This is a genomic window from Neorhizobium sp. P12A, assembly GCF_008365395.1.
Classification (GTDB): Bacteria; Pseudomonadota; Alphaproteobacteria; order Rhizobiales; family Rhizobiaceae; genus Rhizobium.
Genome location: NZ_QOVX01000002.1, coordinates 563,905 through 620,653 on the forward strand (window position 1 = coordinate 563,905; position 56,749 = coordinate 620,653).

A 56,749-nucleotide genomic window follows, 5' to 3' on the forward strand; every position below is an offset into this window, starting at 1 on the left:
AGGGCCGCTCCAAACCCGCCGCCAAGCGCAAAGCCGATATAGGCGAAGAAGGCGACGACGAGCGATGCGATCACCCGCGGCACGGCGCGGGGCGTCTCATGGCTGTCCATCTCTTCGCTATCGGCAAAGCCGGGTTCGAACGGATCCAAGGGTTGAAGCGACCTTATTCTTTTGCGGAAACGGTGACCGGTTCATCCTCCATGATACCAGCCCGTCCCTCATCTTCATAGTGCGGCCTGTCATGATGCACTTGAGCGAGCCGGTCAACCATGCCCATTGCAATTTCTCGCTCGCCCATGATTACGGTATCGGCGCCGTAGCGCTTCAATTCTTCAACCTCCGCGTCGGAATGTGCCCGCGCTACGATCAATATCGAGGGATTGATCGCGCGTGCGCGTTCGGTCACATGGCATGCCTCGAAGGCATTCGGAATGGCGACCACGAGGCTTCGGGCGGCGGCGATATTGGCATAGGCAAGGACCTCGGCCAGTGCCGCATTGCCCGATATGGCCTCGATGTGGCTATCTCGCAACTCGGCGATCCGCTTGTCCGAATCCTCGACGACGACGAAGGGCGTACCCGACGATCTCAGGCTCTGGCCGACGATGCTGCCGACCCGTCCATAGCCGATCAGGACGACATGACCGGAAAGCATGGTGGGATGAGGTTCGTCTGCTGTGGTTTCCGCATGAGCAGGGGTGGCCGGCGCACTTTCCGTACCGCTCACGGTATCCGGGACAGCTTCGGCTTCCAGATCGTGCCGTGCGATGCCTCTCTTCTCGAGACCTTGCTTCAGCCGGTCACAAATGAAGAAGATCAGCGGGTTCAGGATGATCGAGATGATCGCACCGGCGAGGATCAGGTCGCGGCCTTCGGGTGGCAGCAGGCCGAGATCGACGCCCAACGCCGCCAGGATGAAGGAGAATTCGCCGATCTGGGCAAGGCTCGCGGAGATCGTCAGTGCGGTGCTAAGCGGCTTGCGGAAGGCAAGCACGATAACGAAGGCAGCCACCGACTTGCCGATAACGATGATGAAGACTGTCGCAAGCAGCGTCACCGGATCGTTGACGATGATGTTCGGATCAAACAGCATGCCGACGGAAACGAAGAAGAGCACGGCGAAAGCGTCGCGCAGCGGCAGGCTCTCCTGGGCGGCGCGATGGCTGAGTTCGCTTTCGGCAAGCACCATGCCGGCGAAGAAGGCGCCAAGCGCCAGCGAGACGCCGAAGAGCTTGGATGCGCCGAATGCGACGCCGAGCGCGATCGCCAGTACGCCGAGGCGGAACAGTTCGCGCGACCCGGTATGGGCGATGCGATGCATCGTCCAGGGAATGACGCGGCGACCGAAAACCAGCATCAGCGCGACGAACAGCACCACCTTCAAAAGCGTCATGCCGATGATGCCGCCGATGCCGAGGTCCAGGCCAAGCATCCGGTTGAGAGCTGCCGACAGCGGCTCGACGGCCCCGTGCCCATCGCCTGAAATGCTGGCGGCAGCCGGGATGAGCACCAGCGCCATCACCATGGCAAGGTCTTCGACGATCAGCCAGCCGACGGCGATCTTGCCGCGATCGGTTTCGACGAGGCGCCGTTCTTGCAGCGCTTTCAGCAGGACGACGGTCGAGGCGACCGAGAGCGCCAGGCCGAAGACGAGGCTGCCGCCGGTCGACCAGCCAAGGATCTCGCCGAGACCCCAGCCGAGCAGGGTGGCAAAGGCGATCTGCACGATCGCGCCGGGAACGGCGATACCGCGTACGGAGAGCAGATCCTTCAGCGAGAAATGCAGGCCGACGCCGAACATCAGAAGGATGACGCCGATTTCCGCGAGCTCCGGCGCAAGGTTCTGGTCGGCGACATAACCGGGCGTATGCGGCCCGACCAGCACGCCGGCGATGAGATAGCCGACCAGGGGCGGCAGCTTCAGCCGGTTGGCGATGGCGCCGAAGATGAATGCCAGCACTAGACCGCCAACAATCGTTGAAATCAGAGGCGTGTCATGCGGCATTGAATTCTCCCCGAAGCTTGAGACCGTTCTGACATATGATTTTCGCGGCCCACTTGAAGTGGTGGCCGTTCATTCATTCGGCTGACGCTGTCTCCGAGGGAGGGGCGAGACAGGTCGGTGTTACGCGATAGGCATAGAGTGTCTTGCCGCGCATATAACCGAATTCCGGCTTCCATGTCTTGACCATTTCGTCCGCTCCTGCAGAGCATTCGAACGGCGAGGTCGAGACATATAGGACATTACCGCCCGTATTTGCTGGAAGCGGAAAGTTCTGCTCATAGTAGCTTGACGGGAAACCGCCGAGATTGCGGGCATAGATATGATAGGGCTTGCCCTTCAGCGTATAGAAGAGGTCGGCAAGAATATCGCGATCCTGGGCGACGATCGTGTCGAGATGCGCGTCGTTCGCAATACCCGCGATGTCAAGGCTGATCGCGCTGCGGCCCATATAGCGCTTCATCACGAGATCGCCATTGGGCAGCTTCAGGTCTGCGGCAAAGACGGTGAGGATGGGCAGGAGCACCGCCGGAATGCCGTTGATGATGACGGAGGTGACCAGCCCGCGCTTCGTTGCGCGCAGCAACCAGACCGCCAGGATCGTGCCGGCGACATAGGCTGTGACTGCCCAGTTGGCATAGGCCTTGGCGAAGAAGGCCTGCAGGGTGATTAGGATGACCACGGGCATGGATAGCCAGACGAGCAGCGTTTCCCTGTCGTTTGCCTCGCCGCGGATCATCCGCCAGGCGCCCCAGAGCATGGCAAAGAAGACGATGGGACCGACGACGCCGAATTGCGCCAGGAAGAATTCGATGGCGCCAACGAGATGAAGCGTCGAGCCGCCGCCCTTGCCGCCACTCCAATGCGCAATGCTTTCCGTATGGCGCACCGTTGCAATATCATGCGTCAGGTTCCACCAGAGGTTCGGTGAGACGATGATGGCGCCGGCAATGGCTGCAATCAGGCAGTCGCGCCAGGATATACGCGCCGAAGGCATGAGGATCATCGCGACCGCAACGCCGGGCAGCATGAACAGGATCGAATATTTCGTCATGAAGGCGAGGCCGAGGCTGGCGCCCAGCAGCAGAGCTTCGATGACGGATGCGCGCTTGTTGAGGCCGAGGAACGCCCATATCGCAATGGCGACGAAAAGGATCTGGATCGTATCCGTAGAGACCAACGTCGACGACAGGGAGACCGCCGGCAGCGTGATGAAGGTCACGCCGACCCAGGCCGCGATCTCCTCCCAGCCGAGGCGGCGGGTGATGCGCATCAGCATCAAGGCTGTCGCCATGTGGAACAGCGGCGCCGAAAGGCGGATCCAGAAGGTCGAGTCCGATCCGGAGATCGCATTGAAGAAGCGGATCACCCAGGCGATGATCGGCGGCTTGGAATAATAACCAAAATCGAGGTTCTGGCCCCAGAACCAGTATTGTGCCTCATCCAGAAACAGGTCGGTCCTGTTGAAATGGAGCATAACCACACGCCAGAGCGTGACGGAAAACACGATCGCAAGACCAAATCGAAGCGACAGGGTCCTGTTACTTGCGTCGGTATAGGAGAGGCTGGTCATCTGCACTCGATCTGGCGGCGGTTCGATGGTGGCCTTCATAGGCAACTATTGCGCCCGGCGCCAGCCCATCGCCTAGCAGATGGCAAATGTATCGGCACGTCCGCGGCGCGCAGATGAAGCGTGGTTATGAAGGCTTGGTGTCGCCTATTGCGGGAGGAGGTCAGAGAACTCTGAGGACAGCCTTGTCGCGGCTGTCGAGGCGCGCCAGAAACGCAATCGCAAACAGCGTCATGCCGGCGATCAGTGAAGCGCTCATGCCAAGAACAATCATTGCTCTTCCTTAACTGCTTTGTGCATTCTCTTCTTGCCGATCTATAGCGCCAAGCTTGCTTGTGACTTGCGCCTATTCTGCAACGGCAAGAATACCGGTCATTAGAAAAAAGCAATTTAATTCAAAAGCGAACGGCGGTGTCGTCTTATTAACCTTCAAGCAAGGAATTAACCATAAACATTGCACTACACGTCGGAATGGGAAGCTGTTGCTCGTTCCCACCAGGCATGAAGCCGCCACCGTCGTACCGGGTAGGTCCGGTATCTATTTCATCAGATAGTTCCAGGAACAGATTTTGGTGAATGAGCGGGCTTTTGCCTGCCGGCGGCAGCGTGTCGCCAGCAGCGTGCGTGTCTCCTTTCGCTATCGTTTTGCTTAAACTGGATAATTTTGTTTCGCCGGGCGTTTTGCGCGGCATTTCGGTGGGGACGGCATTGGCGCAGGATTCGCCATCAGATCAGGCACAGCGGGCGCAGGCAGGCAGCCTTCGCGACCGCCTGCGTTTTGCCGGTCTCGATGCCGAGCAGTGCGAGATGGTTCGCCGTCATCGCCCCATGCTGCAGGCGCAGCTGAAGGAAGGCCTGCGCGATCTCTTCCACCGCTTCCAATCCTTTCCGGACGCATCGCGAAATTTTTCGAGCGAACGCCAGGTCGAGCGCCTTCATGATCTGCAGTCCTCCCATTGGGATGTGCTGACTGACGCCCGCTTCGACAGCCTCTATGCCGAGCGGGTGAAGATCCTTTCGGATTCGGAAAGCAAGATGGGCCTCGACCCGCGCTGGCACGTCGCCGGTCATGGTATCGTGCTCGAGCATCTGCTGTCCGGTCTTCTGGAGGAGATGGGCGGTCGGGCGATCCTTCCGGGCACCAAGCGCCGGGCTCGCGAACTTGGCGAGCTCATGGCGGCTGTCGTCCGGCTGGTCATGGTCGACATCGAGATTGCCGTCTCCCTGCGCTTCAATCAGTTGCGCGTCAGTCATCAGCGTGCACTCGCCGAGCAGCGTCAGACGGATCAGGCTGATATCGGTCACATCTTCGGCGATGTGATCCGGGCTCTCGCCGAACGCGATCTGACCGCGCGCGTGACGAACGAAGTACCGGAGGCCTATTCGGGCCTGGTTGAAACCCTCAACGGCGCGCTCGATGATATCCAGACGGAATTTACCGCTCTCGGCGGACGGGTCCGGGCTGCTGAAGCTGCGACAGGCACTATCGCCCGCGACAGCCGCAACCTTAGCGAAGCATCCACCGATCATTCCCGGCAGCTTCAGGCTTCCGCCAAGCGCCTGGAAGGCCTGGCCCAGCAAGTTCGCGGCAATGCCGTCAGCACGCGTTCCGCTGAAAAAGCCGTCGCCTCGACACGCATCGCTGCCGAACAGAGCGGCCATGTCGTCGGTCAGGCGATCACCGCCATGGCGGATATCGAATCTTCTGCCGAGAAAATCGGCCAGATCATCGGCGTCATCGACGAGATCGCCTTCCAGACCAATCTCCTCGCGCTGAACGCCGGCATCGAGGCAGCGCGCGCCGGCGACTCCGGCCGCGGCTTCGCCGTCGTCGCGCAGGAGGTGAGGGCGCTTGCCCAGCGTTCCGCCGATGCCGCCCGCGAAATCAAGACGCTGGTGACGGGCACCAAGGCGCAGGTCGATTCAGGCGTGCAGATGGTCGGCCGCACCCAGGAGGCCATCGGCAGCATCGTGCGCCAGGTGGCCGACATCAACGAGGCCATTTCGGGCATAGCCAGCGCCACCGACGGCCAGGCGCTAGACCTTCAGACCGTGACTGATGACGTGGGCGCCTTGAGCGAGCGCGTGGCAGGCACCAGCACGCTGGCTGCCCGTTCCGGCGAGGGCGCCGATCATCTCCACACGGTCATTCTCGAACTCGGCCAGACGATCCGGGAATTCCGCGTCGCCCGCGAGAAGCAATATGCAAGCGACGGTCCGGCGCAGCGCAGGATGGACACCGTGGCATCCCTGCCGGCCTTGGAGCGCAATGTTCCGGCACAGATTACCGGCGATGCCGAGGAAATGGATGAATTCGACTTCCCGCTCTACTCGGCAGCCGCTGGAGGCGGGCGGAATGTTTACTGATGCACTTTATCTTATGCATACGCAGGCGCTGGGGCCTGAAACCAACAGACAAGGAATGAAGTAATGGCGAGCAGGAAAGGCGAGAAGTCGATCAGTCTGGCTACGGTGCTGGACCTCAATGAGGCCTCGACGCTTCGCAGCAAGTTGATGGGGCTTCGCGGCAGCAATGTCGTGATCGACGCATCGGGCGTCGAGAAGGTCGGGGCTCTGTGCGTTCAGGTCCTCATGGCCGCCGCCAAGACCTGGGATGAAGACAAGCTGTCCTTCACCTTCACGAAGGTATCGGACGCATTTCACAAAACGATGCAGCTGATCGGCATCAATATCGATCATCTGCTTGCCAAGGAGATCCGGCAATGAAGAAGAGAGTGCTTACCGTGGATGATTCACGGACGATCCGTAACATGCTTCTCGTTACGCTCAACAATGCAGGTTTCGAGACCATCCAGGCGGAAGACGGCGTTGAAGGCCTCGAAGTTCTCGAGGAGAGCAATCCTGACGTCATCGTGACCGACATCAACATGCCGCGTCTCGACGGCTTCGGCTTCATCGAGGGCGTTCGCCGCAACGACAAGTACCGCGCGATCCCGATCCTGGTCCTGACGACGGAGAGCGATGCCGAGAAGAAGAACCGCGCGCGCCAGGCTGGTGCGACCGGCTGGATCGTCAAGCCCTTCGACCCGGCCAAATTGATCGATGCCATCGAGCGTGTAACCGCTTAAACAGGATTTTTTCCTATGGATATGAACGAAATCAAAGAGATCTTCTTCCAGGAGTGCGAGGAGCAGCTCGCGGAACTGGAATCCGGTCTCCTGAAAATGAATGACGGAGACCGCGATCCGGAAACCGTCAATGCCGTGTTCCGTGCCGTTCATTCCATCAAGGGTGGAGCTGGTGCATTCGGTCTGGATGATCTGGTCTCCTTTGCCCATGTCTTCGAGACCACTCTCGATTGCGTTCGTTCCAACAAGCTTGAGCCGACCCAGGATGTCCTGAAGGTCATGCTCAAGGCTGCCGATGTGCTTGCCGACCTGACAAACGCTGCCCGTGACGGCGGCAGCGTCGATGAGTCGAGAAGCCGCGGCCTGGTCAAGGAACTCGAGGCACTCGCCCATGGCGAAATGCCCGCTCCCTCGGCCCATGCAGAAGCGCCTGCACCCAAGCCTGCCGCCGCTCCCAAGGCTGCAGCGTCGGCACCCGTGGTCGTAAAGGCAGCGCCCGCTCCGACAGACGATAGCGGCTTCCAGCCGATACCTTTCACCTTCGATGAATTCGACGGTGCCGAGGACGTTCATCCCGAGCTTCCGCAGTTCGAAATCAGCTTCAAGCCGCGCGCCGATCTCTATTCGAAGGGCAATGACGCCACTCTGCTGCTGCGCGATCTTTCGCGCCTCGGCGAGATGAGCATTCGCTGCGACATGGATGCCCTGCCTGGCCTCGACCAGCTGGATCCGGAAGCGGCCTATTTCAAGTGGGCGATTTCCATCAAGACCGACAAGGGCGAAGACGCTATCCGAACCGTCTTCGAATTTGCAGAATGGGATTGCGAACTCGAGATCCATCCGGCCGAGGACGTGATCAGCGATGACAGCGGCAACGACGAGCTGCCGATGATCCCGGTTCCGTTCGATCTCTCCGCATTGGACGACGAGCCCGCGCCGGCCGAGGCCGCCGATGAGCCGAAGAGGAGAAGCGATGCGGCAGAAGCCGTCGCAGCAGCGGAAACAGCAAGCAATGTCACGCAGCTTGCCGCCGCTGCCTCCCGTGCCGAAAAGAAAGAGCCGAGCGCAGCCGCCGCTGCTGCCGCCGCACAGAACAATGCCGCCGCCAACAGCGCCGGCCAGACGATCCGCGTCGATCTCGATCGCGTCGACCGCCTGATCAACCTCGTCGGCGAGCTTGTTATCAACCAGGCGATGCTCTCGCAGAGCGTCATCGAGAACGACACGACCGGTACCTCATCGATCAACATGGGTCTCGAGGAGCTGCAGCAGCTCACCCGCGAGATCCAGGACTCGGTCATGGCCATCCGCGCACAGCCTGTGAAGCCCGTCTTCCAGCGCATGTCGCGTATCGTTCGCGAAATCGCCGACATGACGGGCAAGTCGATCCGCCTCATCACCGAAGGTGAAAACACCGAAGTCGACAAGACGGTCATCGACAAGCTGGCCGAGCCGCTGACCCACATGATCCGCAACGCTGTTGACCACGGCGTTGAGAGCCCGGAAAAACGCACCGCGCTCGGCAAGAATCCCGAAGGTACGGTTCGCCTGACGGCAAAGCATCGTTCCGGCCGCATTCTAATCGAACTTGCCGACGACGGCGCCGGCATCAACCGCGAAAAGGTCCGGCAGAAGGCGATCGACAACGACCTGATCCCTGCCGACGCCAACCTGACGGACGAGGAAATCGACAACCTGATCTTCCTGCCGGGCTTCTCCACGGCCGACAAGATCTCCGATATTTCCGGCCGCGGTGTCGGCATGGACGTCGTCAAGCGCTCGATCCAGGCACTCGGCGGCCGTATCAACATCACCTCGAAGCCGGGCCAGGGTTCCGTCTTCACGATGAGCCTGCCGCTGACGCTCGCCGTTCTCGACGGCATGGTGGTAACGGTTGCCGGCCAGACGCTGGTCGTGCCCTTGACCGCGATCGTGGAAACTCTCCAGCCGGAAGCCGCTGCGATCCATTCCTTCGGCGCAAACCATCGCCTGATCTCGATCCGCAACTCCTTCTGCCCGCTGGTCGATGTCGGCCGGATCCTGAATTTCCGCGCCACCCAGGCCAACCCTGTCGAAGGTGTGGCGCTCCTGGTGGAATCGGAAGGCGGCGGTCAGCGCGCTCTGATGGTCGATGCCATCCAGGGCCAGCGCCAGGTCGTCATCAAGAGCCTCGAAGCGAACTACACCCACGTTCCGGGCATCGCTGCTGCAACCATTCTCGGCGACGGGCGTGTGGCGCTCATCCTCGACGTGGACGCGGTTGTCGCTGCCTCGCGCGGTCAGTCGCTGAAGGCCGAAATGTCTTACGCAGCAGCGGGATAAGGTAATGTCGTACGCCGTCAAGAATTTGATCCAGGGTGCCCGCGAGCTGATTGCGTTTCGCATCGGCGACCAGGAATTCTGCGTCGACATCATGTCGGTACGCGAAATCCGGGGCTGGACGCCGGCAACCGCCATGCCGCATGCGCCATCTTACATGAAGGGTGTCATCAACCTTCGCGGCGAGGTGCTGCCGATCATCGATCTGTCCCTGAGGCTGGGCATGCAACCCGCCGAGCCTTCCCCCCGGCACGTCATTATCGTCGCCCAGGTCAAGCGCCAGTCGGTCGGCCTGCTGGTCGAGGCGGTCTCCGACATACTGACCATCACCGAAGAAAACATTCAGCCGACGCCGGAGATTTCTTCCGATCTGCAAAAGAGGTTCGCACGCGGCATTCTGGCGATCGATCGCCGGATGATCTGTCTCGTCGAGCTCGAGGCCCTGTTCCCGGATATTGAAAGCGAGGCTGCATGAGCTTGATGGGAGCAAAGGATCTGCTGGGTTCCGACGAGGTCCTCGCCAGCGGTGAATATCCGCTGACGCGCCGTGATCTGTCCGAAATCGCGGCGATGATCTATGCGGATGCCGGCATTTCGCTGAATGAATCGAAGGCCTCGCTGGTCTATTCGAGGCTTTCCAAGCATATCCGCAGCCTCGGACTCTCGGGCTTCCGGGAATATTGTTCTCTCGTATCGTCGCCGGCCGGCGCTGGCGCCAGACGCGAGATGCTGTCGCATCTGACGACGAATTTCACGCGCTTCTTCCGCGAAAACCATCATTTCGAGCACCTGCGCAACGAGGTGCTGCCGGACCTTCTGGCAAGGGCAAGAAGCGGCGGTCGGGTCCGCATATGGTCGGCTGCCTGCTCGGATGGGCAGGAGCCCTATTCGATCGCGCTCACCGTCCTGTCGTTGATGCCGAACGCCGCGGACTATGATTTCCGCATCCTGGCAACGGATATCGATCCGAAGATCCTTGGTCTTGCCCGCGCCGGCGCCTATGACGAGGGCTCGCTGGAAACCGTGTCGCCTGCCATGCGCAAGCAATGGTTCCAGGAAGTCCAGGTACAAGGGCGTCGCAAGTTCCAGGTCGACGATCGCGTCAAGCGCCTGATTACCTTCAACGAATTGAACCTGATGGCGCAATGGCCATTCAAGGGCAATTTCGACGTCATCTTCTGTCGCAACGTCGTCATCTATTTCGACGAGCCTACGCAGATGAAGATCTGGTCCCGTTTTGCCGGCCTGCTGCCGGAAGGCGGTCACCTCTACATCGGTCATTCCGAGCGCGTTTCGGGAGATGCCAAGCATCTCTTCGACAATATCGGCATCACCACCTATCGCTATACCGGCAAAAATTCAGGGAGAAGAGCATGACGGCTCCTGCCCGAGTCCTAGTTGTCGACGACTCACCGACGATGCGCGGTCTTATCACCGCTGTCCTGAGTTCCGACCCCGATGTCGATGTTATCGGCCAAGCCGGCGACGCCATGGAAGCGCGCGCCGCCATCAAGCAACTCAACCCGGATGTGGTCACGCTCGATATCGAGATGCCCAACATGAACGGTCTGGAGTTCCTGGAAAAAATCATGAAGCTCCGGCCGATGCCGGTCATCATGGTCTCGACCATGACGCATCGCGGCGCAGAGGCGACGCTTGCGGCGCTTGAAATCGGCGCCTTCGATTGCGTCGGCAAGCCGGCTCCGGGCGACCGGAACCCCTTCGGCGATCTTGCCGACAAGGTGAAGGCCGCCGCCCGCTCGCAGCGTCAATATCAGCGCGCTCCTTCAGTAGAGGCACCGGCGGCGCCACCCGTCGCGGATTTCCGGGTGGGACGCAAGATCGTGGCGATCGGCTCGTCGACCGGCGGCGTGGAAGCGCTGATCGCGGTTCTTCAGAAATTCCCGGCGAACTGCCCGCCGACCGTCATTACCCAGCATATGCCGCCGACATTCACCAAGAGCTTTGCCGAACGTCTCAATCGCCTCTGTGCGCCTGTTGTCCAAGAAGCGACCGATGGCGCGCGGCTTGAGATCGGCAAGATCTATCTGGCACCGGGCGGCGAGCGTCACTTGCAGGTCGCAAATGCGTCCGCACCCCATTGCCGACTTATCGAGAAGGAGCCGGTGAACGGCCATCGTCCTTCGGTCGACGTCCTCTTTGACTCCGTTGCAGAACTCGCTGGTCGAAACGCCGTAGGCGTTATTTTGACCGGTATGGGACGCGATGGGGCCGCTGGCCTGCTCAAAATGCGTCATTCCGGTGCGAGAACTGTGGGTCAGAACGAAAAAACGTGCGTTGTTTACGGAATGCCAAGGGTTGCGTACGAACTTGGCGGCGTTGAGCAGCAGCTTCCGCTGAATGCCATCGGAGATGAAATACTGAAAATGACAGCCGCCCGAAAGGAGAGCGAGTAATGTCTCTTGCGGAGAAAATTAAAGTTCTAATCGTCGACGACCAGGTCACCAGCCGTCTTCTGCTGAGTGATGCGCTGACACAACTGGGTTTCAAACAGATTACCGCAGCTGGCGACGGTGAGCAGGGCATGAAGATCATGGCCGAGCAGCCCCACCATCTGGTCATCTCGGATTTCAACATGCCGAAGATGGATGGCATCGTCTTTCTGCAACATGTTCGGGCCAATCCGGCGACCAAGAAGGCGGCTTTCATCATCCTGACGGCGCAGGGCGATCGTGCCCTGGTGCAAAAGGCGGCTCAGCTGGGCGCAAACAATGTCCTGGCCAAACCTTTCACCATCGAAAAGATGAAGGCCGCCATCGAGGCCGTGTTCGGAGCATTGAAATGATCACCGATAGTGCAGCTCGACGCATGCACATCATTCAAGGCGAGTATAAGGTCGTCAGTGAAGACGTCGTCCTGACGACTATTCTCGGCTCGTGCGTAGCTGCATGTCTGCGTGATCCCATCGCCGGTGTCGGCGGTATGAACCATTTCTTGCTGCCCGGAAACGCCGCAACGCCGATGACCGGCGGTGACGCGACGCGCTATGGCGTCCATCTGATGGAATTGCTGATCAACGGACTTTTGAAGAAGGGCGCGCGCCGTGACCGCCTGGAGGCAAAGATCTTCGGTGGAGCGAAGACGATTGCGACCTTCTCCAACGTTGGTGAGCAGAACGCAGCCTTCGCTGTGCAGTTCCTGAGGGACGAAGGCATTCCCGTCGTCGGATCGAGCACCGGCGGGGAACATGGGCGCAAGATAGAATACTGGCCGATGTCGGGCCGTGCACGGCAATATCCGTTGACCGGCGCCGAAACGCAGAAAACCGTGGCCCTCGAACAGCGCCCGGTCTTTGCGCCGAAACCTGCAGAGAATACGATCGAATTTTTTTAAGGCGCGAGGATTATTTTATGAACATTGTCCCGCATACCGAGCCGGCATCCGGAGACGAGGCTCTGCCCGCCATCCTGATGCGTATCGTTTCGGAATTGCACGATGTCGCATACCTGATCGAGCGGATCGAGCCTCAGCTGATCGAGCTTGGCGGTCCCAGCATATTTGAAGCACCGGAATCCATGAAGGTCATGCAGGGTATCGATCTTGCAGTGCAAAAGACGCGCGGGATTGCAGAGTTCATCGATACGATCACCGGAGGCATTCCCGATGGCTGGATGGTCGATGTCACGACCGCTCTCAGCCTGGTGAAGCTTGCCGAAATGCAGAAGGCCCTTGCGGGCGGTCTGCGCCATGGTCATTCGCAGCCACTGGGCAAGGCAGCCGGTGATTTCGACTTTTTCTGATCGTCTCTGGGCAGTCTGATCGCCCGGTCTCAAGTCCGCCCGGTGGCGGATCATCTATGAAATAGCAGCGGTTTTTCGGTTTTGTCCGGTTCGGACGAAACGCTCGCACAAGTTTCGCCCACTAGTTTCGCTGCAGGGCACAAAGCCATTTTTGTCTTTGACGAAACGTGCGAGAACAGAATGAATCTGTTAAATCAATTACTTCAGGTCGTTAAGAACCTTCAGAATCTAGGGCGAACAAAGCTTATGATTCTGGGCGGCGTTGCAGTCGTCTCTATCGCCGTGGTCCTCGGGGCCGCTTTCTTCGTCAACAAACCCGCTCAAGAAACCCTCTATGTCGGATTGGAAAAGGCTGACCTGAACCAGATCAGCATGGTTCTTGCCGAAAACAATATCGACTTCCAGGTCGGTACTGATGGTTCAAGCGTTACCGTTCCGGCCGGCACGACAGGCAAGGCCCGTCTCCTTCTCGCCGAGCGCGGATTGCCGAACAGCACCAATGCCGGCTACGAACTCTTCGACAATGTCGGTTCGCTCGGCCTCACATCCTTCATGCAGGAAGTGACCCGCGTGCGTGCGCTGGAAGGCGAGATCGCCCGCACGATCACCTCGATCAATGGCATCTCATCTGCCAGGGTGCATCTCGTCATGGCGGATGCGGGCAATTTCAGGACGCCCAATCAGAAGCCGACGGCTTCCGTCATGATCCGGGCAAGTGCTGCGGCCGGCCAGAGGGCCGCGCAGTCGATCAGGCATCTTGTCGCCTCCGCCGTACCCGGGCTTGCCGTCGACGACGTGACGATCCTCGATTCCACCGGCCAGCTTCTGGCCTCGGGCGATGATCCGAGCAACAGCCAGCTCAACCGCAATCTCGGCGTCGTGCAGAACGTGCAGAGCGACATTGCAGCCAATATTGACAAGGCCCTGGCGCCTTTCCTTGGCGCGGACAACTTTCGCTCCAGCGTAACCGCGCAGCTGAATACGGACACCCAGCAGACGCAGGAAACCAAGTACGATCCCGATTCCAAGGTCGAGCGCTCCGTTCGCACGAGCAAGGAAAACTCGCAGTCGCAGCAGAACCAGTCCGACACGGCCGCAACGGTCGAGCAGAACGTTCCGCAGGCGGCTCCGCAGGCGGGCGGCGGTGGACCGCAGTCGAAAGACCAGTCCAACAAGCAGGACAACCAGACCAACTACGAAATCAACAGCACGACGGTTGCGACGGTTCGCAACGGCTACAAGATCGACAAGCTGTCCATCGCTGTCGTCGTCAACAAGGGCCGCCTCGCAAAGATGGTCGGCGAGCCTGCCGACCAGGCAAAGATCGACGCCTATCTGGCCGAGATGCAGAAGATCGTCGCATCCGCTGCCGGTGTCGATACGTCTCGCGGCGACGTCGTGACCGTCAATGCGATGGACTTCCTCGACGACCAACTGCTGAGCGACAATGCTTCCGGCCCGTCGATCATGCAGATGTTGAGCAGCAATCTCGCAGGCATCATCAACTCGGCCGCCTTCGTGGTCGTGGCATTCCTGATCGTCTGGATGGGCTTCCGTCCGCTGATCCGCTCGATCCGCGGTGGTGCGGCGGCAGGAGAGGCTCTGCCGGAAGCAGCCGGCCTCGAACTCCCGGATTTCGCACCGGCAGGCGGCGGCCCTGGCGCAGCACTGATGGACGGCTTCGGCTCCGACTTCGGTTTCGACAGCACCGACGATCTGCTGACGATGGGCGACGACGACGGCAGCTTCAACCGCCGCCTCAAGGAAGGCCCGGAACGGCGCCTCGCGCGCATGGTGGAAATGAGCGAGGAACGCGCAGCGAAAATCCTTCGAAAATGGGCGGTCGATGCCGCAGCGTGATGAAAAAGGGCCGGGATTTCCCGGCCCTTTTTATTTGTGCCGGGGGATTCGTCGGTTGCCCGAAGTAAATTCTCGGAATTTTCTCGCGATGAGAGCCCTGTGGAGCCCCCCAGACCCGCTCTTTCCCTATTACCGCGTCGTGGATGGACGAAGGGCAGGCCTTGAATTCCATTGCTGCTGGTGAAGAATCAACCTAATATCATCATACCTATTGTGGCGAATGCGATATTTGGTGCGAATCGCAGGCACGAAATGCAATTTTCGTAAACTCCCAAAAAGTGGAGATGCGGACTCATAATCGGATGATTACAATCTTAGTGATTCTAGCGAATGCGAAAATGCTCCGTCCCGCATGAATATGGGGTGGTTAAGTCCTGGTCGAGCAATGCTCAGGTTTGACGTTAATCGTTTAACAGCTGCAGGAAGTGCAAATGGACATGCAGATATTGCAGGCGAGCAAGAGCGATAAGGAGGCCGCTGTTTTGGCCGCTTCCGGAAAGGCGTTGTCGCGTGAGCAGCTCATCCTGCGGCTGACCGAGATTGCTGGTTCCGAGCATCTGCAGTCCGGACTTTGCGCCTTGACCGACTACGTTGGCGCCTCGCATTACCTTCTGGTTCGCTGCGACCTCATACAGGAGAGCGGTCTCGATTTCGTGGTCTCCTCGGATTGGCCTTTCGATCTCGTCCGGCGGCTGGCGTCGGAGCTTGTCAGTGGCTATATCCGCACAACCGAAATGGAAAAGTGCCTGCAGCTGTTCCAGCCGAATTTCGCAGGTCTTCCTGACGACGTCCTGCTGCCCGAGGGTGTCAGCAGGCAATATTGTTCGCTGACATTCAATGTCGGACGCACACGGCTCTCGCTGATGCTGCTTTTTCGCGAAGGCTTCATTCTGTCGCCGGAGCGGCTGCGCGATGTCGGGCTTCTCGCCGGATACTATTCGAGCTTCAATCGCTACGGCGAGACCAAGAGCGATCGCGACTTCGAGTTGACCGAGCGCGAGCTGGAATGTCTTTTCTGGATCGCGGAAGGAAAGACGAGCGACGAAATCGCGATGATCCTCGGCATCTCGCGCAACACGATCAACAACTATATCACCAGCGTCATGCGAAAGACGGCGACCAAGACGCGATCGGAAGCGATCGCCTTTGCGGTCAGAAATAATCTCGTTTAAAGGGCTTTCGATGCGCTATCCGCCGGACAGGACGACGACGAGACCGAACGAAATGCGGCCCGTTCGCGTCCAGCGGGTTTCCAGTCGTTCCGATGTCTTCCCGAAGCTGGTCTCGATGCAGAAGTTGATCGATGCCCGCAATTTCGCCGTCTATCGCATCGGCGGCTCGGGGCTTCCCAGCACGCAGCGCCTGGTTTGCGAGCTGGACAATTGGGGCGCCACCAATGCCACCGCCGGCAAGCTTTTCGTCGATGCCTATGGCGCCGCCCTGATCGAGCATATCGACAAGTCACTGTTGCCGTTGATGTGGAACGGACGTGAGGACGACAGTACGGCGGAGACGCCGGATTTTGCTGCCTTTACCGTCCGCTTGAAGCCGCATCTCCTGCCTTTTGCAGGCGTTGCCTTTCCGATTCGGCTCGGCGCGGTCGGCAACGGCTATGTGGTCTTCACCGCAAATTTCATCGACCTTACAAGCGACATGATCGTGGATCTGCATGGCAGGAGCTGTCAGATCATGATGGACCTGTTGTCGCTCGATGAACGTCGCTCGGTGGCAGCCGAAGCGCTCAGCGAACGCGAGATCGCCTGTCTGCAATTGGCAGGCGACGGAAGGATCAGCGAAGAGATCGCCGAGAAGCTTGGGCTTTCCGTACACACCGTCAACGCTTATCTCGGCTCGGCCACGATCAAGCTCGATTCGGTCAATCGAATCCAGGCAATCGCCAAGGCGATCCGCCTCGGCTATATCAGCTGAGACGCCTCTCTCACGGCCACAATTATCCTTCAGAAATGCCAAAAGAATTGACCGGCTTTATGGGCCGGCCATGCAGTTCAGCAGATCTGATCGGAAAATTAGCTGGCGAGAGCCGTAAGACCGTTGGTCGCATAACGGGCATCGGCAAGGCTGCGCGCCAGGATGGCCGTATTCTCGTCCGGATCCGCCGATGCGTTCTGAAACGCGATGTGATTGATCTCGATACCGGCGTGATTCTCCGCCAAGGCCAGCCGGGCATAGATCGTGACGCCACGGGGCTTGATCTCCAGATCGATCCCCACTTCGGCCGGGCCGCCCCATTCCAGCTTGTAGTCACCACTGAGGCCGAAATTGACCGTGCCGGGGTGAAAATAAAGCTCTGCGGCCGAGGCCACCAGATCGGCGAGATTGCCGTAGCATTCGAAGCGCAGCAGCGAAATGAGGTCGGCTGCATCCAGCAGCCGGAGTTCGCTGGCGACCGGGCTGATTGCTTCAGCCAGGATTTGTTCACGTTGGGCAGAGTAGGGGCATTTCTTCATTCGATTTATCGTACCCGTTTCTTATTCGACTGCGCCGCGTAGATGCGATGGATCAATTCGGCGACTGCCTTGTAAAAGACCGATGGGATGACACTATCGACTGAGACTTGCGCAAACATGGAGCGCGCGAGTGGTGGATCTTCGAAAACGGGGATGCCGGCCTCTTCTGCTATCTCTCTGATTCTCAAGGCAATCAGGTCCTGCCCCTTGGCAACGACGACGGGCGCGTCGTTTTCTTCGCGGACATAGCGGAGCGCGACCGCAAAGTGCGTCGGGTTGGCGATGACAAGCGTCGCACGCGGGACATTGTTCATCATGCGCTGGCGCGCACGCGCACGCATGAGAGCACGCTGACGGCCCTTCACCGCCGGGTCGCCCTGTGACTGCTTGAATTCGTCCTTGACCTCCTGCTTCGTCATCTTCAACTGCTCGTACCAATGATGGCGCGTCCAAAAAAGGTCGATGGCGCCGATGACGGCCGAAGCCAGAAGCACCACCAGCAGGATCTTTCGTGTGACGTCGAAGAGCCGCACGAAAAGCGTCTGCGGATCAGAATAAAGCGCATCGATCGCATGCAGAAAATCGCTGCGCAGCACGAAGAACATGATGACGCCAACGATCAGAACCTTGGTGAGCGCCTTGCCGAATTCGATGAGGCCGGGCACGCTGGCGATCCGCTGCCAGCCCTTGGTCGGCGACACGCGGCTGAAATCGGGCATCAAGCGGTCCCAGACGAAGGACGGCATGTTCTGCGCAAACGATGAACCGATACCGAAGACAAAGAAAAGAGCAATGGCGGGGAGCATGAGGTAAGCGACTTCCCAGCCGATCCGAGCGAAAAGCGACATCACGTCGGGGCCGGTCTCGATGTTCCACTGATCCGATTTTTCGAACAGGTCGCGCAGAATTTCGCCCATGCGCCCCACCCGATCGGGTAGGAAGAAGATAAGATAAACGAATGTGGCAAGCATCGAGGCGAAAAGGGTGATTTCCCTGGAGACCGGGATATTACCCTTGAGAACCGCGTCCTGCATTTTTTTGCCGGTCGGGTCTTCTGTTTTACTGTCCTTGTCCTCGTCGGCCACTTCTACCGTCCTTCATAAACGGACAAAGGCCGCGCATCATGCGCGGCCTGATGTTGAGAAAACCTAGACTTGGAGCGCGCCTGGAGCAACGCCGTCGACTTGCCGCTGCCGGATTGTCAACAGCAGATCACGCCGCCTGCGCGTCATTGCCCTCTTCGCTCTCCTTGAGGGCGATCTGGCCGCTGTTGGCAAGCCGGATGGCTTCCTGTGCGATCGCGCGGCGAGCGATGGCGATTTCGCGCGGATTGATGCCTGTCGTGCCGGTCGAGAGATCCGATTCGATCATGCGGCGCTGGCGCGGGCTGATCGAGGCCAGAACGACTTCGCGCATTTCCGCCGACGAGCCGCGCAACGCCATCGTGAGGATATCCGCGGAAATGTCGTTGAGCAGCAGGACGCGGCTGCGTTGCGGCATGAGCATGAGGTCTTCGAAGAGGAAGATCTTCGGACGTACCTTGCCGACGGCCTCCTTGCTGAGCGATTCGAGCGAATCGAGCAGCGTCTCGACCTGGGGCTTTTCCAGCTCGTTCATCAGTTCGGCCACCTTGTTGGAGCCGCCCGAATTGCGCTCTGCCTCGATCTCGGCGATCAGCGTGATGACACGCTTTTCGATGATTTGGGCAGCCTTGGGGCTGACGTCCTTGAGGTTCACGGTACGGTTCATGATGTCGGCGCGGCGCGTGTCCGGCAGCTCCATCAGCACCTTTGCGCCGAAGGAAGATGGCATCATGGAAAGAATATAGGCGATCGTCTGGGGGTGCTCGCGCAGCAGGAACTTGCCGACGAAGCTGGGTTCCGTTTCGCCGAGGCGATCCCAGATAGAGGTCTCGTAGGCCTGGAATGCAGTGCGGCGGCCGAGCAGGCTGTCGACTTCGTCAGGCGTCAGTCCTTCCTCGAGAATGCTCTCGATCGCCCGGGCATTGTCCATCAGACCGGTGCCTTCGGTGAAGAGATCCTCGAATTCCGCCACCAGCCCGGCCAGCTCGTCCGGCGGGATCGGGCGCAGGGATTGCGCCGAGGCAATGATGAGCTGCAATTCATTTTGGGTGAAATATTTCAGCAGGCGTCCGGCCACCTGCTTGCCCATAGCAAGCAGGACCGCCGCCGCCTTTTCAGCCTGGGATAACGGTTTCTCGGCAAGCGCGCCGCCGAAATCGTCAAAGTCCATCATGGTCTTCCTCTCCGTCCCAAAAGCCGGGATCAGGCTTTCTTGGTACTCATTACTTCAATGAGCTTCACGCCGAATCGCGTGTCGTCATTTTCCAACACAGTAATCTCGCCGCGAGCAATTTTGCGGCCATTCACGGTAATTTCAACGGGCTCGCCGATCTTCCTGTCGAGGGCGATGATTGCGCCTTCGGTCAGGTTCATAAGGCCCGAGACTTGCATGCGGCTGGAGCCGAGGACGATCTGGACATCGATCGGTATGTCCATGATCAAGTCGAGATTGGCGTTCAGTGCGCTGCCGGCCGTCGCCGACGTCGAGAAGGAGGTGTCGCCGGAGAAAGACGAACCAAGATCATCGCCGCCGAATCCGTCACCGAATGCCGGGAGGCCCGAGCTCTCTTCGCCAATACCGCCGCCGAACGCGCTTTCGCCGAATGTGCCGCCACCAAGCGCATCTCCGCCGAAGCTGTCGGAACCGAAATCGCCGCCGCCAAAGCTCGGTGCTTCGCCGGAGGCGTCCTGCTGGAGGACACCACGCAGGCCGTCGATGGCCTCATTCAGCTCGGCCTCATTGCCCGGGAGGTCGAGATCGTCTTCACTGTTCTTTGTCTTCTTCGTAGCCATGAAATCACTATTCCAGTTGAAACTTGCCTCAAACTGCCTTGATGGCGGCGGCGCGAAAGAACCGATTAATTCATGAGATGCTTGAGAAGGTCATCATCGGAGCTGATGTTGTCCTTGACACGCACGGTGTAATTTTCACCTGAACGACCGAATTCGCATATGTAGAGATCCTTGCTGTTGGCGCTGACCTCGACGCGTACGTCTTCACTGTCCATGAAAGGAATGACATCGCCTTCGGCGAGTCTTGAAATCGTATCGATCGTCAGCGACTGCAGGCGGATACGTGCTTCCAGGGTAACCTGCGACCGTCGTACCTGCTCGCTGATCATGTCAGTCCATTCCTGGGACTTGGCGGACTGGCTCTTTGCCCGGGGCGCACTGATGACAGTCTTCAGGAGTACTTTCTGCGGTATGATGACGTAGAAATCGGTCGCCACGCTGCCAAGCGTGATCGTCATCTTGACGGCTGCGCCGAACTCCTCAGGGTGCTCCTCGGCGTTCTTGGGCGGCTCTTCGATATTGAAGGGCGCGCCCATGATGGGTTCGAAGCCGCCTGGTGCATTGACGGCAGAGCGCAGAACGCTGCCGATCTTGTCGAACGCCATGACCGCAAGATCGAGCTCGATAACTGACAGCGGTCGAGCCGGCGGCTCTTCTACCGTGTCGGGAATGGCACCGAGCATATGTTCCATCAGGGTGATGACGAAGCCGGTGCCGCAGGCAAGAACAAAACGCGGCGACCAGTTCCGCAACGATCCTTCCACGACGGCATGATGCTCGACGAGATCACCGACGAGATCGTCGATCAGGCCGGACGTGCACCCGGCATAGGTCACCGAGACGTCGAGACCGGTTTCGCTCTTGATGATGTCAGGGAGAAAATCGATGTAGATATTGGCGAGGCTCGTCGAAAGCTTTGCGACGGTCGCGCCGTCGCCGAGGCCGCCGGTCAACTTGGCCAGCAATGCACGATCCATAGGAGGCTGCATATTCGCGGTTTCGTTGCTCATTCTCGTCAAGCCGCCTTGTTCTCACCGCCGGGGTTCATCATTTCCTGCTCGACAGCATCGATCGAAGGCCGCTCGTAGCCGGAGATCGTCTTGCGGCCGTATTCCAGCGCAACCTGCGGCACCGAGCCGTTCATGTAGGCAAGCAGCGTCTGCTTCACGACGATGTAGAGCCGGTGTTGCTTCGTGCGGACGATCTTGATCTGCGAGCACAACGGGTTGCATACGCAGTAGGACAGAAGAATACCAAGCATGGTGCCGACGAGTGCGGCGCCGATGAGTTCGCCGAGCACTTCCGGCGACTCGTTGATCGAACCCAGCGCCTTGATAACGCCGAGAACGGCCGCGACGATACCGATGGCAGGGAAGGAGTCGCCGACCGCCGTGATCGCGTGATACGGCTTGAGCTTGTCCGTCAGCATGGTTTCGATTTCTTCGTCCATCAGCGCCTCGATCTCATGCGAGCGGGCGTTGCCGATGATGATGAGACGAACGTAGTCGCAGATGAAGGCCGTCAGTTCCTTGTTCTTCAGAACCGTCGGGGCCGACTGGAAGATGGTCGATTCGTCCGGGTTGTCGATATGGGCTTCGATCTCGTTGCGCGACTTGGTGCGCAGGTCGCGCATCAGCGAATAAAGTACGCCGAGCACGTCGAGATAGTTGCGTTCCTTCGGCACCTTGCTGGCGAAAGCCTCGCTGAGCGCCTTGCCCGAATCCTTCACGACCTTCATCGAGTTGGACATGATGAACGTTCCGAGCCCGGCTCCGCCGATGATGAGGAGCTCGTAAGGCTGTACCAGCCGATCGACCGGTCCGTGCTCGGCCATAAACCCGCCGATCACGCAGCCGAAAATCACGACAAATCCGATAATAATATTCATGTCGGTCCACATCTGATCATTGTTTCATCCATGAACTACCGGCGCTGCCTTGCGTGAGGCTGGTCCGACCGGGGAGGCCATCCGACCGAGGAAGCTGTCCGACCGGCTTCTCGCCGTCGCGTTTCGACATGTCAGCTTCGCACAAGCAAGCGGGTGCATGGTCCCGGGTAAGGGCATCCATGCCCGGTTAACGAGATGGCTGAACCCCGGCGGCCGCCGATGGTTCTTCGTTATGCTCCAATGTTCGGAGGGCGTAGAAAATGCAGACCGGTATTTACGTTTCGCTATCGTCGCAGATGGCACTCGAGCGGCGTCTCACGACGATCGCCGACAACATGGCCAACATCAATACGACGGGCTTTCGCGCAACCGAGGTCAAATTCGACCAGGTTCTCAGCAATACCGAGAACAAGCTCAACTCCAAAGTCGCGTTCGTCTCCCAGGGCAACGACTATCTTTCCACTGATAATGGCGAGCTCGAAAACACCGGCAGCCCTCTGGACGTTGCCGTGAAGGGCGATGCCTGGTTTGCCCTCAACACGCCCGCCGGCACGGTGCTGACAAGAGACGGACGTCTCACGATGTCGCAGACCGGCGAACTTCAATCGATCCGCGGCTATTCCATTCTCGATGCCGGCGGCGCACCCATTCAGCTTGACCCCAAAGGCGGTGAACCGACCATCGCTTATGATGGCTCCGTCTTCCAGCACGGCAAGGAAATGGGCAAGATCGGCCTTTATACCGCCGATATCAGCAAGGGCTTCCAGCGCTACTCCAACAGCGGCGTCATCACGACGGACCCGCCCCAGGCAGTCGTTGACAATTCGAACTTCGGCGTGGCCCAGGGCTATCTCGAAAATTCCAACGTCAATGGCATGCGCGCGATGACCGAACTCATCGAGGTCAGCCGCGCCTTCGACAGCATTTCGTCGCTGACCAGCACCAGCGAAGGCTCCATCAGCGACGCCATCAAGACCCTCGGCGGCAGTTAAGAGGGCTGATTAATGATCGAGGATCTGCTGCCGGAGAACGCTTTGTCTCCGAAGCTCGGGCAATTGGCGAGCCTTGCCGGCCGTTATACGATGCCAGACCATCTGGTCGCCCATGGCGGCCATGTCCGCACGATCGCGGCCGGACACTACACGGTCGCCGGCCTCTCCAGGCATGTGCGGCTCGGCGAATTCGTCGCTCACCGCTCCTCGACCGGTATTCACCTCGGCGAGGTCGTTCGCGTGGAGCCGGAACTGGCCTATGTCTGCCCGATCGAGCCCGGCGAACCGATCGGCATCCATGATACCGTCATCCGCAGGGGTGCCTTTCGCATCGCACCAACCGACAGCTGGTGCGGGCGCACGATTAACTCGCTTGCCGAGCCGATCGACGGCTTAGGGCCTCTGGATCAGGGCACCGAGCGTCGCTCCATTTCCAACTCGGCGCCCCCGTCGATGACACGCAGCCGCGTCGAGAAGGGCTTCAAGACCGGCGTCCGCGCGATCGATATCTTTTCCCCGCTCTGCCTTGGGCAGCGCCTCGGCATCTTCGCAGGCTCAGGCGTCGGCAAGTCGACGCTGCTGTCCATGCTGGCAAGGGCCGAAGCCTTCGACAAGGTGGTGATTGCACTCGTCGGCGAGCGCGGCCGCGAAGTTCGCGAGTTCATCGAAGATACGCTTGGCGAGCATATGAAGAAATCGATCGCCGTCGTGGCGACCAGCGACGAGAGTCCGATGCTGCGCAAGATGGCGCCGCTTTCGGCCATCACGATTGCCGAGCATTTTCGCGATGCCGGCGACAACGTGTTGCTGATCATCGATAGCGTCACGCGTTTTGCTCATGCGATCCGCGAGGTCGCCACCGCATCCGGCGAACCGCCGATCGCACGCGGCTATCCGGCTTCGGTCTTCACCGAAATGCCTCGCCTGCTTGAGAGAGCAGGTCCAGGTGCGGAAGGGGCCGGGACAATCACCGCGATCATCTCGATCCTCGTCGACGGCGACAACCACAACGACCCGATTGCGGATTCCACCCGCGGTATTCTCGACGGTCACATCGTGATGCAGCGCAGCCTGGCGGAAGAGGGGCGTTATCCGCCGATCGATCCGCTCGCCTCGGTTTCGCGTCTCGCCAGAAAAGCCTGGACTCCGGATCAGGAAAAGCTGGTGTCGCGGCTCAAGGCGCTCGTTCACCGCTTTGAGGAGACAAGGGACCTTCGCCTTATCGGTGGCTACCGGCCGGGGATGGATTCCGATCTCGACATGGCGGTGAGGCAGGTGCCGATCATCTACGACATCCTGAAGCAGTCTCCCGGCGAGCGACCGTCGCTTGATGCCTTCACCGATCTCGCCACTGCTTTGAAAAATGGTGCCGCACCGCCGCCCCAGCCGGCCGTGGCAAGGAGAAACTAGACGTGACCGATTCCGATGCAGATGTGCCAGTCGCTCCGCTGAAAGGGGCCGCCAGAAAGTCCGCCCTGTCGGACAAATTGCTGAAGGGCACGGGTCTGGTGCTGGCCGCCCTGTCGGCCTTCTTTCCCTGGTACGTATTCTTCAATCCCGACAAGTTCGGTATTCATGCGACCCAGGATGACCGCACCCGTATCCTGCCCGATTGGCCAGCACGCAATGTCTTCAGCGTTTCGCCTCTTGCCATGGTCAACAAGAACGACACGACACCGCAGACGACGCTTCCCGATCAGATCAACACGGCCACCATCACCGATATCGGCAAGGACGATCCGAAGGGCCAGCCGCCGGAAGACCAGCCCTTCCCCGGAAAGTCTTCCTTTCACCTGCTCCACGTAGCGAACGGCCGCGCCCTGATCCAGGATGGTTCCGGCATGTACCTCGTGCGCGTCGGCTCGATCCTGCCCGACAACAGCAGGCTCGCGACCATCGAACAGCGTAACGGCAAGTGGGTCATCGTCACATCGAAAGGCGAGATCTATGCGCATGATTGAACATGCTCTTCCGGGGATCGAAGGATCCGCGGGAATGCGTTCACACGTCAGGATTGTGGGTGATTCGCCAAATTTTTCCGGAATTCGGAAAGGCAGTGAGCCGGCCCGAAAACACGAGGTGTTGACATCAGCGAATCGCCTGCCGGCAAAGCTTTTCGACTTTATTCGGAAGTTCGAATTTCCCGTAAGTCCCACGCAAGATTATCGCCCTAGTTTCACGTTGTAAGAACGGAGAGAAGCCATGCAACCGATTCAACTTTTTGACCTGGCGTCACGCCAAGCCGAATGGCTGCAGGTGCGTCAAGAGGTTGTTACCGGCAATATCGCCAATGCCAACACGCCGAAATTTCGCGCCAAGGACGTAACGCCGTTCAACGCGGTGCTCGACGATACCAATGTCGGCATGGCGAGGACCAATCCGGCGCATTTTTCCGGCAATGAGTTCAGCGAAAGCGGCGACGTCAATGTCGAGGACGCTCAGCTGAACCAGGAAATCGGCGTTCAGGAATCAGGAAATACCGTCGGCTTGGAGCAAGAACTGGCCAAGACCGGCGAAATACAGCGCCAATTCAACCTGAACACGGCGCTGGTCAGTTCCTTTCATCGCATGATGATGATGACAGTAAAGGGATAAACCCATGGACCCCTTGTCCGCCGCAATGAAGATCGCAGGCTCAGGCCTGGAAGCACAGTCGACACGCTTGCGCGTCGTTTCGGAAAATATCGCCAACGCCCGCTCGACCGGGGACACGCCCGGCGCTGATCCCTATCGCCGCAAGACGGTGACATTCGGGGCCGAAGTCGATCGCGCTAGCGGCGTGACCACAGTCGGGGTGAAGAAGGTCGGCCAGGATGAGGGGAAGTTCGTGAACGAATACGACCCGGACAATCCCGCTGCCGACGCCAAGGGCTACGTCAAGATGCCGAACGTGAACGTCCTCGTCGAAATGGCGGACATGCGTGAAGCGAACCGCTCTTACGAGGCCAATCTCCAGACGATCAAGCAATCGCGTGATCTGATCTCCTCCACCATCGACCTGCTGAAGAACTCCCAATGATCGACGCAATCAAGAGCATTTCATCCCTGTCGATGACCCGCGGTCTCGGCAACATCGCCACCGACGACGCCGCCCCCTCGCAGGCCACCGGCCTGATCGCCCCGGGCCTGGCCACTCCCGGCATGGCGAAATCCGACGGCTCGAACGGCCAGAGCTTCGCCTCGGTCCTGGGCAATGTGGCCAACAACATGGTCGGCGATCTCAAGCAGGCGGAAAACGCCTCCTTCGCCGGCATCAAGGGAACGATGGACACCCGTAAGGTGGTCGATGCGGTCATGCAGGCCAACCAGTCGCTCCAGACGGCCATGGCCTTCCGCGACAAGCTGGTTTCAGCCTGGCAAGACATTACAAAAATGACGATCTAACGGGATAGGACGAAGACACATGAGAGCGCTCGCCATTGCTGCGACCGGCATGGATGCCCAGCAGACCAATCTCGAAGTGATCGCGAACAACATCGCGAACATCAACACGACCGGCTACAAGCGTTCGCGCGCTGAATTCTCCGACCTTCTCTACCAGACCGAACGCGCCAAGGGCATCGCCAATCGTCCCAATCAGGCGACGGTGCCGGAAGGCGCCAATATCGGTCTCGGTGTTCAGACGGCAGCCGTCCGCAATATCCATATCCAGGGTGAACTCTCCCAGACGGAGAACGATCTCGATATGGCGATCGTCGGCAAGGGTTGGTTCCAGGTGCAGATGCCTGACGGCACGACCGAATACACGCGCGCCGGCTCGCTCAACAAGAACGACGTTGGTCAGCTGGTGACCGTCGACGGCAATCTGATCACGCCGAACGTCACCATCCCAAGCAACGCTACGAATCTGCAGGTCAGCGAAACAGGCGAAATATCGGCGACGATCGGAACGGCGACCGTACCGACGGTGCTCGGACAGCTGCAGCTTGCCAACTTCGTCAACGAAGCGGGCCTTCAGGCCGTGGGCAGCAACCTCTTCCAGCAGACCTCGGCTTCGGGCGACCCCGTCATCAGCAATCCGAACCAGGATGGCTTTGGCTACATCAAGCAGGGTTACCTGGAATCGTCCAACGTCGATCCGGTCAAGGAAATCACCGAGCTGATCACGGCACAGCGCGCATACGAGATGAATTCCAAAGTAATCACGACCGCTGACGAGATGGAACAGATCGTCAGTAAGAACCTCAAGTAACGGAAAAGGGGCCGGACATGATGTTTCGCCGGGCAAAGCGCATTGCAATGACAGCCTTCGCGATCGCCGGCTTCTGCGCCGGCCTTCTGCCTGCGTCTTATGCCGGAGCCCAGGATATGGGCACCGCGAACATGGGCACCGCGGTCGTTCCGACCGAGGTCATCTATCCCGGCGACGTCATCAGCAGCGCACAGCTGGAAGAGCTCGATGTCACCAATCCCAATCTGACGGGTGACTACGCCAAGAAGATCAACGAGGTCGTAGGCTTCGTCTCCAAGCGGACGCTGCTGCCCGGCCGAACCATCTCCATGTCGGCGCTGCGCCAGCCCTTTGCGGTCACGCGCGGCGCCAATGCTCGCCTTGTCATGAGCGTCGGCGCCATGACGATCACGGCGGCAGGCACGCCGCTGGACGACGGATCTGTCGGCGATGTCGTTCGCGCCAGGAACATGGATTCCGGCATCATCGTTACAGGCACCGTTCTTCAGGACGGGACCATTCGTGTGGTAGCAAAATGAAACGGTTGCGTCGCATCATAACAGCGCTGCTGACATTGCCCGGCCTGGTCTTTGCCGACCCGGCCCTGGCAATGAATTCGCGCATCAAGGATATCGCGTCGCTGCAATCAGGGCGCGACAACCAGCTCATCGGCTACGGCTTGATCGTGGGCCTGCAGGGAACCGGCGACGGGCTGCGTTCCTCGCCGTTTACCGAACAGTCCATGCGCGCGATGCTGCAGAACCTCGGCATCTCGACACAGGGCGGCCAGTCGGCCGCCAAGAACACGGCCGCGGTCATGGTGACCACCAATCTGCCTCCCTTCGCAAGCCCAGGCAGCCGCATCGACGTGACTGTCAGCTCGCTGGGTGACGCGACGTCGCTGCGCGGCGGTACGCTCATCATGACATCTCTGACGGGTGCGGACGGTCAGATCTACGCCGTTGCCCAGGGCTCGGTTATCGTTTCCGGCTTTCAGGCTCAGGGAGCGGCGGCTACCGTGACAGAAGGCGTGACGACCGCGGGCCGCGTGCCTGGCGGCGCCATTATCGAACGCGAGTTGCCCTCGCGCTTCAAGGATTCCGTCAATCTGGTCCTGCAGCTTCGCAATCCGGATTTTTCAACGGCCATCCGCATTGCCGATACGGTCAACGCCTACGCCACCTCTCGTTTCGGCGCGCCGATCGCGGAGGCCAAGGATTCTCAGGAAGTTGCGATCGACAAGCCGAAAATGGCCGACCTGACGCGGCTGATGGCGGATCTCGAGAACCTCGAAGTCCAGACGGATACGCCGGCAAAGGTCGTCATCAACGAGCGCACCGGCACCATCGTCATCGGGGCCGATGTGCGCGTATCGCCGGTGGCGGTCAGCTATGGAACGCTCACCGTCCAGGTCAGCGAAAATCCGCAGGTGATCCAGCCCGAGCCCTTTACCGACGGCCAGACGGCCATCCAGAACCAGACGGACATCACAGCCCAGAAGACCGGCGGACGGGTCGCCGTGCTCGATGGTCCGGATCTCAAGACACTGGTGGCCGGCCTTAACAATATCGGCGTCAAGCCGGACGGTATCATAGCGATCCTCCAAGGCATCAAGTCAGCCGGAGCACTTCAAGCGGAGCTCGTCCTGCAATGATGACGGATGTCAAGACGAAAATGCTCTCGACCTGCCGCGGCCTCATGGCGCCGGCGATGATCCTTGCCATGGTTGCTGGCTCGAGCGCCCTGGCAGAGGACAGCGCTCCGGCGGCACCCGCTGCCGCCGCGCCGGCAAATGTCGCAAACGCCAATCCGGCCAACAGCCAGGACGAAATCCGGCAGTTCTGCACCAATATTGCTGATCCGGCGCGCGACCAGCGCTATCTTCTTCAGAAGCAGGAGCTGGAAAAGCTTCAGGCCGACGTCGATGCCCGCATAGCCATCATGGATAAGCGCAAGGCTGAATATACCGACTGGCTGAAGCGCCGTGACGACTTCCTGAAAAACGCGGACACCGGACTGGTCGAGATCTACAAGAACATGAAGCCCGATGCGGCGGCGGCCAGCCTCGACGGTACCAAGATCACCATCGCGGCCGCCATCATCATGAAGCTCACGCCTCGGCAGTCCAGCCTCATCATGGCTGAAATGGACCCGCAGAAGGCCGCCGTGGTGACCAATATCATATCAAGCGCCAGTGACCCGAATACGTCGAAGGATACACAATGAACATGCGTCTACCGGTCGCCATCGCCGCTATCCTTTCCCTCGCCGGCTGCCAGAGTCAGGCCCTGAGAGAGATCGGCAGGGCGCCGGCCATGAGTCCGATCGGCAGCGGGCTTCAATATGCCCAGACCCCGCAGATGTCGCTCTATCCCAAGCGGCCTCATCAGGTCGCGCAGGGGTATTCGCTCTGGAGCGACTCCCAGGCAGCGCTCTTCAAGGATTCGCGCGCCTTGAACGTGGGTGACATCCTGACGGTGAACATCTCGATCAACGACAAGGCGAACTGGGACAACGAGACCAACCGCGACCGAACGAACAAGAGCGACATGAACTACAATGTCGCCGCCGAGATTTTCGGCTGGAAGCCGACCACGCAGGGCACTGCCACGTCCGGTTCCGACACAAGCACCGATGCCAAGGGCAAGATGCAGCGTTCCGAGCAGGTCAACCTCCTCGTCGCCGCCGTTGTGACCGGCGTGCTGGAGAACGGCAACCTGATGATCAGCGGCTCGCAGGAAGTACGCATGAACCAGGAGATCCGCATTCTCAACGTCGCCGGCATCGTCCGGCCGCAGGACGTCACGTCGGACAACACGATTTCCTACGACAAGATCGCCGAGGCGCGCATCTCCTACGGTGGCCGCGGCCGCCTGACGGAAATCCAGCAGCCGCCGCGGGGCCAGCAGGCCGTCGATCTTCTGTCGCCGCTCTGACGGGCCGGCGCGGTACAGGAACAGAAAGCAACAGGCGGACAGGCCATGGCAGAGCAGGAAGCCGAGGGTACACCGGCAAAAAAAACGTCGCCGCTGATCATGCTGATCGTGAGCCTTGCGGTGGTGACCGTAATCGGCGGCGGCGGCGGCTGGTTCGTGGGCACCTTGATCGCTCCGTCGATCTCCGCGGCCGAAAAAGCCAAGAAGGAGCAGGAGGCGGCCGACGCAAAGAAGCCCGAGGCGGGCAAGAAGCCCGACGATGCCGGGCTGCCGCACATCGCCACCGAAGCGAACGGTATCGTCCAACTGGAGCCGATTACCTCAAACCTCGCCTATCCCTCGGAAAACTGGGTGCGGCTAGAGGTCGCGCTGATGTTCAAGGGACCGCCGGATGTCAAAATGGCTGAGGATATTCATCAGGATATCCTCGCCTATATCCGCACGGTCTCGCTGCAGCAGATCGAGGGTCCGCGCGGCTTTCAATATCTTAGGGATGACATCCAGGAGCGTGTTGACCTGCGCTCGGAAGGACGCGTATCGAAGGTTATGTTTAGAACCTTCGTGATTGAATGATTCGATTTCTTATCCTGCTTCTCGTCATGATGGCGATACCGGAACTGGCGGTGGCTCAGCAGTCGCCGGCGGATTTGCTGAACCTGCCTGTCAACGGTTCGGCGGCGTCCTGGATCATTCGTACTTTCGGCCTGCTGACGGTTCTTTCCGTCGCGCCCGGCATCCTGATGATGGTGACCAGCTTCACGCGATTCATCATCGCATTCTCCATCCTGCGCACCGGCATGGGCCTGTCGACGACGCCGTCCAACATGATCCTGCTCAGCCTGGCATTGTTCATGACCTTCTATGTCATGGCGCCGACTTTCGATCAGGCCTGGAAGGACGGCGCCCAGCCGCTGATTGCCAATCAGATAAACGAAACGGAGGCGGTGCAGCGCATCGCCGAACCCTTCCGCACGTTCATGTCGAACAACACGCGTGACAAGGATCTGAAACTCTTCGTCGATCTGGCACAGGAACGCGGGCAGGCGACCACGGATGGCAACAAGATCGACTACCGGGTCCTCATCCCCGCTTTCATGATCTCGGAAATCCGCCGCGGCTTCGAAATCGGCTTCCTCGTGGTGCTGCCCTTCCTGGTAATCGACCTCATCGTCTCCACCATCGTCATGGCCATGGGCATGATGATGCTGCCGCCGACTTCGATCTCTCTTCCCTTCAAGATCCTTTTCTTCGTCCTGATCGACGGCTGGAACCTTTTGGTCGGCAGCTTGGTGCGCTCGTTTCATTAACGACTGGCGCGGTGTCCTGATCACAAATAGACGATCGAGGAACCCTTTCGGAGAGTTATCCCCAGGTCTCCTCCGATATTTTTTAAAGATCGCCGAACTTTTCCGATGGTTCGATTGCCAGGTTCTCACGGGCTGGAAGATCTCCCGGCGCCGTTTTCTTAAACCTGTCCGTAATCGGTAGGGTCTCGGAAATATATGCTGCAAAATCAGATCTTTAGAGAGATATAGGGCGGCTGTCCGATCGGCGACGCGTTCAATGCCGCAATCAGAAAATTGCGCCTTCACTACTTTAGCAATGCGGCCATGGCGCGAGGCGATTTCCGCAAGTAAACGCGTCGGTTGAGGATAGCTTTACCTCTGGGAAACTATCCCGAATCAAGCGGAAATCTTCTGCATGTAATTAATCACTTGGCAAACAATAGCTGCGACATTCTCAGCACATGACGGATTTGGCTCCAGAAAACGGGGGAGCCGAGTGGCATGAAGCTGAACCGCCATCGCCGGTCTAAGTCCGGTATGTCCTCGCTTCAATATTTATCTCGTTTCGAGAGGACACCTTATGACTAGTATTCACACTAACTCTGCAGCAATGGCTGCGCTCCAGACCCTTCAGGGCGTTAACAACAACCTCACCAAGACCCAGGCTCAGATTTCCTCCGGTTTGCGCGTCGGTTCGGCTGTTGACAACGCTGCTTACTGGTCGATCGCAACGACCATGCGTTCCGACAACGATGCAAACTCCGCTGTTTCCGACGCTCTCGGCCTCGGTGCGGCAACCGCCGAGACCGCCTATCAGGGCATGAACAGCGCCATCGATCTCGTCGACGAAATCCAGGGCAAGATCGTTGCTGCTCAGGCTGAAGGCGTTGACAAGTCGAAGATCCAGGGCGACATCAAGCAACTCCAGGGCCAGCTGTCGACCATCATCTCCTCCGCTTCCTTCTCTGGCGAAAACTGGCTGCAGGGCGATCCGTCCGGTCAGACCACCAAGAACGTTCTCGGTGCTTTCGTTCGTGACAGCAGCGGCGACGTTTCGGTCCAGACGATCAGCTACACGCTCGACGGCTCGAACGTTCTGATCGACTCGACTGGTGGCAACCAGGGCATTCTCGACCAGAGCTACAATGTCACGCCGAACACCGTGACCGTTCCGGTCAACAACAACGGTACCACCACGGACACGACCGTTCTGGCCTACACCCAGGACGGCCTGACGGGCGCAAGCGCCACCTTCGACACCAACGGCACGCACGCAAATGTCGCGACCGGCAACGCTAGCATCCCGGCCGGCGATTACGTCCAGGTTCAGGGCCAGTGGGTCAAGGCAAAGGACGTTGGCGGAACCAACCAGGACGTTGTCGCCAACGACGGCGTCACGAGCTGGGGCGTAGACACGAGCAACGTGCCGACGGCTGCCAACACTATCCAGGCTCCAGGTTCGATCATGAGCATGGACGTCACCAACATGAGCGAGGACGACCTCAACGCGATGCTCAAGGGCGTCAACGCGGCTCTGACCGCAATGACGAGCGCCGCAGCAAACCTGGGTTCGATCTCTTCGCGTATCGACCTGCAGACCGACTTCGTTTCCAAGCTCAGCGACTCGGTTACCGCCGGCGTCGGCAAGCTGGTTGACGCAGACATGGAAGCAGAATCGAGCAAGCTGTCGGCTCTCCAGACCCAGCAGCAGCTCTCGATCCAGTCGCTCTCGATCGCCAACTCCTCTTCGCAGAACATCCTGTCGCTCTTCCGTTAATTCGGCAGAGACAGGTCTTCGAAATCAAGAGCCGCGCCCCTCCGGGGGGCGCGGTTTTTTTATTGCCAATCGTTACCGGTGATACGGCTCTGTTTAACATTCGTTAACCATACCGTGGTTATCTATCGTCATCGAAACGACGAGTTAACTATAAAGATTAACCAGTTGACAGGCATGAGGCCGACTGTCGTTCCCGGCGAAATCCGGAATGCCCTTCTTTAACCAATCAATTGGGGCACCTATTTATGACTAGTATTTTGACCAACAGCGCAGCAATGTCTGCTCTTCAGACCCTTCAGGGCGTTAACACCAGTCTCGACAAGACCCAGGCTCAGGTATCGTCCGGTCTGCGCGTCGGTTCGGCATCTGACAATGCCGCTTACTGGTCGATCGCAACCACCATGCGTTCCGACAACGACGCAAACTCCGCAATCTCCGACGCTCTCGGCCTCGGTGCGGCAACTGCTGAGACCGCCTATCAGGGCATGAACAGCGCTATCGACCTCGTCGACCAGATGCAGGCCAAGATCGTTGCTGCTCAGGCTGAAGGCGTTGACAAGTCGAAGATCCAGGGCGACATCAAACAGCTCCAGGGCCAGCTGTCGACCATCATCTCCTCCGCTTCCTTCTCCGGCGAAAACTGGCTGCAGGGCGATCCGTCCGGCTCTACCACCAAGAGCGTCCTCGGTGCTTTCGTTCGTGACAGCAGCGGCCAAGTTTCGGTCCAGACGATCAGCTACACGCTCGACGGCACGAACGTTCTGATCGACACGACTGGTGGCAACGGCGGCATTCTCGATCACACATACGATGTCACGCCGAACACCGTCACGGTCCCGGTCAACAACAACGGTACCACTACGGACACGACCGTTCTGTCCTACACCCAGGATGACTTGACGGGCGCAAGCGCCACCTTCGACACCAACGGCACGCACGCAAATGTCGCGGCTAGTGCCAATGGCATAGCCGCCGGCGATTACGTCCAGGTTCAGGGTGTCTGGGTCAAGGCTGCGGACGTCACCGGAACCAATCAGGAAGTTGTCGCCAACGACGGCACCACGAGCTGGGGTGTCGACACGACCAACACGCCGGGAAGCAATACCATACAGGCTCCAGGTTCTATCCTGAGCATGGACGTCACCAACATGAACGAGTCGGACCTCGACGCGATGCTCAAGGGCGTCGACGCGGCTCTGACGGCGATGACGAGTGCGGCAGCATCGCTGGGTTCGATCTCGCAGCGTATCGACCTCCAGACCGACTTCGTTTCCAAGCTCAGCGACTCCGTCAACTCGGGCGTCGGCAAGCTGGTTGACGCAGACATGGAAGCAGAATCGAGCAAGCTGACGGCTCTCCAGACCCAACAGCAGCTCGCGATCCAGTCGCTCTCGATCGCCAACTCCTCTTCGCAGAACATCCTGTCGCTCTTCCGTTAATCTTCGGCAGAGCCAGATCTTCGAAATCAAAAAGCCGCGCCCGGAAGGGCGCGGCTTTCTGTTTTCATTGTTCTGTCGATTGCAGTGAGTTCATCAGAGGGTACCGATCGACCCACTAGGCAAAAGTCATTACCTGCTGATCTGCCGGACGACGCTCTAGGCGGATCGTGCGTGAACCGACCGGGCCGAGAGTTTCGCAGCGCTATGGGCTACGCCGTCCAAGGCTGTCATGGCTTGCGAGATAAGTCTTTGCAGTGCGTCCGAACCCTGGCTCGCTTCAGCAATCAGCGGCGCGCTCAAGCATATTCTAAGCGCGCTTGCAGGCTGGCCGTTCAAATCCGCCGCGCAGGAAACCGGTTGGCCGATGCGTATGAGGGCGGCGTCCTTCCCGGAAGCAAGATCCTTGTAGACTGATGCTGTCTCGGCGGCCGTCAAAATAGTGCCGCTATAGGGATTGCGCAGATAGAACGAGAAGATCGACGGTATCTCGTCCCAGCTTGCGGGATCCGCCCCATACCACAACCGGTTTCGATCTATCGGCCGGGTATCGAGCATCTCGAAGGCTTCGTCTCGCTCAAGCCGGATGCCTATGGCCTCCGCAAAAGCGGACATGACCATCCTCACCTTGTCCACCGGGATGGCCGCGAACCGATCGAGTTCAAACAGCGCCGCCTTCCATCGCAATAGAAGGCCGAAATTCGCGCGGTGCGGCAGTATGTCCTGCGCCGCCCAACCTTCGGGCCAATCCGTTCTCGTGCAATAGTCGGCAAGCGTGGGAGGCAGGCGCCGCAGGCTCAGTGAATGGACCAGTCCGGGCGGGCACAGGAGCGCGCCACTGAAGACGGGACCTGTCAGAAATTTCGACCCGGTGAGGGCAACGAGGAACTCATGCGCCAGATAGGCGCGAATCGTTGCAGCAGAGATCCTGAACTGGCAGGCATCGATCAGGACATCGAGCATCGACCCGAAACGGGCCTTGAGTCGGAAGACGCTTTCCAGGCCCGGCGCAATGAGCCCGGTCTTTGAAACGTCGGCGGAGACGAGGAGTGAGCGCATGCCGGCAGCGCGCGCCAGTTCGACGACGCCCCGGACCTCGTCCTCGACTTCGTCCTCTGAGCGCAGCGTGCCATCCTTGTTTCGCACGGCGACTGACGTGTTCATCGTGGAGTCACCGGGATTGATCTCATCGCCCTTGGTAACGCTGCTGCTGCTGCTGACGCGCTGCATGAAATGGCGCCCGGCTGCCGCCGTCATGACGCCGCTTCCGGTTTCGCTGCCCATGAGCGTGACCGTTATCAGCGGCTGGCCGCCCTGGCGGGACAGGATCGCGGCTGCGAAGAGATGAATATCCGTTCCCGAGGCCGCCATGATGGCCTCGACCCCGGAAAGATCGAGATCATCCCTGATGCCGAGCAGCCTGAGCAGATCGGCGCGGATGTGGTTCATTTCCCGCGCATAGATGTCGGCAGCCGGTTGGCGCTCCATATCCTGCAGAAGCTGCGCGTAATAGGTTTCGACGAAGCTGAAAGCCTGCGCGGAAATGGTGGATGCCGTCGATGAGCTGAAAGCGAGATCCTGTGGCCGGGGCAGGGGGCCGTAACCATACATGTTGAGACCGGTTGCGGGATCGCAGTCCAATCTCTCATCGCCGCCCGAAGTCAGAGCGGCAAGCAGCGCATTCCTGATATCGGCTGTTTCACTCATGCGCGCGACACTGTCCCATTGACGGCAGCCTCGCCGACGGCCTCGACGAAGCTGTCGAAAAGTTTGCGCATGGCGACATGCTTGTAGGGAAATACCACGGCATCATCCATGCTGTGGACGAACATCGCCACGTCGAGTTCAAAGACCAGCAGGCGTCCATCGGGCAGTTCGGCGCAATCTATACCGAAATAGTCAAGCCCGACGTGGCGATAGAGCGCCTCGAAGCTGGCGCTATGCCGAACGGCGAAATCGGTGTCGAAATTCTCCATCCATTCCTGCTCGACCGCGCGCTTTGCGGCATTCTTGGCCATGCCGGCGCTCAGGTAATGAACGATCCAGTGTTCGGACAGCGCCATATGGCTCGCATATGCCTTGCCGTTGATGAACACGATGCGCTGCTTGTTATAGAGGTCATCCGGGCCGCGAAAATCGATGAATGGTGCGATGTAGATTTCGGATGCGGTGTCCCTATCGAGCCATTCCATCAGATCAGAGAGTTTCTCGATAAGCTTCATGCCATTTCCGGCATGCGTGCCGATCGGCCGCACGATGATCGGAAGCGAAAGACCCGGCGCCAAGTCATCGACGGCTCTCCTGCTCAGAGCGATATCGAGGGCCTCCTCGCGGCTGATGCGAAAGGTTTTCGGAGACAGAATTGAAGGCTCGTTGGCGAGCATGCTGCTGACGCCGTCGCGCGTCAGCCTGCTGATCAATTCCGGCTTGTTGTTCATGACAGGTCCCGGGAACTCAGCCAGCAGCTGTCGCATCCGCTCCAGAACGGGAGCGCTTTCAGTCGACTCGCCGATCGCCATGAATGCGACATCATGGGCAGGCAGGTCCGTTAGTTCAGTCATTTCGGCGTCGACATGATAAAGATTAAGTATGCAATTGCTGTGGACCAGCAGAAAATCGAGCGGCGTGTTCGCCATGAAATCGCCCGGCGTGACAAATGCCAGCAGCCTGGGCCCCTTGCCGTTCCCGTGGACAATCGAGAAGTCGCGGCGGAGTTCCACCGCTCCACGCAAGACCTGGAGCGCAGCCTCGGTGCTTCCTCGGCTTTGCAGGATCGTCGCCAGGTCGAACATTGCAGCCGCGCAATCGCTACCCTGCTTCATGGCCCGCTCCATCAATCTGTCCCAGAGCGGGGTCATATCGACCTGCTCATAGGCCATTGAAACGAGTGCTGCCATGCCGATGACGCGACCAGATTCATCGATTTCGTGGCGAGCGGCGTCTAGGGCCAGCGCAGAAGATCTCTTCATGGGGCAAATTCCTCTTGTGACCCGAACTTCAGGACGCTGCGAACGAGCGCGTCGATGTCCGAGTGATGCGTACGATGATTGACGATGGCAGCGCGGATTGCAGGCCGGCCGTCGATAAGGGTCAGGGATGGTGCGACGGAGCCTTCGGCATGGAGCCGTTCGACGATCCGCGCGTTGATTTCGGCAGGCACGTTGCCCCCACGGCCTGAATAGGAGAAGCACACGATATTGAGCGCGACAGGCGCAAGAAGGCGCAGAGCCGGCTCGTTTTCGATCCTCTGGCCCAGACGGCGGGCAAGGAGGCAGTTGGCCTTGATCGAATCTCCGATGGCCCTGAGGCCATAGGTCTTGATCGTGAACCAGGTCTTCAATGCTCGAAAGCCGCGCGACAGATCCGGACCATAGTCACAGGGCCACCAGTCGCCACCCGCCAGGCCTGTCTTGGCGCGCGTCAAGTAGGCTGATTGGGAGGCGAATGTCTCGCGTTGCAGTTCGCTGTCACGCACAAGAAGGAAGCCTGCGTCATAGGGGACCTGACCCCACTTGTGAAAGTCGAACGCAAGCGAATCGCATGTTTCGATGCCCGCAAAGAGCGGCGCCAACTCTTCGGACAAGACTCCCAAAGCGCCCAGCGCGCCGTCTATGTGAAAATGGAGGTCATGGGTGTCGGCGATTTTGCGGAGTGCGATCAGATCGTCGACGGCGCCGGTATTGACAGTGCCTGCGGTTCCGACGATCAGAAACGGCTGGTTTCCGGCTTCCAGATCGCGGGCAATTTGTGTTTGAAGGGCCGCAACATCCATCTGCCCAAGCGCGTTGACGGCAATGCGTCGAAGGTTATCGCTGCCGATCCCCGCCATCTCCATCGCGCGTGGCACGCAACCGTGCACTTCACTCGACGTGTAGGCCACAAGTCGGGGGCCTGAGGCTACTCCCTGGGTGCGAGCCGCCGCGCCGAGGGCTTTTGTTCTCGCAAGGAGGACAGCGACGAAATTCGCCTGGGACGCGCCGGTGAGAAACAGCCCTCCCGCCGATTTCGGGAAGGAGAACATGTCCCGTGCCCAGGCAGCAATCTGGCGTTCGACTTGTATGGGCATATGGTCGCGACCGCCGAGATTGGCATTCAGCCCGGCCGCCAGCATCTCGGCCAGCATTCCGGCAACCGTGCCGCCGCCCTGCACCCAGCCCATGAAGCCGGGATGGATGTTTCCGCCGCCGTAGGGGAGAATATTGTCCCGAAACATCGCATGGACTTCAGCCAGTTCCATGGGCTCGGCTGGCAGCTCTTCATCAAACAGCGCGCGGGCGGAAGAAGGCGCCGGCTGCCATAGTGGTCGCTCGCGAAGCGATTCCAGATGGTCCAGCATATCGTCCAGCATCCGATGACCCTGATCGCGCAGTGCCTGCCAATTCTCGGGGTCGAGGCTCGTCGTCGGGCGGCGCTCGTCTTCTCCCTGAAATCCTGCACTCTGAAGGGTCAGCATCCCTGCTCCGCATGTTAAAAAATATCGCGGCCTATGGCGGCTAATCAATGTGTCGCAATGCGGATGGCATTCCGGTGATCGATCGCAATTTGTCGTCGGGAGACAGTAACCCCCCTAAGTTGGCGCGAGGCTGACTTGCCGTTTAGGCGAATTTGAATGGGGTCATTGCACTTATGGCCTGCAAAAAGCAGCGACCCGATCGACGGAACTGGATCGTAGCTTGTGTCTGACAACGCCATGGCAGCTAGTCACTTGCCTGATGCCATCAGGTTTTGTTAACTATAAATCGCAAGTGATTTGCTCCAAGCGACGGGCCACGCCGGGATTTTCCCGCTGGTGGGCATGATGCCGAATGGTCGCTGCCGGTTTCTCCGGCCTGCTCCTTTCCATGAAAACAACGGGCCATTCCATGAGCAGCACCGTGACATCCAACGCTTTCACACTCGGCGCGCTTGTCATCCTACGCGGGGTGAACAAGGATCTGGATACCGTTGAGAAGCAGGTGTCGTCCAACCTGCGCATTCAGACAGCTGCCGACGATCCGTCCTACTGGTCGATGGCAACGACGATGCGTTCGGACACCTCGACCTTGTCGACGATCGGGGACGCACTTTCGCTCGGTGCCGCGAAGGTCGATACCGCCTATACCGGACTGACTTCGGCGATTGACGTCGTCACCAAGATCCAATCCTTGCTGGTCTCGGCGAAATCGCCGGGTGTCGACAAAGATCAGATGAACGTCACCCTCGGTCAGTATGAGGACCAGCTCAATACGATCACGCAGGCGGCAACCATTTCCGGCGAGAACTGGCTCTATAACGACGACCAGAACGTCAACTCGACGAAGACGATCGTCAGTAACTTTGTCCGTGGGACCGATGGATCGGTCTCTCTCGCAACCGTAAACTATGATGCGACGCCGGCCGTGCTCATCGATACCGTTGATCCGAGCCGCGGATTGTTTACCAAGGATATCGACGCCAGTCAGCTCAATCCGGATGGAGCCTCGTCACCGGCGCGGAACTACTATCTGCTTGCAGCCACCGGCGGCACGCCCCCTGCGGACGGCACTGCCGTCACCATATCGAATTCCACCAGCGATGATCAGATGAGCGATATGATCAGCGTCGTGGATTCGATCCTGAAGCAGCTGACCTCCTCGGCAGCAGATCTTGGTGTTGTCAGCAAGCGCGTCGACGAGCAGTCGACATTCGTCTCGCAACTCGGCGATACCGTCACTCAGACCGTGGGCAATCTCGTCGATACGGACATGGACGAGGCGTCCAGCCGCGTATCGGCGCTGACGGCAGCACAGCAGATGGCCGTCCAGTCGGTATCGATGGCCAACACCATGGCGAGCAAGATTCTCATTCTGCTTCAGGGTAAATGACCGCGGGCGTTCCAAGCGCGGAGACGGTCGACCCCAGGGTCGATCGCTTTCCGGGATCATGTGTCGGCATCATTCATCTTCGCACAAGTTTGACTTCGTACTTTCGGACCAGAAGGCATGCTCCCGCTGCTCTGGCCGGTATGCCCAGGCCGAATTTTCGGCTGCAGGACGGAAACCGCAAGCGTGATGATCGACGTTTTGAGCATGAAGAATGAGATTGAAGGCCCGGCGGGCCACGTCCGGCAGCAATATCCCCTCACAGAGGAGGCGTACGAATCATGAGCCCCTCTCTTTCCCGTTATCTTAAGGATTTCAGCGCCGAACAGGCTCCACCCGCCCCAGTCATTCCGCCGATATCCTTCATCGAGGAGCCGATCTTTGCGGATATTCCCGCGGAGCCCCCGGTCGATGTGGAGGCGGAGCGGCGCGAGGCCTATGCCGAAGGGCAGGAGGCCGCGACGCTCGAGCTGGGCGAGAAGCATCGCGCCGAACTGGAAGCGATCGAAACCGCTCATCGCGAAGAATTGGAAGCACTCGAGGCCAAGTATAAAGTCGAGATGGCCGAGCAGATCGCCGAGAAGCTGAAGGCTATTGCGGCGGCGCTCGGTGACGCTGTCAGCGTCGAGACTGCGAAGGCGCTCTCCCCCATCATGACCGAGGAACTGATCGAGAGGGCAGTGGCTGATCTTGCAGCTTTGGTCACGGCCGCCATCCTCGACGGAGAGGCCGGCCCGATTACAGTCAGCGGTCCTCGCGATCTGTTCGACAATCTTTCCGAGCATCTCGGCGAGCACGCGGAACTGCTGCGGCACGTCGAGGCGGAGGATGTCGATCTCACGGTGACGATTGGTGAAAGCGTTCTGGTGACCCGCATGTCCGCCTGGGCCGATAGCTTGAGGAAGATTCTGGAATGAGTGAGGGCGAAAATCACCACAGCGGCAAGCACGAGATCATCATCGTCAAGCGTCATGGCGGCGGTGCCCATGACGGCGCCCATGGCGGCGCCTGGAAGATCGCCTACGCGGACTTCATGACGGCGATGATGGCCTTCTTCCTTGTGATGTGGCTGGTCAATGCTGCAAACCAGCAGACGCAGGCTTCGGTCGCATCCTATTTCAATCCCATCAAGCTGGCCGACGAGAAGCCGACGCAGAAGGGGTTGAAGAAGCCTGTCGATCAGGCGGACGGCGAAGAAAAGGCCGAGAAGTCAAAGGAGAAGGAAGACCAGCAGACCAACGGTGCTTCTGCCAAGACCGGCGACGACCAGACTTCGACGAGCGGCGACCAGACGAATTATTCCGAGGCGGACTTCTTCGAGAATCCCTATTCCGTTCTGGCCGAGATTGCCCAAGAGGTCGGGCAGCAAGCCAATGTGAGCGCTAAGGGCGAGGGCGGTGCGGCCGAATCCGGTCCCGCAACGGGCGCGGACGGCGGCAAGGCCTATCGCGACCCCTTCGATCCCGATTTCTGGACCAAGCAGGTTCAGATCTCCACAACGTCGAAGAATACGCAGCAAGGCGAGGAAAGTACCGCTGCCGAGGCCGCGGCGAAGGGCGAGGTCGTCGCGATGGCAAAGGCCACGGCGACGGATCAGGGCGAAGTGACACAGCAGCCGCAGACGCCCGAGGACCAGGCCGACAGCCAGGTGACGAAGCCGCAAACGCCGGATCAGAAAAAGCATCCGGGCAAGCAGCCGCAAACTCCGTCGCAGGGCGCGCAGGATCAGGCAGCCAACGATAAGGCGGATGCCGCGCAGGATCAGGCGTCGCCGAACAAGGCATCGACGCCGCCTCCCACCAAGGCTGAGCAGCAGCAGGCCCAGGATCTGAAGCAGGCAATCGACAAGCAGATCAGCGGCGTCGCCGGCCAATTGGCAGAGGGACTGCAGGTGACCCCGGCCGAAGGCGGCCTGCTGGTGACGATTTCCGACCAGGGCAATGATCCGATGTTCAACGTCGGCTCAGCAGTGCCGCGCAAGGAGATGGTTCTTGCCATGGAAAAGATCGGTAAGATCCTTTCCGACAAGAAGGGCGCGGTGGTGATACGCGGCCACACGGACGGCAGGCCTTTCCTCAAGGATGGGCAGAACGACAACTGGAGATTGTCTCTGGACCGTGCGCAAAGCGCCTACTACATGCTGGTTCAGGGCGGGCTGGACGAGAAGAGAATATCGCAGGTATCGGGCTTCGCCGATCGGCGGCTGAAGCTGCCGAACGACCCCTTCAATGATGCCAACCGGCGTATCGAGATTCTGATTCAGGGTAACCAAGGCTAGCTTCAATGGCGCGCGCAAGGCATCGCTACAGCATCGCATTGGCCCTGGCTCTCGGCACGCTCGTGTCGGGAGCCGGTCGCGCTGAAGATCAGGGCGATCTTCCTCCCTACAAGATGCTGCGCTCATTGCAATTCGTCCAGGATTCAGTCGTTCTTGGCGACAATTCCGCCGGCGAAATGCAGCGCTTCATGCTGTCGACGCTGGACGAGCGCCTGCGCAACGCGGACAAGTCCGTTTTCGACGATGGCCGCAACGTCGATGCCGTCATGATCTACGCGATGAGCGGCGGCAATCCCGACACGCTCGAATATCTTATGTCCCGCGATGTCGATGGACATTTCGACAACCGCGTCGCCGACCTCCTGCGGAAATATCTGAGCGGCAAGGGTTTGCTCGTCGTCAATTCGCTGGCCGATGTCGCCAAGGAATATCGCGACAAGAAGATCGGTCCTTACCTTTCGCTGGTTGCCGGAAACGTCATGATGGGGAAGAACCCGAAGGCGGCGCTGCAGCTCTTCGATTGGGCGAGGTTGACTGCGCCCGGAACGATTGTCGAAGAGGCCGCCCTGCGTCGCTCTGTCACGCTGACAGCGCAAGCTGGAATGATTCCCGAGGCTCTCGGCTACTCGCAGCGGTATGTCCGCCGGTTCCTGCATTCGCCCTATGCCGGCCAGTTCGCCGATCAGTTTGTGCAGCTGGTGGTTGATCACAGCGCCGACGTCAAGCAGCAGGATATTATCGACATTCTTTCCTTCATGGACCCACCGCGGCAGCGGGAAGTCTACCTGCGCATTGCGCGGCGATCGGCGGTCGCCGGCAAGATGGATCTGGCAAAGCTTGCTTCCACCCGAGCGCAGGATATCGGCAGCGATGGCAGTGATTCGTTCAATGCGCTCGCAAGTTTTTACGGCGGCATCGCCAATATTTCCTCACCAGATATCGGCGTTGCAGTCCGGGATATCAATCAGATCCCCGAGGGCGAGCTCAACCCGCGAGACCGTGCTCTTCGCGATGCCGCAAAGGCTGTAGCAGATGCCGTTATGCGCGAACCGGATGCCAAAAGCCTCGCGCAAGGCTCGCAAATTAATATTTCTAATGAAGATAATGCTGAACACGGTGGCGCCGCTGCTTCGCAGACGGAGGGGAACCAACCCCAGATTGCGGCGAGTGTTGGGCAAGGAGCCGCTGATGCGGCCCCGACCCAGAAGGGAGATGGGCAGGAGGCCACTTCTCCGTTCAATACATTCGTCACGACAAGCCGCTCGAAGCTGGATGCAATCGACGGCCTGTTGAAACAGGAAAGTCATTGATCATGGTGGGTGTCGGTATTCCAAGCGCTCCGGTAGGGGCGGGTTCAACTGTCGCTACGAAAGGCGCCAGCAGCGCCAAGGGCCACGGCCATGGCGGTAGCCATGGTGACGATTTCTTCGATGTTCTGAGCAAGGCCGCGGGTGGCGACGGTGACGATCAGTCCGATGGCGAAGCCTCGGGCGCATTGGACGGCAACGATGGTGCTCAGGACGGCGGGAGCGCCGGTGCCTTGACAGGGTTGGTCACCGGCGCATCAGGCCGCGGACGCCGAAGCAAGCCGTTGATTGATCTTCAAAAGACATCGTTCAATGGACAAGTGAACCACGCTGCCGAAAAGACCGGCACCGACGAAAAGTCGGCAACTGCGGCGTCGAAGCTGCAGGCTGCAAATGCGGCTCAGATGGCCAAGGGTCAGAAGCAGGGCGGAAAGGGCGCGTCGTCCCTCGAAACCTCCTCTGCGGGCGACGGGCTCAAGGAAGAGCAACACGTCGGCAAGACGACCAAGGACACGGCGTCCTCAATCGGCGACGACGGCAGCAAGTCTGAACAATCTCATTCCAAGGGCGCCGCTTCCGATGCGCTGTCACTGCTTCACGGTCAATCCGGTGGCGATCCGGCGCTTGCGGCGCAGGCGATCCTGAGCAATGCACCGCAGGCCTCAGGTAGTCAGCGTTCCTCGAAGGACGCGGACCGCAATGCGACCGTAAAGGACGTCCAGTCGGCATCGCTCCATGCCGGAGCTGATACATCGGTTGCCGACACTGGCGACGCCGATGCCTCCGGCAAGGCTTTCAGGTTGAGCCGTGCCGACGGACGCGGACAGTCGCTCGATATGTCGATCGGCAAGGGCAAGGATCAGGCCGCAGAAGTCGATGTGAAGGCAGCGACCGGCGGCGCATCGGGTGCAGATGTAACCGTGCTCGATTCACGTCGCTATCTCGGTCTCGCGCCGGGATCGAATTCCTCGGCCGTCATCGGCTCGATGAGCGGCGACGGGGAATGGTCGAGCGCCATGCAGCCGGGTTCGGCGCTCTCCAACGAGGCAAGCTGGACAGGCACCGGCAAGGTCGTCAACACTTTGAAAATCGAGTTGAACCCCGCCGATCTCGGCGTCGTCACGGCGACGATGCGCTTGTCGGGCGATGATCTCACGGTCGATTTGAAGGTTCAATCCGGCGAGGCCTATCGCCAGCTTCATAACGATCAGGGCGCAATGATGGACGCGCTGCGCTCTCAGGGCTACTCGGTCGACAAGATCACCGTGACGCTCGTGGCTCCGTCGCAGACGGAGGCGAATTCCCAGTCTGGCTTCCAGGGTCAGTCCCAGCAGCAATCCCTGCCAAACCAGGGACAGAGCAACGGACAGGCACGCGGACAAAACTATTCAGGGCAGCAGTTCGATGGAAATGACATCGGTAGGACATCGGGCGAAATGGGCAGGGAAGATAACACTTCTGGCAGCTATCGGCGCGGCGGCTCTGGCGACGTCTATCTCTGACGCACAGGCCTCCACCGACAGTTCTGCGTCGGGCCTGTGTGAACGCGAGATCCGGTCCGCAGCGGCGAAATATGGCATCCCGGAGGGCATCCTTTACTCGGTCGGGTTGACGGAAACGGGGCGGAAGGGATCGCTTGATGCCTACGCCATGAACATCGAGGGGAAGGCGGTATTTCCGCCTTCGGAAAGTGCAGCGCTTCAGGAGTTTGCGATAGCCCGTCAAGGCGGCGCAAAGCTGATCGACGTTGGTTGCATGCAGATCAACCAATACTTCCATGGCGAGAATTTTTCTTCTGTGGAAGCCATGTTCGATCCGCATAGCAATGTCGAATATGCGGCCAAATTCCTGCGCGATCTCCATGACAGGCATGAGACCTGGACGATGGCGGTTGCACGCTATCACGCCGGCCCGAACAACAATCCCGCGCAGAAGGTATATGTGTGTCGGGTGATCGCCAATCTCGTGGCGACAGGCTATGGCAAATGGACCCCGAACGCGGCCTCATTTTGCCAGAATTGATAAGCTGTTAAGTTGTATTTCTGCCACATCCAAGAGTCCTCCAATGTGGCGAGAATGCGGAAAGAAAAAGGACGGCAAGAGCGACCGTCATAATCTCTTAACTTTTCCACCGTCCTTTTGTGTCAATTTGGCTCAATAGCCACTAGATGTAGTTCAAATCGGCGCTTGAATCTTAATCAATTATTAATTTCTGCCACTGACTTCCCACAGTTGTTCGTGATTCCTGCGATTCGTACTCATCGCTCATCGGGTAACACCACACTGATTCGGAGGCGGACGAATGATCGTAGTGGTTGATGAGCGTGAGCTTGTTAAAGACGGCTATACATCTCTTTTTGGGCGCGAAGGAATTCCCTCGACGGGTTTTGATCCGCGCGAGTTTGGCGAATGGGTCCAGACGGCGGCCGAGGGCGACATCGCGGCGGTTGAAGCATTCCTGATCGGTCAGGGACAGCACGTGCACGAGCTGCCGCGGGCGATTCGTGATCGCTCCATGGCGCCAGTCATCGCAGTCAGCGATCAACCATCACTAGAATCGACTCTTGCACTCTTTGATTGCGGTGTTGACGACGTGGTGCGCAAGCCGGTTCATCCCCGGGAAATCCTGGCGCGCGCGGCAGCTATCCGTCGCCGCCTGAAGGCAATCACCAACTACACCGACATCGGTGCGATCCGCGTGTTTGCTGATGGCCGCGATCCGGAAATAAACGGCGAGATCTTCGCCTTGCCGCGGCGCGAGCGCCGTATCCTGGAATACTTGATTTCCAATCGCGGGCGCCGGGTTACCAAGACCCAGATCTTCAACGCCATCTACGGCATCTTCGACGAAGAGGTCGAAGAGAACGTCGTGGAAAGCCACATTTCCAAGCTGCGCAAGAAGTTGCGCAAGAAGCTCGGCTTCGACCCGGTCGATTCCAAGCGCTTTCTTGGATACTGCATCGACTGGAATTGACGTCGAGCAGCCGACGATACCGTCCTCCGAGAAGCTGTTTCATGATGATCCGGCTTTTCTTCCTTCCAGCCAGCTTCACGCAAGGCCCATAAAATAACTTGGTACTACGAGGAAAATGAGGATTTTCAGATGAGCATTTTCGGCAGTATGAAAACGTCGGTCGCTGGGATGAACGCCCAGGCGAACCGTTTGAGCACGGTTTCAGACAATATCGCCAACGTTAATACTACAGGCTACAAGTCAGCATCGACCGCATTTTCCACGCTGGTGCTGCCCTCGGGCACCGGAAATTACAATTCTGGCGGCGTAGAAACCTCCGTCCAGCGCGCCATTTCGGATCAGGGCGACATTTCCTACACGACGACGACGACGAATATGGCCATCAGCGGCGACGGCTTTTTCATTGTTCAGGACGCCAATGGAACGCCTTTCCTGACTCGCGCCGGCGATTTCGCGCCGGACAATAACGGCAATCTGGTCAATAGCGCCGGCTTCACGCTGATGGGCTACTCGTACAATTCGGGCTCGCCCTCCGTTGTCGTCAACGGCTTTACCGGTCTCGTTCCCGTTAATACCGCCCAGAGCGGTTTGACCGCGATTGCTTCGACGTCAGGCACGCTGAAGGGTAACCTGAACTCCAACGACGCGAAGATTTCAGCTACGCAGGATCCTGCTTCGACCTATCCGAACACGAGTGGTACGACTTATTCGGAGAAGAGCTCGGTCATCGCTTACGACAGCCAGGGCAATGCCGTCACCTACGACGTCTACTTCACCAAGACGCAGGATCTTCCGGCCGACCCGAGCGATGAATGGGACGTTGCGGTTTACAATCACGCCGATGCTGCGAGCGGCAGCTCGCCGTTCCCGTATGCGAACGGTCCGGTCGCTACGGATACGATGGATTTCGACGCGAATGGCGCGCTGACCAACGGTGGATCCTTCACCATGAACGATCCCACCAACGGGCTGTCGATCTCGATGGATCTCACGGGCTTCACTCAGCTTGCGGCCACCTTCGGCGCGACCGGCGACATCAACGGCCAGGCACCGTCGGCGGTCAAGAGCGTGACGATCGGTACAGATGGTACGGTCTCGGCTCTCTACGCGGACGGCAGCAGCAAGCCGATCTACCGCATCCCGCTTGCAACGGTTCCGAGCGAAGACAATCTGACGTCGCTCAGCGGCAACGTCTATTCCGCCAATGGCGATTCGGGCGTGACGATCACGGGCTTCCCCCAGTCTGCCCAGTTCGGAAAGCTCGTTTCTGGCGCGGTCGAAGAATCGAATGTCGACCTCGCAGGCCAGCTGACCGAGATGATCGAGGCGCAGAAAAACTACACCGCAAACTCGAAGGTCTTCCAGACCGGCGCCAACCTGCTCGACGTTCTGGTCAACCTCGCGCGATAACAGGACCTTAGTTAAGTCATGTCGCTCACGTCTGCACTCAACACTGCACAATCGATATTCAACAATACCGGCACGCAAAGCAGTGTCGTATCGAACAATATCGCGAATGCCGGCAACACGAACTACAACCGCCGCGAAGCGGTTGTATCGACGACGTCGGCCGGCGCAACCGTTGTGCAGATTGCGCGATCCCAGGATGCCTCGCTTCAGACCCAGTTCCTGTCAAGCACGTCGGATGACGCAGCGCAGCAACGGCTGTTGAAAGGCCTGGAGGACATCAAGGCCACGATGGGCGGCAACGACTACGAAACGTCGCCCGCGACTTACCTTGCAACGCTCCAGACGGCACTCCAGACCTATGCCGGTTCGCCGAGCAGCCTCACGGCGGCGCAGGGCGCCGTGACGGCCGCTCAGGACGTTGCAACCTCGCTCAATCAGTCGACGCAGGCTGTCCAAAGCCTCCGGGAGGATGCTGACAAGGAAATCAGCACCGACGTCGACTCGCTGAACAATCTTCTGGCGCAGTTCAAGCAGGCCAATGATGCGGTGCAGTCGGCGACCGTCGCTGCAGCTTCCGCGTCAGGAGCGGCTTCGCCCGCACTCTCGGATGCGCTCGATCAGCGCGACGCCGTTCTCGGTCAGATTTCGCAGCTGGTCGGCATCAAGACCGTCACCCGCGACAACAACGACATGGCGATCTACACGTCCACCGGAACGGTGCTTTTCGAGACGCTCCCGCGGACGGTGACTTTCCAGCCGACGAATGGCTACACGGCCGGAACGACCGGCAATTCAATCTACATCGACGGCGTGCCGTTGGCGTCAGGGCAGGGCTCGGATACGAACGGGCAGGGCAGTCTCCAGTCGCTGATACAGCTTCGGGACGATGTTGCGCCGACCTATCAGAAGCAGCTCGATGAAATCGCTCGCGGTCTCGTCACGATGTTCTCGGAAACGACGACGGATGGCGGCACGCCGCCCACCACGCTGAGCACGCAGCCTGGCCTGTTCGTCTGGACCCAGAACAGCGCGGGTGACGGCGAGACGCCCACCAGCGCGACCGTCATCGACGGGATGGCCGGGACCATTGCGGTTAGCGCGCAAGTCGTGACATCGCAGGGCGGCGATCCCACTCGTCTGCGCGACGGCACCATCAATCCTCTCAGCACCAGCCAGAATCCCACCGGCGATAGTGGTTACTCCACTCTCCTGGACAGTTATTCGAACGGCATGGATGCAGACATGAGCTTCGACCCTTCGACAGGGGTCGACACAAGCTCCAGCATTCTCAGCTTCGCCTCCAATTCGGTTGGATGGGTCGAAGGTCAGCGCAGCTCGGCAAATACGGCTGCAGAGAATACGTCAGCCGCCCTTACCCGTTCGTCGGACGCTTATTCCAATAGCACCGGCGTTAATCTGGACGAGGAACTGACGCTGATGATGGATATCGAGCAATCCTACAAGGCAGGTACGAAGCTTCTCTCTGCCGTAAACGATATGCTGCAAGCGCTATTGGATTCTGCGAGCTAAATTATGAAGACCTCTTTCATTTCAAGCAATGCAATTCAAAATGCCATGCGTCTCACGATTCGCGAGACGCAGAACCAGATGTCCGACGCCTCTCAGGAGGCGACGACGGGTGTTTATGCGGATTTCGGCGTGTCTCTCGGTGGAAACGTCTCCGAGAGCATCGACTTCACTCGCGAAGTGTCGCGCATCGATTCTATTGTCAGCAGCAATTCCATCGCGGCAGGACGGTTGACGGCGTCGCAGAACGCTCTGTCCGATATGTCCACCCAGTCGCAGGATTTTCTGGACCAGCTTCTCGCCCTGCGCGGCAACCAGACGAGCGACAACGTTACGCTCTCCCAGAACACCGCGAATTCCGCGCTTTCAGCGCTTGTCGGCGATGCGAATACGATGGTCAACGGCGAGTATATTTTTGCCGGCATCAACACCGACGTGCAGCCCATGACAGACAACAGTGATGCTGCCGTATCGGCGATTAACGACGCGCTGACCACCTATATGGGAAATCTCGTGCCTCCGGTCACGTCGACCGCTGATCTGACGAATGCCCAGATGACGGACTTCATCCAGAACACCGTCCAGCCGATGTTTACCGATGACAGCTCGCCTGCGCCCGATAATTGGGCAAGCTGGTCCAGCGCGTCGGATCAGAACATGACGAGCCGGATCAGCAACTCCGAAGTGGTGGAATCGTCGACGAACTCGAACGGCGATGGAATGAGATATCTCGCTCTCGCCGCCACCGTCACGAAAGCGCTGATGGGCCAGAATCTGAGCTCCGACACGATGAATGCGGTCACGGATGCGGCGATCAGCTACTCGCGCCAGTCGGTTGATGCGCTCAATGCCTCGGCGAGCGAGCTGGGCCTCTCCCAGTCTCGCGTCAGCAAAGCCAATGATGCCCTCAGTGCGCAGAAGGACATCATCAACAACAACATCGCGGATCTTCAGGGTGTTGATCCCTACGAAGCCTCCACGAGGGCAAACGCTCTGCAAACACAGCTAGAGACAGCCTACACGCTGGTCTCGAAGATCCAGCAGTTGAGTCTCGTAAATTACCTTTGATGATCAAAGGTCGATGATCAGAAGGATGCATGAATGTATCAGTTCTCATATGCGGAAGTCATGCAGGACGCGGTGGCAGACGCCAGGGAGCGGGAACGCCAGGTTCTGGAGCGATCGGTCGGACTTCTATCGGCCGCCCGCGACAAGGAGAAGTATGGCAAAGAGGCTATCGAAGCCTTGTTTTATACGCGGCGCGTCTGGATCAGCTTCATCGAGGATCTGAAGAATCCGGAAAACCAACTTGATATCGAACTGCGCGCAAATCTCATCTCAATCGCAATCTGGATATTGAAGGAATGCGACAGGATCAGGAAGCGGCAGTCGAACAACTACCAGAGCATTATTGACGTCACCACCATCATCAGGGATGGACTCAAATGAAAAGTACTCTTCGCATATCGCTTAAAGCCGGAGAAAAAATATTTATAAATGGGGCCGTGCTGCGCGTTGACCGTAAGGTTGCGTTGGAGTTCCTGAATGACGTGACGTTCCTATTGGAGAATCACGTTCTCCAGCCCGAGGATGCGACGACACCACTTCGCCAGCTCTATTTCATCGCTCAGATGATCCTCATAAATCCCGAGGGCAAGGAGCAGTCGACTGCGATGTTCCGCAAGTCGGTTGTCATGCTGCTCTCCTGCTTCAAGAACGAGGAAGTTCTGGCAGAACTGAAGCGTGTTGATGGCTTGGTGGCAACCGGTCGCGCCTTCGATGCTCTCAAGGCGATCCGCGGTCTCTATGCGACCGAGGACAAGATCCTTCACAACCTGGAAATGCCGGCGGCAACGGTCGAGCAGATTCGTAGGGAGATTGCTCCATGGCGATAGATCCAGTCAGCCAGATGCAGGCCAATTCGGCCTCGGGTAGCAACAGTGCCAGTGGTTCCAACGACGCTGCCTCCGCCGGCGCGGCCGCGACCGTCAACTACAACGACTTTCTGCAGCTTCTGATCGCTCAGATGAAGACGCAGGATCCGACCGAGCCGATGGACGCCAGCGCGCAGATTGCCCAGCTGGCAAGCTTCTCGCAGGTCGAGCAACAGATCCAGACAAACTCGCACTTCGAAACTGCGCTGCAGAATCAATATGTCTCGCAGGCTGCCGATTACATCGGCAAGCAGATCATGAGTGCCGACGGATCGGTTACTGGAACCGTGAAGGAAGTCAGCATCTATTCCGACGGTGTCATTGCCATTACTGATGATGGACAGAAGGTACTGATTCAGGCAGGCGTGACAGTCGCCCCGGCAGGCACTACCATCGATCCGCCGCCTTCGTCGGATGATTCGTCGGGTTCAGGCGATGGCAGCAGCTCATGACGAGCCGCTAAACAATTAGGGAAGGTCGCTTCAATGAATGAAGCCGATGCACTGGATATCTTTCGGGCGGCGCTCTGGACAGTTCTTGTCGCGGCAGGCCCTGCCGTCGCAGCAGCCATGATCGTGGGCGTCGTGATCGCATTGATCCAGGCGCTGACACAGATCCAGGAAGCGACCCTGACCTTCGTGCCGAAGATCGTTACGGTCATGCTGGTAGCCGGTATCACGGCCCCATTCATCGGCTCTCATATCGGGATTTTCACAAATCTCGTCTTCTCCCGGATACAGTCGGGATTCTAGCGAGGAGCCGTCCGGCCTGACCATTTGCGAAAGCCACCCGCCACGCGTCGAAACCGGTGCGTGGCGTTTTCGTTAAAAGGCCCCGAAGCCATCCTCGCGCAAGCTTCGTCTTCTATCGCTCGGATCGAATAGGGCAAATGGCGTTGTCGCTTGCCCCCTCTCATGAAGAGATGGATCTGAACCATGGCACAGCCAGCTGCAATACCGGTTCCAAAAGCCAACCCGAGCCTGCGGGATGTCAGCTTCGCCTTCGGCGTGATGATCATCATCTGCGTGCTCTTCCTGCCGATCCCGCCGTTCCTCATCGATATGGGCCTGGCGTTTTCGCTAGCGCTTTCGGTGCTGATCCTCATGGTTGCACTGTGGATCCAGAAGCCGCTGGAATTCTCGTCCTTTCCGACGATCCTCCTGATCGCCACGATGACGCGACTATCGCTAAACATCGCAACGACGCGCGTGATTCTCTCGCACGGCTATGAGGGCAACCATGCAGCGGGCGGCGTGATTGCCGGCTTCGCGAGCCTTGTGATGTCCGGCGACTTCGTCATCGGTCTGATCGTCTTTTTGATCCTGATCACGATCAACTTCATCGTTATTACGAAGGGCGCAACGCGTATCGCGGAAGTCGGCGCCCGCTTCACCCTCGACGCCATCCCCGGCAAGCAGATGGCGATCGACGCCGATCTGTCGGCCGGCATCATCAACGAGCAGGAAGCGCAGAGGCGACGCAAGGATCTCGAAGAGGAAAGCTCCTTCTTCGGTGCGATGGACGGTGCGTCGAAATTCGTTCGAGGCGACGCTGTCGCCGGCCTTCTCATTACGGCCATCAACATCTTCGGCGGCATCATCATCGGCTACTTCCGTCACGGAATGCCGATCGGTCAGGCTGCCGACGTCTTCGTGAAGCTTTCCGTCGGCGACGGTCTCGTCTCGCAGATGCCGGCGCTGGTCATCTCTCTCGCGGCCGGCTTCCTCGTTACCCGCGGCGGCTCCGTCGGCTCGACCGACCAGGCCGTCGTCCGCCAGCTGAGCGGCTATCCGCGAGCGCTCGCCGTTGCCGCCGTGCTGATGGGCATCCTCGCCATCATGCCGGGTCTTCCGTTCATCCCCTTCGCGATCCTCGGTGGCCTCATGGCAACGGGCGCCTGGTTCATCCCGCGTCAGGCCGAAGCTGAAAACAAGCTTCTCCGCGAGCAGGAAGAAAAGAAGGTGATGCAGACGAAGGAAGACGAGAAGGATTCGGTCAAGTCTGCGCTGAAGACCGCCGAAGTCGAGCTCGCCTTGGGCAAGATCGTTTCCACCCGCCTGCTTGGCGCCCATCAGGAACTCGCCTTCCGCGTCGGCAAGATGCGCAAGAAATTCGCGACGCAATACGGTTTCGTGGTGCCAGAAATCAAGGTCACGGACGATCTCGCCATTGCCGACAAATCCTACCAGATCCGCATCCACGGCACGACGGTTGCCTCCAATATGCTGCGCGTTGGCGAAGTGCTCGTAGTCACCGGCTCCGGTCGCAAGCCGACCGTTCCGGGCGACGAGATCCGCGAACCAGCCTTCGGTCTGCCTGCCTATTCGGTACTCGAAGCCTTCACGGAAGATCTGAAGCGCGAGGGCTTCCAGCCGATCGACAACGTTTCGGTTGTTCTGACCCATATGAGCGAGGTCATCCGCAACAACCTACCCGCGCTGCTGTCCTATAAGGACGTCAAGGTGCTGATCGAACGCCTCGATCCGGAATACAAGAAGCTTGCCGACGAAATCTGCTCGTCGCACATGTCCTATTCGGGCCTGCAGGCGGTGCTCAAGCTGCTTCTTGCCGAGCGCGTCTCGATCCGCAATCTTCACCTCATTCTGGAAGCGGTCGCCGAACTCGCGCCGCATGTGCGCAAGACCGAACAGATCGTCGAGCACGTGCGCGTGCGTATGGCCCAGCAGCTCTGCGGCGACCTTGCGGACAACGGCGTGCTGCGTGTCCTGCGACTCGGTAGCAAGTGGGACCTCGCCTTCCATCAGGCGCTCAAGCGCGATGCGAAGGGTGACGTCATCGAATTCGACATCGATCCGCGCATGCTGGAAGAGTTCAGTGAGCAGGCGACCGGAGTTATCCGTGAATTCATGGACCGCGGCCTACCCTTCGTGCTTGTCACGTCGCCGGAAACGCGCTCCTATGTGCGCATGATCATCGAACGCTTGTTCGCGACTCTCCCGGTCCTGTCTCATCTGGAATTGGCAAGGGGGATCGAAATCAAGATTCTAGGCTCCATTGCATGATTTCTGACCCCCAGGGGACCATCCTCGCTCTGTTTCTCACCTTTTGCCGGATAGGCACTTGCGTGATGGTTCTCCCGGGATTTTCCTCTGGGCGTCTCCCGCCGCAGATCAGGCTCTTCCTGGCGCTGACAATGTCTTTGGCCGTGATGCCGATGCTCTGGAGCACCATTTATCCAAAGGCCTCGGCAGGCGACGCGACCTATGTCGGCCTAATCTTCAGCGAGACGCTGATCGGCCTGATGTATGGTCTTATGGCACGCCTGTACACGCTCGGATTGCAGTTCCTGGGAACCGTGATCTCGACGATGATCGGCCTGAGCTCTCCGAGCGGGCCGGACATCCTTGACGATTCGAGTGAGACGACGGTGACCGCTCTCATCAACCTCTGCGCGATGATGGTCCTCTTCATCCTGGACTTCCATCACTATGTTTTCCGCGCGCTGATCGACTCCTATTCGGTCGTGCCTTTCGGCGGCCATATCGAAGTGCGCGCCACACTGGTCTCGGTGACGGATACGCTGGAGCAGACCACGTTCATCATGCTGCGTCTCGCCAGCCCATTTATCCTCTATGCGCTGATGTTCCAGTTTTCGATCGGCTTCATCAACAAGCTGGCGCCGCATGTCCCGGTCTATTTCATTTCCACGCCCTATCTGGTGATGGGCGGCCTGTTCATGCTCTATTTGAGCATCGCCGAATTGGTCACGCAGTTTTCCGATTCGTTCCTCAGCGTCTACAATGGTCATTAGCAACGACGGCGGCACCGAATGGTCGAAAAAACGCGATCTGAAAAATTGAAGCGCCTTGTTACGGTTCAGCGGCATCTCGAGCGCATGGCCGAACAGGAGCTGGCCGACAACACGCGGCAGCGCACCGAAGTCTCACAGTCGATCGATCAGACCATTGCAGCCATCAGCTCCACTGACCCGATGCATGCGGCGTTTTCGCATCATTACACCCAGCGATTCGCCCGTCTGTCAGTCAAGGACCAGCAGCTTGCGGGCATGCAGACGGTGATCGAGATGAAGATCATGAAGGAGCGCACCAAGGCGGATCGCCTCGAGGACAACATGAAGGAGGCCCGCGAGCTGGAAAACCGCGAGGCTGACGATAATGCAGTCTACGATTTGATGGACCAGCGCATGGCGTCGCTAACGCCAGCCTCCAGCAAGGTTCACGAAACATAATCGTCGCGATTTCAAGTGAAAGGAACGTGACGTGGCTATCTCACCGCCAAGTGATTTGGTCCTGGACGTTGTCAAGGCGGCCGATCCGGTCGATGTCCAGGCAGCGCAGGCCAAGCTCCAGGCAAACCGCGCGGCATTTGCCGCAACCAGTCTTGCAGAAGCCGGCAACGGCTTTCAGTCGACGGTGGATGTCCTGAACAGCGCAGCGACGAAGGCTGGCCTCGGCAATGCCAAGGATCGCACTCATTCGACCGAAAAGGTCCCGGCGACCTACCACAAGTTCGAAGCCATGGTCCTGCAGAATTTCGTCAAGAACATGCTGCCGAACAGCGAAACGCTGTACGGCAAGGGCACTGCGGGCGAAATGTGGAAGGGCATGATGGCCGAACAGCTCGGCAACACGATTGCCAAGAACGGCGGCGTGGGTATTGCCGAGCAGATGTACAAGGAACAGCTCGACAAGACGCGCAGCAAGGGCATCGTCAACGCATCGACCGATGAGAACGATCGCAAGATGGCGCTGAGCATGATCACCGATTTCCAGCGCAAGACGCTTGATACCGCCTCCACAGACGGGAGCTCGGATGCGTCTGCGACCAATCAGAGCTTGATGGCGAAAAAAGCGTAAGCAGGGGTGGGGAAATGGAAATAATTTCGAACGACTACCGCATCAAGTCCGTTCTCGGCCGGCTTGAAATGATCATCGACAACGAGAATACCCGTATCGGCCGTGATCCGGAATTCGACCTCAAGCTGTCGAATACGCATAAGAGTCGGTGCCTTTACGAGCTGTCGATGCTGTTCAGGGATACGGATCCGGCCGAACTCGCGCTCGTTC

General features: G+C 59.1%; 59 protein-coding genes (2 of these 59 running past the window's edge). 47 read left to right on the forward strand and 12 right to left on the reverse strand.

The window, feature by feature from the left end:
• From DTW90_RS08765 to DTW90_RS08775, 3 genes are all read right to left on the reverse strand, one after another.
• On the reverse strand, positions 1–149 hold the beginning of the coding sequence (locus DTW90_RS08765) for a hypothetical protein (RefSeq protein ID WP_149337708.1). The gene continues 274 nt to the left of window position 1, outside the view; 149 of the gene's 423 nt are visible here — the first part of the coding sequence; it begins with the start codon at positions 147–149; the stop codon falls past the left edge of the window.
• Positions 150–163: 14 nt separating this feature from the next.
• Positions 164–2,005: a YbaL family putative K(+) efflux transporter gene (gene ybaL, locus DTW90_RS08770; RefSeq protein ID WP_149337710.1), complete on the reverse strand. Its 1,842-nt coding sequence runs from the start codon at positions 2,003–2,005 to the stop codon at positions 164–166.
• 73 nt (positions 2,006–2,078) lie between these two features.
• Positions 2,079–3,536: a glycosyltransferase family 39 protein gene (locus DTW90_RS08775; protein ID WP_188079924.1), complete on the reverse strand. Its 1,458-nt coding sequence runs from the start codon at positions 3,534–3,536 to the stop codon at positions 2,079–2,081.
• 744 nt (positions 3,537–4,280) lie between these two features.
• On the opposite strand from DTW90_RS08775, the gene DTW90_RS08780 reads away from it, so the two are divergent.
• The 13 genes from DTW90_RS08780 (at position 4,281) to DTW90_RS08840 (ending at position 16,530) form a co-directional block, all read left to right on the forward strand.
• The gene (locus tag DTW90_RS08780; RefSeq protein ID WP_149337714.1) at positions 4,281–5,939 is read left to right on the forward strand and encodes a globin-coupled sensor protein; all 1,659 of its coding nucleotides are present in this window, start codon (positions 4,281–4,283) and stop codon (positions 5,937–5,939) included.
• A gap of 63 nt (positions 5,940–6,002) precedes the next feature.
• Positions 6,003–6,299, forward strand: a complete 297-nt coding sequence (locus tag DTW90_RS08785; protein ID WP_132521101.1) for an STAS domain-containing protein — start codon at positions 6,003–6,005, stop codon at positions 6,297–6,299.
• Positions 6,296–6,661, forward strand: a complete 366-nt coding sequence (cheY1, locus tag DTW90_RS08790) for a chemotaxis response regulator CheY1 (protein ID WP_132521103.1) — start codon at positions 6,296–6,298, stop codon at positions 6,659–6,661. The genes DTW90_RS08785 and cheY1 overlap by 4 nt, the downstream gene beginning before the upstream one ends.
• A 15-nt stretch (positions 6,662–6,676) precedes the next feature.
• Entirely contained in the window at positions 6,677–8,983 is a 2,307-nt protein-coding gene (locus DTW90_RS08795; protein WP_149337716.1) for a chemotaxis protein CheA, read from the forward strand.
• 4 nt (positions 8,984–8,987) lie between these two features.
• Complete coding sequence (locus DTW90_RS08800; RefSeq protein ID WP_132521107.1) at positions 8,988–9,455, forward strand: chemotaxis protein CheW; 468 nt, start codon at positions 8,988–8,990, stop codon at positions 9,453–9,455.
• On the forward strand, positions 9,452–10,357 hold the full coding sequence (gene cheR / locus DTW90_RS08805) for a protein-glutamate O-methyltransferase CheR (RefSeq protein WP_132521109.1): 906 nt from the start codon (positions 9,452–9,454) through the stop codon (positions 10,355–10,357). Before DTW90_RS08800 ends, cheR begins: the two co-directional genes overlap by 4 nt.
• Positions 10,354–11,397 (forward strand): protein-glutamate O-methylesterase CheB, encoded by a 1,044-nt coding sequence (gene cheB, locus DTW90_RS08810; protein ID WP_149337718.1) that lies wholly within the window; start codon positions 10,354–10,356, stop codon positions 11,395–11,397. The genes cheR and cheB overlap by 4 nt, the downstream gene beginning before the upstream one ends.
• Positions 11,397–11,786 (forward strand): response regulator, encoded by a 390-nt coding sequence (locus DTW90_RS08815; protein WP_132521113.1) that lies wholly within the window; start codon positions 11,397–11,399, stop codon positions 11,784–11,786. Before cheB ends, DTW90_RS08815 begins: the two co-directional genes overlap by 1 nt.
• Positions 11,783–12,334, forward strand: coding sequence for a chemoreceptor glutamine deamidase CheD (gene cheD, locus DTW90_RS08820; RefSeq protein ID WP_149337720.1), 552 nt, complete (start codon positions 11,783–11,785; stop codon positions 12,332–12,334). The genes DTW90_RS08815 and cheD overlap by 4 nt, the downstream gene beginning before the upstream one ends.
• 17 nt (positions 12,335–12,351) lie before the next feature.
• Entirely contained in the window at positions 12,352–12,741 is a 390-nt protein-coding gene (locus DTW90_RS08825) for a hypothetical protein (RefSeq protein WP_132521117.1), read from the forward strand.
• Positions 12,742–12,921: 180 nt separating this feature from the next.
• A complete protein-coding gene (gene fliF, locus DTW90_RS08830; RefSeq protein ID WP_149337722.1) occupies positions 12,922–14,601 on the forward strand; it encodes a flagellar basal-body MS-ring/collar protein FliF in 1,680 nt (559 codons plus the stop codon).
• Positions 14,602–15,032: 431 nt separating this feature from the next.
• Positions 15,033–15,773, forward strand: a complete 741-nt coding sequence (locus tag DTW90_RS08835; RefSeq protein WP_149337724.1) for a helix-turn-helix transcriptional regulator — start codon at positions 15,033–15,035, stop codon at positions 15,771–15,773.
• 10 nt (positions 15,774–15,783) lie between these two features.
• A complete protein-coding gene (locus DTW90_RS08840; protein ID WP_132521123.1) occupies positions 15,784–16,530 on the forward strand; it encodes a helix-turn-helix transcriptional regulator in 747 nt (248 codons plus the stop codon).
• A 98-nt stretch (positions 16,531–16,628) separates the two neighbouring features.
• Here DTW90_RS08840 and DTW90_RS08845 read toward each other — a convergent pair whose 3' ends face one another.
• The 6 genes from DTW90_RS08845 to motA form a co-directional block, all read right to left on the reverse strand.
• Positions 16,629–17,069, reverse strand: a complete 441-nt coding sequence (locus tag DTW90_RS08845; RefSeq protein WP_132521125.1) for a hypothetical protein — start codon at positions 17,067–17,069, stop codon at positions 16,629–16,631.
• A 5-nt stretch (positions 17,070–17,074) separates the two neighbouring features.
• Positions 17,075–18,154, reverse strand: a complete 1,080-nt coding sequence (flhB, locus tag DTW90_RS08850) for a flagellar biosynthesis protein FlhB (protein WP_132521127.1) — start codon at positions 18,152–18,154, stop codon at positions 17,075–17,077.
• A gap of 127 nt (positions 18,155–18,281) precedes the next feature.
• A complete protein-coding gene (fliG, locus tag DTW90_RS08855; protein ID WP_149337725.1) occupies positions 18,282–19,325 on the reverse strand; it encodes a flagellar motor switch protein FliG in 1,044 nt (347 codons plus the stop codon).
• 29 nt (positions 19,326–19,354) lie between these two features.
• Positions 19,355–19,945, reverse strand: coding sequence for a flagellar motor switch protein FliN (gene fliN / locus DTW90_RS08860; protein ID WP_149337727.1), 591 nt, complete (start codon positions 19,943–19,945; stop codon positions 19,355–19,357).
• Between the two features lie 65 nt (positions 19,946–20,010).
• Positions 20,011–20,955 carry a FliM/FliN family flagellar motor switch protein gene (locus DTW90_RS08865; RefSeq protein WP_149337729.1) on the reverse strand — a complete coding sequence of 315 codons (945 nt, stop codon included), beginning with the start codon at positions 20,953–20,955 and terminating at the stop codon, positions 20,011–20,013.
• A gap of 5 nt (positions 20,956–20,960) precedes the next feature.
• Positions 20,961–21,833 (reverse strand): flagellar motor stator protein MotA, encoded by an 873-nt coding sequence (gene motA, locus DTW90_RS08870; RefSeq protein WP_132521135.1) that lies wholly within the window; start codon positions 21,831–21,833, stop codon positions 20,961–20,963.
• Between the two features lie 260 nt (positions 21,834–22,093).
• On the opposite strand from motA, the gene flgF reads away from it, so the two are divergent.
• From flgF to DTW90_RS08945, 15 genes are all read left to right on the forward strand, one after another.
• Positions 22,094–22,825 carry a flagellar basal-body rod protein FlgF gene (gene flgF / locus DTW90_RS08875; RefSeq protein ID WP_149337731.1) on the forward strand — a complete coding sequence of 244 codons (732 nt, stop codon included), beginning with the start codon at positions 22,094–22,096 and terminating at the stop codon, positions 22,823–22,825.
• A gap of 12 nt (positions 22,826–22,837) precedes the next feature.
• A complete protein-coding gene (gene fliI, locus DTW90_RS08880; protein ID WP_149337733.1) occupies positions 22,838–24,235 on the forward strand; it encodes a flagellar protein export ATPase FliI in 1,398 nt (465 codons plus the stop codon).
• A gap of 2 nt (positions 24,236–24,237) precedes the next feature.
• A complete protein-coding gene (locus tag DTW90_RS08885) occupies positions 24,238–24,786 on the forward strand; it encodes a flagellar protein (RefSeq protein ID WP_149337735.1) in 549 nt (182 codons plus the stop codon).
• Between the two features lie 241 nt (positions 24,787–25,027).
• On the forward strand, positions 25,028–25,420 hold the full coding sequence (gene flgB, locus DTW90_RS08890; protein WP_132521143.1) for a flagellar basal body rod protein FlgB: 393 nt from the start codon (positions 25,028–25,030) through the stop codon (positions 25,418–25,420).
• 4 nt (positions 25,421–25,424) lie between these two features.
• On the forward strand, positions 25,425–25,844 hold the full coding sequence (gene flgC / locus DTW90_RS08895; protein ID WP_132521145.1) for a flagellar basal body rod protein FlgC: 420 nt from the start codon (positions 25,425–25,427) through the stop codon (positions 25,842–25,844).
• Positions 25,841–26,209 (forward strand): flagellar hook-basal body complex protein FliE, encoded by a 369-nt coding sequence (locus DTW90_RS08900; RefSeq protein ID WP_132521147.1) that lies wholly within the window; start codon positions 25,841–25,843, stop codon positions 26,207–26,209. The genes flgC and DTW90_RS08900 overlap by 4 nt, the downstream gene beginning before the upstream one ends.
• Positions 26,210–26,228: 19 nt before the next feature.
• Positions 26,229–27,017, forward strand: coding sequence for a flagellar basal-body rod protein FlgG (gene flgG / locus DTW90_RS08905; protein ID WP_132521149.1), 789 nt, complete (start codon positions 26,229–26,231; stop codon positions 27,015–27,017).
• Between the two features lie 17 nt (positions 27,018–27,034).
• Positions 27,035–27,535, forward strand: coding sequence for a flagellar basal body P-ring formation chaperone FlgA (gene flgA, locus DTW90_RS08910; RefSeq protein ID WP_245512643.1), 501 nt, complete (start codon positions 27,035–27,037; stop codon positions 27,533–27,535).
• Positions 27,532–28,650, forward strand: coding sequence for a flagellar basal body P-ring protein FlgI (locus DTW90_RS08915; protein WP_132521151.1), 1,119 nt, complete (start codon positions 27,532–27,534; stop codon positions 28,648–28,650). The genes flgA and DTW90_RS08915 overlap by 4 nt, the downstream gene beginning before the upstream one ends.
• Positions 28,647–29,222 carry a MotE family protein gene (locus tag DTW90_RS08920; RefSeq protein ID WP_149337737.1) on the forward strand — a complete coding sequence of 192 codons (576 nt, stop codon included), beginning with the start codon at positions 28,647–28,649 and terminating at the stop codon, positions 29,220–29,222. Before DTW90_RS08915 ends, DTW90_RS08920 begins: the two co-directional genes overlap by 4 nt.
• Entirely contained in the window at positions 29,219–29,932 is a 714-nt protein-coding gene (gene flgH / locus DTW90_RS08925; protein ID WP_132521155.1) for a flagellar basal body L-ring protein FlgH, read from the forward strand. The genes DTW90_RS08920 and flgH overlap by 4 nt, the downstream gene beginning before the upstream one ends.
• Before the next feature lie 45 nt (positions 29,933–29,977).
• Positions 29,978–30,505, forward strand: coding sequence for a flagellar basal body-associated FliL family protein (locus DTW90_RS08930; protein ID WP_132521157.1), 528 nt, complete (start codon positions 29,978–29,980; stop codon positions 30,503–30,505).
• Entirely contained in the window at positions 30,502–31,239 is a 738-nt protein-coding gene (gene fliP, locus DTW90_RS08935; RefSeq protein ID WP_149337738.1) for a flagellar type III secretion system pore protein FliP, read from the forward strand. The genes DTW90_RS08930 and fliP overlap by 4 nt, the downstream gene beginning before the upstream one ends.
• Before the next feature lie 559 nt (positions 31,240–31,798).
• A complete protein-coding gene (locus DTW90_RS08940; protein WP_132521161.1) occupies positions 31,799–32,995 on the forward strand; it encodes a flagellin in 1,197 nt (398 codons plus the stop codon).
• A 245-nt stretch (positions 32,996–33,240) separates the two neighbouring features.
• Positions 33,241–34,434: a flagellin gene (locus DTW90_RS08945; protein ID WP_132521163.1), complete on the forward strand. Its 1,194-nt coding sequence runs from the start codon at positions 33,241–33,243 to the stop codon at positions 34,432–34,434.
• Positions 34,435–34,590: 156 nt separating this feature from the next.
• Here DTW90_RS08945 and DTW90_RS08950 read toward each other — a convergent pair whose 3' ends face one another.
• The 3 genes from DTW90_RS08950 to DTW90_RS08960 are packed head-to-tail and all read right to left on the reverse strand — an operon-like array spanning position 34,591 to position 38,884.
• Positions 34,591–36,138: a hypothetical protein gene (locus tag DTW90_RS08950; RefSeq protein ID WP_149337740.1), complete on the reverse strand. Its 1,548-nt coding sequence runs from the start codon at positions 36,136–36,138 to the stop codon at positions 34,591–34,593.
• A complete protein-coding gene (locus tag DTW90_RS08955) occupies positions 36,135–37,400 on the reverse strand; it encodes a tetratricopeptide repeat-containing protein (protein ID WP_149337742.1) in 1,266 nt (421 codons plus the stop codon). Before DTW90_RS08955 ends, DTW90_RS08950 begins: the two co-directional genes overlap by 4 nt.
• The gene (locus tag DTW90_RS08960) at positions 37,397–38,884 is read right to left on the reverse strand and encodes a pyridoxal-dependent decarboxylase (protein ID WP_149337744.1); all 1,488 of its coding nucleotides are present in this window, start codon (positions 38,882–38,884) and stop codon (positions 37,397–37,399) included. Before DTW90_RS08960 ends, DTW90_RS08955 begins: the two co-directional genes overlap by 4 nt.
• 409 nt (positions 38,885–39,293) lie before the next feature.
• On the opposite strand from DTW90_RS08960, the gene DTW90_RS08965 reads away from it, so the two are divergent.
• The 19 genes from DTW90_RS08965 to DTW90_RS09055 all read left to right on the forward strand — a co-directional run.
• On the forward strand, positions 39,294–40,274 hold the full coding sequence (locus tag DTW90_RS08965; protein WP_132521171.1) for a flagellin: 981 nt from the start codon (positions 39,294–39,296) through the stop codon (positions 40,272–40,274).
• A 278-nt stretch (positions 40,275–40,552) separates the two neighbouring features.
• Positions 40,553–41,188: a hypothetical protein gene (locus tag DTW90_RS08970; protein WP_149337746.1), complete on the forward strand. Its 636-nt coding sequence runs from the start codon at positions 40,553–40,555 to the stop codon at positions 41,186–41,188.
• A complete protein-coding gene (locus DTW90_RS08975; protein ID WP_149337748.1) occupies positions 41,185–42,549 on the forward strand; it encodes a MotB family protein in 1,365 nt (454 codons plus the stop codon). Before DTW90_RS08970 ends, DTW90_RS08975 begins: the two co-directional genes overlap by 4 nt.
• Before the next feature lie 5 nt (positions 42,550–42,554).
• Entirely contained in the window at positions 42,555–43,859 is a 1,305-nt protein-coding gene (gene motC, locus DTW90_RS08980; RefSeq protein ID WP_149337750.1) for a chemotaxis protein MotC, read from the forward strand.
• A 2-nt stretch (positions 43,860–43,861) separates the two neighbouring features.
• On the forward strand, positions 43,862–45,358 hold the full coding sequence (locus DTW90_RS08985; protein ID WP_188079908.1) for a flagellar hook-length control protein FliK: 1,497 nt from the start codon (positions 43,862–43,864) through the stop codon (positions 45,356–45,358).
• Complete coding sequence (locus tag DTW90_RS08990) at positions 45,267–45,878, forward strand: transglycosylase SLT domain-containing protein (protein ID WP_149337754.1); 612 nt, start codon at positions 45,267–45,269, stop codon at positions 45,876–45,878. The genes DTW90_RS08985 and DTW90_RS08990 overlap by 92 nt, the downstream gene beginning before the upstream one ends.
• Positions 45,879–46,158: 280 nt before the next feature.
• The gene (locus tag DTW90_RS08995; protein ID WP_132521183.1) at positions 46,159–46,830 is read left to right on the forward strand and encodes a winged helix-turn-helix domain-containing protein; all 672 of its coding nucleotides are present in this window, start codon (positions 46,159–46,161) and stop codon (positions 46,828–46,830) included.
• A gap of 129 nt (positions 46,831–46,959) precedes the next feature.
• Positions 46,960–48,240: a flagellar hook protein FlgE gene (locus tag DTW90_RS09000; RefSeq protein ID WP_132521185.1), complete on the forward strand. Its 1,281-nt coding sequence runs from the start codon at positions 46,960–46,962 to the stop codon at positions 48,238–48,240.
• Between the two features lie 18 nt (positions 48,241–48,258).
• A complete protein-coding gene (gene flgK, locus DTW90_RS09005) occupies positions 48,259–49,770 on the forward strand; it encodes a flagellar hook-associated protein FlgK (RefSeq protein WP_149337756.1) in 1,512 nt (503 codons plus the stop codon).
• A 3-nt stretch (positions 49,771–49,773) separates the two neighbouring features.
• Complete coding sequence (locus DTW90_RS09010) at positions 49,774–50,835, forward strand: flagellar hook-associated family protein (protein WP_132521189.1); 1,062 nt, start codon at positions 49,774–49,776, stop codon at positions 50,833–50,835.
• Positions 50,836–50,868: 33 nt separating this feature from the next.
• Positions 50,869–51,216 (forward strand): flagellar biosynthesis regulator FlaF, encoded by a 348-nt coding sequence (gene flaF / locus DTW90_RS09015; RefSeq protein ID WP_132521191.1) that lies wholly within the window; start codon positions 50,869–50,871, stop codon positions 51,214–51,216.
• Positions 51,213–51,662 carry a flagellar biosynthesis repressor FlbT gene (gene flbT / locus DTW90_RS09020; protein WP_132521193.1) on the forward strand — a complete coding sequence of 150 codons (450 nt, stop codon included), beginning with the start codon at positions 51,213–51,215 and terminating at the stop codon, positions 51,660–51,662. Before flaF ends, flbT begins: the two co-directional genes overlap by 4 nt.
• Positions 51,653–52,153: a flagellar hook assembly protein FlgD gene (flgD, locus tag DTW90_RS09025; protein WP_132521195.1), complete on the forward strand. Its 501-nt coding sequence runs from the start codon at positions 51,653–51,655 to the stop codon at positions 52,151–52,153. Before flbT ends, flgD begins: the two co-directional genes overlap by 10 nt.
• 33 nt (positions 52,154–52,186) lie before the next feature.
• Positions 52,187–52,453 (forward strand): flagellar biosynthesis protein FliQ, encoded by a 267-nt coding sequence (gene fliQ, locus DTW90_RS09030; RefSeq protein WP_132521197.1) that lies wholly within the window; start codon positions 52,187–52,189, stop codon positions 52,451–52,453.
• A 183-nt stretch (positions 52,454–52,636) separates the two neighbouring features.
• Positions 52,637–54,724: a flagellar biosynthesis protein FlhA gene (flhA, locus tag DTW90_RS09035; protein ID WP_149337758.1), complete on the forward strand. Its 2,088-nt coding sequence runs from the start codon at positions 52,637–52,639 to the stop codon at positions 54,722–54,724.
• Positions 54,721–55,473, forward strand: a complete 753-nt coding sequence (locus DTW90_RS09040) for a flagellar biosynthetic protein FliR (protein ID WP_132521201.1) — start codon at positions 54,721–54,723, stop codon at positions 55,471–55,473. Before flhA ends, DTW90_RS09040 begins: the two co-directional genes overlap by 4 nt.
• 18 nt (positions 55,474–55,491) lie before the next feature.
• Positions 55,492–55,911, forward strand: a complete 420-nt coding sequence (locus DTW90_RS09045; protein ID WP_132521203.1) for a hypothetical protein — start codon at positions 55,492–55,494, stop codon at positions 55,909–55,911.
• 31 nt (positions 55,912–55,942) lie between these two features.
• Complete coding sequence (locus DTW90_RS09050; protein WP_149337760.1) at positions 55,943–56,539, forward strand: rod-binding protein; 597 nt, start codon at positions 55,943–55,945, stop codon at positions 56,537–56,539.
• 14 nt (positions 56,540–56,553) lie between these two features.
• Positions 56,554–56,749: the 5' portion of a hypothetical protein gene (locus DTW90_RS09055; protein WP_132521207.1), read on the forward strand. The gene runs 170 nt beyond the window's last position; only the first 196 of its 366 coding nucleotides appear in the window; it begins with the start codon at positions 56,554–56,556; its stop codon lies off the right edge, out of view.

Excerpts from the sequence above, each read along its gene's own strand:
- DTW90_RS08930 (WP_132521157.1), top strand. The coding sequence starts at position 29,978 with ATGGCAGAGCAGGAAGCCGAGGGTACACCGGCAAAAAAAACGTCGCCG.
- DTW90_RS08815 (WP_132521113.1), top strand. The coding sequence starts at position 11,397 with ATGTCTCTTGCGGAGAAAATTAAAGTTCTAATCGTCGACGACCAGGTC.
- DTW90_RS08965 (WP_132521171.1), top strand. The coding sequence starts at position 39,294 with ATGAGCAGCACCGTGACATCCAACGCTTTCACACTCGGCGCGCTTGTC.
- DTW90_RS08900 (WP_132521147.1), top strand. The coding sequence starts at position 25,841 with ATGATCGACGCAATCAAGAGCATTTCATCCCTGTCGATGACCCGCGGT.
- flbT (WP_132521193.1), top strand. The coding sequence starts at position 51,213 with ATGAAAAGTACTCTTCGCATATCGCTTAAAGCCGGAGAAAAAATATTT.
- DTW90_RS08955 (WP_149337742.1), bottom strand. The coding sequence starts at position 37,400 with ATGAAGAGATCTTCTGCGCTGGCCCTAGACGCCGCTCGCCACGAAATC.
- DTW90_RS08795 (WP_149337716.1), top strand. The coding sequence starts at position 6,677 with ATGGATATGAACGAAATCAAAGAGATCTTCTTCCAGGAGTGCGAGGAG.
- DTW90_RS08985 (WP_188079908.1), top strand. The coding sequence starts at position 43,862 with ATGGTGGGTGTCGGTATTCCAAGCGCTCCGGTAGGGGCGGGTTCAACT.
- flgB (WP_132521143.1), top strand. The coding sequence starts at position 25,028 with ATGCAACCGATTCAACTTTTTGACCTGGCGTCACGCCAAGCCGAATGG.
- DTW90_RS09040 (WP_132521201.1), top strand. The coding sequence starts at position 54,721 with ATGATTTCTGACCCCCAGGGGACCATCCTCGCTCTGTTTCTCACCTTT.
- DTW90_RS08835 (WP_149337724.1), top strand. The coding sequence starts at position 15,033 with ATGGACATGCAGATATTGCAGGCGAGCAAGAGCGATAAGGAGGCCGCT.
- cheD (WP_149337720.1), top strand. The coding sequence starts at position 11,783 with ATGATCACCGATAGTGCAGCTCGACGCATGCACATCATTCAAGGCGAG.
- DTW90_RS08995 (WP_132521183.1), top strand. The coding sequence starts at position 46,159 with ATGATCGTAGTGGTTGATGAGCGTGAGCTTGTTAAAGACGGCTATACA.
- motC (WP_149337750.1), top strand. The coding sequence starts at position 42,555 with ATGGCGCGCGCAAGGCATCGCTACAGCATCGCATTGGCCCTGGCTCTC.
- flgC (WP_132521145.1), top strand. The coding sequence starts at position 25,425 with ATGGACCCCTTGTCCGCCGCAATGAAGATCGCAGGCTCAGGCCTGGAA.
- fliG (WP_149337725.1), bottom strand. The coding sequence starts at position 19,325 with ATGATGGACTTTGACGATTTCGGCGGCGCGCTTGCCGAGAAACCGTTA.
- fliI (WP_149337733.1), top strand. The coding sequence starts at position 22,838 with ATGATCGAGGATCTGCTGCCGGAGAACGCTTTGTCTCCGAAGCTCGGG.
- flgG (WP_132521149.1), top strand. The coding sequence starts at position 26,229 with ATGAGAGCGCTCGCCATTGCTGCGACCGGCATGGATGCCCAGCAGACC.
- DTW90_RS08975 (WP_149337748.1), top strand. The coding sequence starts at position 41,185 with ATGAGTGAGGGCGAAAATCACCACAGCGGCAAGCACGAGATCATCATC.
- fliN (WP_149337727.1), bottom strand. The coding sequence starts at position 19,945 with ATGGCTACGAAGAAGACAAAGAACAGTGAAGACGATCTCGACCTCCCG.
- flaF (WP_132521191.1), top strand. The coding sequence starts at position 50,869 with ATGTATCAGTTCTCATATGCGGAAGTCATGCAGGACGCGGTGGCAGAC.
- fliP (WP_149337738.1), top strand. The coding sequence starts at position 30,502 with ATGATTCGATTTCTTATCCTGCTTCTCGTCATGATGGCGATACCGGAA.
- ybaL (WP_149337710.1), bottom strand. The coding sequence starts at position 2,005 with ATGCCGCATGACACGCCTCTGATTTCAACGATTGTTGGCGGTCTAGTG.
- DTW90_RS08945 (WP_132521163.1), top strand. The coding sequence starts at position 33,241 with ATGACTAGTATTTTGACCAACAGCGCAGCAATGTCTGCTCTTCAGACC.
- cheY1 (WP_132521103.1), top strand. The coding sequence starts at position 6,296 with ATGAAGAAGAGAGTGCTTACCGTGGATGATTCACGGACGATCCGTAAC.
- DTW90_RS08960 (WP_149337744.1), bottom strand. The coding sequence starts at position 38,884 with ATGCTGACCCTTCAGAGTGCAGGATTTCAGGGAGAAGACGAGCGCCGC.
- DTW90_RS09010 (WP_132521189.1), top strand. The coding sequence starts at position 49,774 with ATGAAGACCTCTTTCATTTCAAGCAATGCAATTCAAAATGCCATGCGT.
- DTW90_RS08825 (WP_132521117.1), top strand. The coding sequence starts at position 12,352 with ATGAACATTGTCCCGCATACCGAGCCGGCATCCGGAGACGAGGCTCTG.
- cheB (WP_149337718.1), top strand. The coding sequence starts at position 10,354 with ATGACGGCTCCTGCCCGAGTCCTAGTTGTCGACGACTCACCGACGATG.
- DTW90_RS08920 (WP_149337737.1), top strand. The coding sequence starts at position 28,647 with ATGATGACGGATGTCAAGACGAAAATGCTCTCGACCTGCCGCGGCCTC.
- DTW90_RS08915 (WP_132521151.1), top strand. The coding sequence starts at position 27,532 with ATGAAACGGTTGCGTCGCATCATAACAGCGCTGCTGACATTGCCCGGC.
- DTW90_RS08970 (WP_149337746.1), top strand. The coding sequence starts at position 40,553 with ATGAGCCCCTCTCTTTCCCGTTATCTTAAGGATTTCAGCGCCGAACAG.
- flhA (WP_149337758.1), top strand. The coding sequence starts at position 52,637 with ATGGCACAGCCAGCTGCAATACCGGTTCCAAAAGCCAACCCGAGCCTG.
- DTW90_RS08865 (WP_149337729.1), bottom strand. The coding sequence starts at position 20,955 with ATGAGCAACGAAACCGCGAATATGCAGCCTCCTATGGATCGTGCATTG.
- flgA (WP_245512643.1), top strand. The coding sequence starts at position 27,035 with ATGATGTTTCGCCGGGCAAAGCGCATTGCAATGACAGCCTTCGCGATC.
- DTW90_RS08845 (WP_132521125.1), bottom strand. The coding sequence starts at position 17,069 with ATGAAGAAATGCCCCTACTCTGCCCAACGTGAACAAATCCTGGCTGAA.
- DTW90_RS09045 (WP_132521203.1), top strand. The coding sequence starts at position 55,492 with ATGGTCGAAAAAACGCGATCTGAAAAATTGAAGCGCCTTGTTACGGTT.
- flgD (WP_132521195.1), top strand. The coding sequence starts at position 51,653 with ATGGCGATAGATCCAGTCAGCCAGATGCAGGCCAATTCGGCCTCGGGT.
- DTW90_RS08840 (WP_132521123.1), top strand. The coding sequence starts at position 15,784 with ATGCGCTATCCGCCGGACAGGACGACGACGAGACCGAACGAAATGCGG.
- motA (WP_132521135.1), bottom strand. The coding sequence starts at position 21,833 with ATGAATATTATTATCGGATTTGTCGTGATTTTCGGCTGCGTGATCGGC.
- DTW90_RS09000 (WP_132521185.1), top strand. The coding sequence starts at position 46,960 with ATGAGCATTTTCGGCAGTATGAAAACGTCGGTCGCTGGGATGAACGCC.
- fliF (WP_149337722.1), top strand. The coding sequence starts at position 12,922 with ATGAATCTGTTAAATCAATTACTTCAGGTCGTTAAGAACCTTCAGAAT.
- DTW90_RS08990 (WP_149337754.1), top strand. The coding sequence starts at position 45,267 with ATGACATCGGTAGGACATCGGGCGAAATGGGCAGGGAAGATAACACTT.
- DTW90_RS08785 (WP_132521101.1), top strand. The coding sequence starts at position 6,003 with ATGGCGAGCAGGAAAGGCGAGAAGTCGATCAGTCTGGCTACGGTGCTG.
- flgF (WP_149337731.1), top strand. The coding sequence starts at position 22,094 with ATGCAGACCGGTATTTACGTTTCGCTATCGTCGCAGATGGCACTCGAG.
- flgK (WP_149337756.1), top strand. The coding sequence starts at position 48,259 with ATGTCGCTCACGTCTGCACTCAACACTGCACAATCGATATTCAACAAT.
- cheR (WP_132521109.1), top strand. The coding sequence starts at position 9,452 with ATGAGCTTGATGGGAGCAAAGGATCTGCTGGGTTCCGACGAGGTCCTC.
- DTW90_RS08800 (WP_132521107.1), top strand. The coding sequence starts at position 8,988 with ATGTCGTACGCCGTCAAGAATTTGATCCAGGGTGCCCGCGAGCTGATT.
- flgH (WP_132521155.1), top strand. The coding sequence starts at position 29,219 with ATGAACATGCGTCTACCGGTCGCCATCGCCGCTATCCTTTCCCTCGCC.
- DTW90_RS08950 (WP_149337740.1), bottom strand. The coding sequence starts at position 36,138 with ATGAGTGAAACAGCCGATATCAGGAATGCGCTGCTTGCCGCTCTGACT.
- DTW90_RS08940 (WP_132521161.1), top strand. The coding sequence starts at position 31,799 with ATGACTAGTATTCACACTAACTCTGCAGCAATGGCTGCGCTCCAGACC.
- fliQ (WP_132521197.1), top strand. The coding sequence starts at position 52,187 with ATGAATGAAGCCGATGCACTGGATATCTTTCGGGCGGCGCTCTGGACA.